Raw genomic sequence first — 56,475 nt, forward strand, 5'->3', positions numbered from 1 at the left:
CCGCAGCCGCCGGACCGGGATGCCCAGCCGCAGCGCGACCACGCAGTGGCCCAGTTCGTGGGCGAGCACGGACAGGCCCAGCAGCACGGCGAAGGCCGCGGCGAGGGTCCACGAGGTGACCGGGCCCGCGCCGGGCAGCAGCCGCTCGACCAGCGGCGCGTAGAGCACCACCACGAGCAGCGAGCCGACCCACCACGACGGCGCCAGCAGCACCGGCACCCCGTCGACGCGGAACAGCAGCAGGCCGCCGTCCAGCGCCGACTCGCGGCGCGCGGACGGCCGCATCGAGCCGCTGTTGGTCCTCACCCGGACAGCCTAGAACGCCCGGTGTGGGAAAGCGGTGATCCGGCCGCCCGGCGCGCGCCCGTCACCCGGTTTGTCGTACCCCTGTCCTAGGGTGCGGGTTATGTCAGCGCCCCTGCCGACCGCGAACGCCGAAGCCGATGCCGTGCCCGAGGTGCGCCGCCGTCCCGCGCTGTCCCCGTCGAGAGCCAGCGATTTCAAGCAGTGCCCGCTGCTCTACCGGTTCCGCGCGGTGGACAAGCTGCCCGAAACGCCGACGAAGGCGCAGCTGCGGGGCACGCTGGTGCACTCGGTGCTGGAGAAGCTGTTCGCCCTGCCGCAGGCCGAACGGCAGCGAGACCGGGCGCAGGAGCTGCTCGGCCCGGCCTGGACGGACATGTCCGAGCAGCTGCGCCCGGAGTGGATGCAGTTGTTCGGCGAGGACCAGGGCGACGTCGACGCCTGGCTGCGCTCGGCGGGCAAGCTGGTCGACGCCTACTTCCAACTGGAGGACCCGACGCGGCTGGAGCCGGAGGCCTGCGAGCTGCACGTGGAGACCGAACTGGGCTCCGGCGTGCTCCTGCGCGGCTACATCGACCGCCTCGACGTGGCGCCCACCGGGGAGATCCGGGTGGTCGACTACAAGACCGGCGCCGCGCCGCGCGAGATCGGCGAGGCCAAGGCGCTGTTCCAGATGAAGTTCTACGCGGTGGTGCTGTGGCGGCTGCGCGGGGTGGTGCCGCGCCAGCTCAAGCTGATGTACCTGACCGACGGCCAGTCGCTGGCCTACGCCCCGGACGAGCCCGAACTGCGCCGGTTCGAGCGCACGCTGGAGGCCATCTGGCAGGCGATCCTCAAGGCGGGCAAGACCGGGGACTTCCGGCCGAACCCGAGCAAGCTCTGCGGGTGGTGCGACCACCAGGCGCACTGCCCCTCGTTCGGCGGTACTCCCCCGGAGTACCCCGGCTGGCCGGAACCGGACCCCGGTGAGGAAACACCACTGGATCGGGCGGACTGAGATGACCGCGTTCTACGAGCCGCTCGGCGACGGCCGGTTCTCCCCCACCGAGCACACCGCCGGCCCGTGGTCGCCCGGCACGCAGCACTTCGGCCCGCCGTCGGCGCTGCTGGTCCGGGCGCTCGAGGAGGTCCCGCTCGCGCACGCGAGCCGCCTGGCCAGGGTGACCGTGGAGATCCTCGGCCCGGCGCCGCTGACCGAGCTGACCGTGCGGACCCGGCTGGACCGGCCAGGCCGCTCGGTCGAACTGCTCTCGGCCGAGCTGAGCGCCGGCGAGAAGGTGGTCGCGCGGGCGTCGGCCTGGCGGCTGGCCACGTCGGACAGCACCGAGGTGATCGCCGGGGGCGCCGAGCCGCTGCCCCCGCCGGAGACCGCCGAGCCCACCCCGTGGCCGGAGCACTGGGCAGGCGGTGACTTCGGGTACCTCGCGGCCACCGAATGGCGGGCGGTCCACGGCTCGATGGCCGAACCGGGACCGGCCACGGTGTGGGCACGCCAGCGTGTCGCGCTGGTCGGCGGAGAGAAGCCGAGCCCGCTGCAGCGGCTGTTCGCGGTGGCCGACTCCGGCAACGGCGTGTCCAACTACCTGGACCCGCGTCAGTGGTGGTTCATCAACACCGAGCTCACCGTGCACATCCAGCGGGAACCCGACGGCGAGTGGATCGGGCTGGACGCGCGCACGGTGGTCGGGCCGGACGGCATCGGCACCGCCACCAGCAGGCTGCACGACCCCGGCGGGCAGGTCGCCACCGGGGCGCAGGCGCTGCTGGTGCGGCCCCGCTGAACGCCGACACCGCGGATATCCCACCGCTGACGGGGTAGATCCCATAATCTGCCTCTTCGAGCCAACCACGAGCACGCGGGAGTCCCACGGCATGCAGATCACCTCGGTGGTCAACCAGAAAGGCGGGGTCGGCAAGACCGCGCTCAGTGTCGGCGCGGCCGCCGCCCTCGCCGAGCAGGGCCGCCGGGTCCTGCTCATCGACCTCGACCCGCAGGGTCACGCCACCACGGAGATGCTCGGCCTGCCGGAGGCACCGGCGCACCGGCCCAGCATGGCCAAGGCGCTGACCAAGATGTGGAAGGGCCCGGTCGAGGAGCTGATCGTCAGCCACCCGCGCAGCAACATCGGCCGCGGTGGCGCCTTCGACGTCATCCCGACCTCGCCGGGCATGTTCGACCTGATCCGGCGGCTCGACCAGTTCCGGGTGCCCGGCTGGCAGCTGGCCAGGGTGATCCAGTTCGCCAACTACGAGCACGTGATCATCGACTGCCCGCCCGCGCTGGACGTGCTGACGAACAACGCGCTCACCGCCACGCACGGCATCCTGGTGCCGGTCCAGCCCGACCGCACCAGCATCCGCGCGCTGCGCCTGCTCAACGACCAGCTCAACTACGTGCAGCAGCTCGTCGGCCGCGAACCGATCACCTACTTCGGCCTGGTCCCTGGCCTGTACCGGCGGCCGATGTCGACCTACGCGGTGACCGCGATGCACGAGCTGCAGACCTTCGGCATCCCGATGCTGGCGCACGTGCCGCTGGGCGTGGTGATGAACGAGGCCGCGGTGCGCGGCATCCCGGTGACCACCTTCGCCCCGGAGACCGCGCAGGCGGTGGCCTTCCACCAGATCGCCAGGGCGCTGGAGGACCGGCGGCAGAGCCAGCCGGTGGCCACCCTGGTGCCCGCCGAGGCGGAGTTCGTCTTCGAGGACTTCATCACCGAGGTGGCGCACGCGCGCAACGTCAACGACAGCGGCGCGCGGAAGAAGCTCTACGACCTGATGCCGAAGCGCCCGAGGCCACCCCGCTAGGCCACCGCCCCACCCAGCAGCCAGGCGATCAGGGTCAGGGAACCCATCGACAGCAGGGTGGAGATCAGGACGCAGTTCCGGACGAACCGGACGTCCACCGCGTACTGGCTCGACGCGATGAACACGTTCTGCGCGGTGGGCAGTGCCGAGCAGAGCACCGCGGCGAACAACGACGGCCCGCTCAGCCCGAGCAGCAGGCCCACCCCGAGCGTGACGCCCGGCTGCACCAGCGCCTTGAGCAGCACCACGACCACCAGCTCCACCCGGCGGCGCTCCCCCGGTGGCCCGGGGACGGCCTGGTCGCCACGCAGCGACATGCCCAGCACCAGCAGCGCGCACGCCACGCCCGCGTCGCCGAGGGTGTGGATCGGCTCCAGCACCACCGCGGGCAGCGGGATGCCGATGCCACCGACCAGCAGGCCCAGCATGGACGCCGCGATCACCGGGTTCCGCGCCGGCAGCAGCACCAGCCGCCGCCAGCGCGGGCCGTCGTCGCGCGGCACGTCCGACTCGATGGCGGCCAGCATCGACGGCATCATCAGCAGCGACTGGAACAGCAGCACCGCCACGATGAACGACGAACTGCCCAGCACCTGCAACGCCACCGGGATGCCGAGGTTGCCCGCGTTCACGTAGCTCGCCGCGGCCGCCGACAGCGTGCGTTCGGCACGACGACGGCGGAACACCCAGGTCGACAGCGTGAACGCGAGCAGCGCGATGACCGCGGTGCCGACCACGAAGGCCAGCAGCCCGCGATCGGCCAGCGCCGAGAACGGCGTGCCGATCAGCGTGCTGAACAGCACCGCGGGCATCGCCACCTGGAAGGCGAGCCGGGTGAGCACCGCGTCCGCGCGTTCACCGAGCACCCCGAACCGGCTCAGCAGGTACCCGAGCCCGGTCAGCGCCCAGATCGGCGCGAACGCGGTGAGCGCGCCGCCCACCCGGTCAGAGCCGGCAGGAGCGGATGTCCGACGCCAGTACCGCCTTGGCCCCGGCCTCGGCCAGCTCGTCCATGATCCGGTTGACCTCCTTGCGCGGCACCATCGCGCGCACGGCCACCCAGTCCTGGTCGGCCAGCGGCGCCACGGTCGGCGACTCCAGGCCCGGGGTGATCGCGATCGCGGTGTCCAGCAGCGTCCGCGGGCAGTCGTAGTCCAGCATCATGTAGTGCTGGGCGAAGACCACCCCGCGCAGCCGGGCCGCGAGCTGGGCCTTGGCCTTGGTGTCGGGCCCGTCCTTGCGCTGCACCAGCACCGCCTCGGACTTGCAGATCGTCTCCCCGAAGGCCACCAGGTTGTGCTGGCGCAGGGTCCGGCCGGAGCCGACCACGTCGGCCACCGCGTCGGCCACGCCGAGCTGGATGGAGATCTCCACCGCGCCGTCGAGCCGGATCACCTCGGCCTCGATGCCCTGGCGCGCGAGGTCGTCGCGCACCAGCCGCGGGTACGAGGTGGCCAGCCGCTTGCCGTGCAGGTCGGCCGGCTGCCATTCGCGACCGGCGGGCGCGGCGTAGCGGAAGGTCGATCCGCCGAAGCCGAGCGCGAGCTTCTCCTCCACCGGCGCGCCGGAATCCAGCGCCAGGTCCCGGCCGGTGATCCCGAGGTCCAGCTCGCCGGAGCCGACGTAGATCGGGATGTCCTTGGGCCGGAGGAAGAAGAACTCGACCTCGTTGGCCGGGTCGAGCACGGTCAGGTCGCGCTGCTCATGTCGCTGCCGGTACCCCGCCTCACCGAGCATCTCGGAGGCGGGCCCGGCCAGCGCTCCCTTGTTCGGCACAGCGACACGCAGCACGTTGACTCCTTTGTGGCGGGTACCCGTTGCCTACAGGTACCGGTAGACGTCCTCTGTGGACAAACCGCGGCCGAGCATGAGCACCTGGACGCGGTAGAGCAGCTGCGAGATCTCCTCGGCGAGCCGCTCGTCGGACTCGTGCTCGGCGGCGATCCACACCTCGCCCGCTTCCTCGAGCACCTTCTTGCCCTGGGCGTGCACACCGGCGTCCAGCGCGGTCACCGTGCCCGATCCGGCGGGCCTGGTGCGGGCGCGCTCGGCCAGCTCCGAGAACAGCTCATCGAAGGTCTTCACGGTCTGCAGATCCTTCCACCCGGGGCCCGCGGGCGCCGACCGGGGCCGCCCACCGTGCCAGACCGATCACATCCGCCCTGCTCCGAATGGTCCAGTCGATGTTGACGTTCGGCCCGGAGTCCACTTATGTCAGAAAGGTCCTCGGTACATGGGAGACAACGGGAAGAAGTGATATGGAGAACCGACGATCACTGGAGAAGCTGCAGATCAGGTTGCCGGAGCGGCCCGAGGAAATCGACCAGGACGCCGAGTACTGCTCGGTTCTCCTCGACGGTGAATGGGCCGACATCCGTTTTCACGACTACGACCGTATTTACCGCGTTCACGGTCTGTACGAGCAGTTGTTCCACGAAGTTCTCGATTGCCGCTCCCCGGACGTCATCGCCAAGCTGCTCAAGGAGCAGTTGCAGCGGGACGGTTACGACGCGGAAGGACTGCGGGTGCTCGACCTCGGCGCGGGCAACGGCCTGGTCGGCGAGCAGCTGCGCACCATCGGGGTCGGCCACCTGGTCGGCGCCGACATCATCCCCGAGGCGGCCGAGGCGGCGCACCGGGAACGACCCGAGGTCTACGACGCCTACCACGTGGGCGACGTGACGGCTCCGTCCGAAGAGGTCGCCGCGGCACTGGCCGCGGCGGAGTTCAACACCATGGTCTGCGTGGCCGCGCTGGGCTACTCGGACATCCCGCCGAGCGCGTTCCGCGCGGCGTTCAACCTGGTCCGCAACGGCGGCTGGATCGCCTTCACGATCAAGGACCGGTTCCTCACCGAAGAGGACACCTCCGGTTTCGCCGGGTTCATCAAGACCTGCCAGGACAACGGTGTCCTCGAGGTCCGCGCTTCGGAGCGCTACCGGCACCGGCTCGACATCAGCGGCGAGCCACTGCACTACGTGGCCGTGATCGGCACCAAGCACGCCGACATCCCCGCGGAATTCCTCACCTAGCACCACCCCGGACCCGAAGGTGGCTTCCGGGGCGGAATCCTGCTCCGGAAGCCACCTTCGTGTCCCTGGGCTGCCCTCAGCGCAGCAGGTCCGCCAGGTCCGCCGGGCTCAGGCCGACCAGGGTCTCCTTGAACACCCGGCGCGGCCCCGGGTCCACGGCCACGTCGTTCGGCACCACCAGCACCGTGCAGCCCGCCGCCACCGCCGATTCGGTGCCCGGCGGGGAGTCCTCCACCGCCACGCAGCGCGCCGGGTCCACGCCGAGCAGGCGCGCGGCCAGCAGATACGGCTCCGGGTCGGGCTTGTTGCGGCCGCCGACCTCATCCCCGCAGACGGTGACGTCGAAGAACTCCCGGCCGATCGTGTTCAGCGCGAGCTCGGTCAGTTCCCGTTCGGTCGAGGTCACCAGCGCCGACGGGATGCCCGCCGCGCGCACCGCGGTCAGCGCCTCGTGCGCACCCGGCCGCCACGGCAGCGCGTCGCCGAACAACGCGGCGGTGCGGGTGCGGATCCACGAGGCGATGTCCGCGCGCAGCTCCGGGGTGTCCGGTTTGCCCAGCGTGCCCAGCAGGAACCGGGTGGTGGTCTCCATGTTGGACCCCACCAGGGTCGCCCGCTGCGCCTCGGAGAGCTCGCCGCCCAGCCACTGCGCGACCTCGTACAACGCGACGTCCCACAGCTTCTCGGTGTCGACCAGGGTGCCGTCCATGTCCCAGAGCACCGCGGCGATCGGCGTTCCGGCCCCTGCTGACTCGTCCACTGTGGACGTCTGCGTCACGTAGCTCTCCTAGGTGTTGAAGTACTTCGCTTCCGGGTGGTGGCAGACGATCGCGTCGGTGGACTGTTCCGGGTGCAACTGGTACTCCTCGGACAGTTTGACCCCGATGCGCTCCGCGCCGAGCAGCTCCACGATCTTCGCCCGGTCCTCCAGCTCGGGGCAGGCGCCGTAGCCGAGGGAGAACCGCGCTCCACGGTACTCGAGCTTGAAGTACCGCTCGATGTCCTCCGGGTCCTCTTCGGCCACCGCGGCGCCGCTGGCGAAGTGGAGCTCCTCGCGGATGCGGCGGTGCCAGTACTCGGCCAGCGCCTCGGTGAGCTGCACGCCGAGGCCGTGCACCTCGAGGTAGTCGCGGTAGGCGTTGGCCGCGAACAGCTCGTTGGCGTAGTCGGCGATCGGCTGGCCCATGGTGACCAGGGTGAACGGCACCACGTCGACCTCGCCGGCCTCGATCGCCAGCTCGCGCGGGCGGTAGAAGTCGGACAGGCACAGCCGCCTGTCCCGCCGCTGGCGCGGGAAGGTGAAGCGGGTGCGCTCGGGCGCGTCCGGCTTGGCCTCGGTGAGCACCACCAGGTCGTCGCCTTCGGCCACGCAGGGGAAGTAGCCGTAGACGACCGCCGCGTGCGCCAGCACGCCGTCCGCGGTCAGCTTGTCCAGCCAGTACCGCAGCCGCGGCCTGCCCTCGGTCTCCACCAGTTCGTCGTAGGTCGGGCCGGAGCCGCCGCGGGCGCCCTTGAGGCCCCACTGGCCCATGAACGTGGCGCGCTCGTCCAGCATCGCCGAGTACTCGGCCAGCGGCACACCCTTGACCACGCGGTTGCCCCAGAACGGCGGGGGCGGCAGCGCCACGTCGGTGGCCACGTCCGAGCGCGCGGCCGGCGGCTCCTCTTCGACCGCCTCCTGCTTGGCGCGGCGGGCCTCGGCGATGCGCATCGACCGTTCGCGGCGGGCCTTGCGCTCGGCGCGCTTGGCCTCCTCCTCCTGCTTGATGACCGGCGACTCACCGCGCTTGGCGGCCATGATCGCGTCCATCAGCCGCAGGCCCTCGAAGGCGTCCCTGGCGTAGCGGACGTCCCCGAGGTACATCTCGGTCAGGTCGTTCTCCACATAGGACCTGGTCAGCGCGGCGCCGCCGAGCAGCACCGGCCACTTCGCGGACACCCCGCGGGAGTTCATCTCCTCGAGGTTCTCCTTCATGATCACGGTGGACTTCACCAGCAGGCCGGACATGCCGATGGCGTCGGCCTTGTTCTCCTCGGCGGCGTCCAGGATCGAGGTGATCGGCTGCTTGATGCCCAGGTTGACCACTTCGTAGCCGTTGTTCGACAGGATGATGTCGACCAGGTTCTTGCCGATGTCGTGCACGTCGCCCTTGACCGTGGCCAGCACGATCCGGCCCTTGCCGCCGGAGTCGTCCTTCTCCATGTGCGGTTCGAGGTGGGCCACCGCCGCCTTCATCACCTCGGCGGACTGCAGCACGAACGGCAGCTGCATCTGGCCAGAGCCGAACAGCTCGCCGACGGTCTTCATGCCGGACAACAGCGTGTTGTTGATGATTTCCAGCGCCGGGCGGGTCTGCAGCGCCTCGTCCAGGTCCACGTCGAGGCCGTTGCGCTCCCCGTCGACGATGCGCCGCTCCAGCCGCTCGAACAGCGGCAGCCTGGCCAGTTCCTCGGCGCGCGACTCCTTCGACGAGGACGCCGTGACGCCCTCGAACAGCGCCATGAACTCCTGCAGCGGGTCGTAGCCCTCGGCGCGGCGGTCGTAGACCAGGTCGAGCGCGACCTTGCGCTGCTCGTCCGGGATCTTCGACATCGGCAGGATCTTCGAGGCGTGCACGATCGCGGTGCCCAGCCCGGCCTGCACGCACTCGTGCAGGAACACCGAGTTCAGCACCTGGCGGGCGGCCGCGTTCAGGCCGAAGGAGATGTTCGACAGCCCCAGCGTGGTCTGGACGTCGGGGTGGCGGCGCTTGAGCTCGCGGATGCCCTCGATGGTCTCCACGGCGTCCCGGCGCGACTCCTCCTGCCCGGTGGCCACGGTGAAGGTCAGCGTGTCGATGATGATGTCGGACTCGGCCAGCCCGTACTTGCCGGTGATGTCGGCGATCAGCCGGTCGGCGATGGCCACCTTGTGCTCGGCCGTGCGTGCTTGGCCCTGCTCGTCGATGGTCAGCGCGACCACCGCGGCGCCGAACTCGGCGACCAGCTCCATCACCTGGGTGAACCGGGACTCCGGGCCGTCGCCGTCCTCGTAGTTCACCGAGTTCACCGCGCAGCGCCCGCCCAGGCGCTCCAGGCCGGTCCGGATGACGTCGATCTCGGTGGAGTCGAGCATGATCGGCAGCGTGGAGGCGGTGGCGAAGCGGGAGGCGATCTCGGCCATGTCCGCCGCGCCGTCGCGGCCCACGTAGTCCACGCAGACGTCGAGCATGTGCGCGCCGTCGCGGGTCTGGTCGCGGGCGATCGCGACGCAGTCCTCCCAGCGGCCTTCCAGCATCGCCTCGCGGAAGGCCTTGGAGCCGTTGGCGTTGGTGCGCTCGCCGATCATCAGCACGCTCGAGTCCTGCTCGAACGGCACCGCCTGGTACAGCGAGGACACGCCGGGCTCCGGGCGCGGGCGGCGCTTCGCGCGCTCGGTCTCGCGCACCGCGGCGACCAGCTGGCGGATGTGCTCGTCGGTGGTGCCGCAACAACCACCGACCAGGCCGACGCCGAACTCGCGGACGAACCCGGCCAGCGCCTCGGCCAGCCCTTCCGGGCCGAGCGGGTAGACGGCGCCGTGGGGGCCGAGCTCGGGCAGCCCGGCGTTCGGCATCACCGTCAGCGGCACCTTGGCGTGCTTGGACAGCTGGCGCAGGTGCTCGCTCATCTCCGCCGGGCCGGTGGCGCAGTTGAGCCCGATCAGGTCGATGCCCAGTGGTTCGAGCGCCTGCAGCGCGGCGCCGACCTCGGTGCCGAGCAGCATGGTGCCGGTGGTCTCCACGGTGATCGAGGCGATGACCGGCACCCGCCTGCCCTCGGCGGCCATCGCGCGGTGCGCGGCGATGATCGACGCCTTGGTCTGCAGGATGTCCTGGGTGGTTTCGACCAGCACCGCGTCCGCGCCGCCGGCCAGCAGCCCGCGCACCTCTTCGACGTAGGCGTCGCGCAGGCGGGTGAAGGGGGCGTGCCCCAGTGTCGGCAGTTTGGTGCCGGGACCGACCGAGCCGAGCACGAACCGCGGCTGGTCGGGGGTGGCGAACTCGTCCGCGGTCTCCCGCGCGAGCCGGGCGCCGATCTCGGACAGCTCGAAGATGCGGTCCTCGATGTCGTACTCGGCGAGGTTGGCGAAGTTGCAGCCGAAGGTGTTGGTCTCGACCGCGTCCGCACCGGCTTCGAGGTAACCGCGGTGGATCGAGCGCACCACGTCGGGCCGGGTCACGTTGAGGATCTCGTTGCAGCCCTCGAGGCCGTCGAAGTCGTCCAGCGACAGGTCGTGTGCCTGCAGCGCGGTGCCCATGGCACCGTCGGCGACCACGACCCGCTCGGCGAGGGCGTCCAGCAAGGGCGAGGAGAGTCGTTCGGCCATGGTCCTTAGCCTACGGTCAGCGCGGCCTCCGCCAGGTCGTAGGCTGGCACAGTGAGTGAGCCCGAACAGCCGAACCGCCCGCACACCGAACCGGTCTCCGAGGCCGCCGATGATGGCAAACCCGTCATGGTGGTGGCCTTCGAGGGCTGGAACGACGCAGGTGACGCGGCCAGCACCGCGATCGAGCACCTGCAGCTGAACTGGGACGCCACCCCGCTGGTCGAGCTCAACCCCGATGAGTACTACGACTTCCAGGTGAGCAGGCCCACTGTCCGCATGGTGGACGGTGTCACCCGAAGGGTCGAATGGCCCACCACCCGCCTGGCGGTATGCCACCCCGAAGGCTTCGGCCGGGACGTGGTGCTGGTCCAGGGGCCCGAGCCGAACATGCGCTGGCGCGCCTTCTGCGCCGAGCTGCTGGAGCACATGGATCACCTTCAGGTGTCCACTGTGGTCACCCTGGGTGCACTTCTCGCTGACACTCCGCACACCCGGCCGGTGCCGGTCACCGGCACCGCCTACGACGCCGCGGCCGCCGCCCGCTTCGGCCTGGAGCGCAACCGCTACCAGGGCCCGACCGGCATCGTCGGCGTGCTCCAGGACGCGTGCGTGCAGGCGGGCATCCCGGCGGTGTCGGTGTGGGCCGCGGTGCCGCACTACGTCTCGCACCCGCCGTCCCCGAAGGCCACGCTGGCGCTGCTGCACAAGCTCGAGGACATCCTGGACGTGGAGATCCCGCTGGGTGCCCTGCCCGAGCAGGCCGAGGAGTGGCAGCGCACGGTCTCCGAGATGGCCGACGAGGACGAGGAGATCCGCGACTACGTGCGCTCGCTGGAGGAGCGGGACGCCGAGATCACCGTCGACGAGGCCAGCGGCGACAAGATCGCCGCGGAGTTCGAGCGCTACCTGCGGCGGCGGCGCCCCGGTGGGCTCGACGGCCCCCGGTAGTTGTTCGGGCTCCACCTCGGCGGCCTGCTCGGCCCGTTCGGCGCCGGAGTGGTGGTGGCGATGCTGCCCGAGCTCGCCGCGAGCTACGGCACCAGCCCGGCGGGCGCGGCCTCGTCGCTGACCGTCTACCTGGTGCCGTTCGCGCTGGTCATGCTGGTCTCCGGCACGCTGGGGCAGCGCTGGGGCGTGGTCCGCACGATCCGGCTGGCCTACGCCGCCTACGCGGTGACCGCCCTGCTCGCGCTGGTCGCGCCCTGGTTCTGGCTGTTCCTGGTGGCGCGCGGGCTGCAGGGGACGGCGAACGCGTTCATCACCCCGCTGCTGCTCGCCCGACTGGCCGCGGTGACCCCGCGCGAACGGCTCGGGCGCTCGCTCGGGGTGTTCGCCGCGATGCAGGCGCTCGGGCACACCACCGCGCCACTGGTCGGCGGGCTGGCCGCGGAACTGTCCTGGCCGTGGGCCTTCGCCGGGATCGCCGTCACCGCGCTCGCGCTGGCCGCGGCACCCCTGCCCGCCGACCCCGGCGCGGCCGATCCGGAACCACCGCCGTCGTGGCGGGCCGCGCTCCGGCCGTCGGTGGTGCCTGGCCTGCTGGTGTTCCTCGGCTGGGGTTGCCTGGCCGGGCTGTCCTTCCTGGTCGCGTTCCGGCTCGAGGACGTCTTCGAGCTCAGCTCCGGCCCGCGCGGGCTCGCGCTCACCGTCTTCGGTGCCGCCGGCTTCGCCACCGCACGACTCAGCGGCGGGTTCGCCGACCGGTTCGGCCCGGTGACCGCGGTGGCCACCGGCCTGCTCGGCGGCGGTGCCGTGGTCGTGCTGCTCGGCCTGGCCGGTTCGCTGCCGGTGCTGATCGGCGCGTGGGCGGTCGGCGGGGTGGTCGCCCAGCTGATCTCTGTCGGCACGAACACGCTGGTCATCACCGGTGCCGGAGCCGCACGCAACGGCGCCATCTCGGTGGTCCAGGCGCTGCGGTTCCTCGGCATGGCCTGCTCCCCACTCGCCTTCACCGGCCTCTACCACGCCGATCCCCGGCTGGCTTTCCTGCTGCCCGCGGGGGCGCTCGTCCTGGGAACCCTCATCTTGCTGGGCGCGAGGAGCGGCGACCCCGACAGGGGTTGTCCGACCTGAGGATGACTTCGAATCCACCCTCCCGCCGTCGTGCGGGCGGGTTCGGCAAGCGAGGATGATCCGCATGGGGCGGACGGAAGCGCTGGTGCGCCGGCGGTGGGCGGTGCTCGCGATCCTGTGCGCCAGCCTGCTGCTGGTGTCCATCGACGCCACCGTGCTGCACATGGCGCTGCCCGCGATCGCCGCCGACCTGCGCCCGGACGCCACCGAGCAGCTCTGGATCATCGCCGTCTACTCGCTGCTGGCCGCGCCGCTGCTGCTGGCCTTCGGCACCCTCGGCGACCACTACGGCAGGCGGCGCGTGCTCGTGCTCGGCTACGTGGTGTTCGGGCTGGCCTCGCTGGCGGCGGTGTTCGCGACGAGCGTGCCGATGCTGATCGCCGCGCGGGCCGTGCTCGGCGTGGGCGGCGCGATGATCATGCCCGCCACGCTCTCCATCCTGCGCCAGGCCTTCCCCGACCGGGCCGAGCGGCGCACCGCCATCGGCGTCTGGAGCGGGGTGGCCGGGTCCGGCGCGGTGCTGGGGCCGCTGCTCGGCGGGTTCCTGGTGCAGGAGTTCAGCTGGCACGCCGCGTTCGCGATCAACGTGCCGGTGATGCTGGTCGCGCTGCCGCTGACCTACTGGCTGATCCCGGAATCGGCGGACCCGCCCGCCGGGAAGTGGGACCCGCTCAGCGCGCTGCTCGCCGCGGGCGGCGTGCTCGGCGCGGCGTTCGCGATCAAGCAGACACCGCACGGCGGATCGATGTACCTGTTCGGCCCGCTCGCCGGGCTGGCCGGGATCGGCCTGCTGGTGCTGTTCGTCCGGCGGCAGCGGCGGCTGGTCTCCCCGCTGCTCGACCTCGCGTTGTTCCGCAGCCGCGCGTTCAGCGTGGCGGTCGGCAGCGTGCTGCTGGTGATGCTGTCGCTGGTCGGCCTCGGCCTGCTGTTCGCCCAGTACCTCCAGCTCGTGCTGGTGCTGCAGCCGATGGACGCGGCGCTGCGGCTGCTGTTCGTGATGGTCGCCGCGGTGGTGGGCAGCCTGGTCGCCGCCCCGCTGCTGCGCTGGTTCGAAGGCCGCGCGGTGACCGTCGCGGGGTTCGCCGTGGTCGGGCTCGCGCTCGGCGCGGCGGCGCTGTGGCTCGACGCCACGGAGAACCTGTGGCTGCTCGGGCCGGTGCTGATCGCGGTCGGCTTCGGCATCTCGGTGGCGCTGACCGCCGCCTCCGACGCGCTGCTCGCGGCCGCGCCCGCGGCACAGGCCGGGGCCGCGTCGGCGGTCGAGGAGACCGCCTACGAACTGGGTGCCGGACTCGGTGTGGCGGTGCTGGGCAGCATCGCCGCCGGGGTCTACACCGCTGCCTTCCCCGCTGTGCCGGGAGTTTCGCCGCCCGTGGCGGAGCTGGCCGGGCGCGGGCTGACCGACGCGGCCGAGGCCGCGTCGGCACTTCCGGGGCCGGTCGCCGCGCAGTTGCTGGACGCGGCGCGCGGCGCGTTCGTCGACGGCATGACCGTCGCGCTCGCCACCGGTTTCGTCACCTTCGCCGTCGCCGCGATCGCCGCGGCCCGGCTGCTACCGAAGACAGGAGCTGCACGATGACCACGACCGGGATCCGGGCCGGCTGGCGCACCCCCGCGGCGCTCTACCGCCTGATCAGCTCACCCGCGCTGCGCGCGGCCTTCGGCTGGGACCTGGCCTCGCGCGACGTGCGCTGGGTGCGGCCGGTCGAGGGCATGACCTGCCTCGAGGTCGGCAGCGGCGGCGGGTTCTACACGCGGGCACTGGCCAATCACCTCGGCGCGGGCAGCGAACTCATCGCGCTCGACCCCGACGCGGGCAGCCTCGAGGTGCTGCGCGAGCGGCTGGACGGCGCGCCCGGCGCGCGGCTGACCTACCAGCCGGGCGACGGCTGCGCCCTGCCGCTGGCGGAGTCCAGTGTGGACGCGTTGTTCTACGGCTACAGCCTGGAGGAGTTCGGCGATCCGCTGGCCGCGATCCACGACGCGCACCGGGTCCTGCGCCCCGGCGGGCAGCTCGTGTTGTTCCTCTGGCGCCCGGTGATCGGCCGTCGCCGCCGCGAGCCGGTGCTCCGCCTGCTCGAGTCGAAATTCACCAGGGAGCGGATTTCGGCCGGACCGCAGAACATCCGCCTGTCCTACCGCCGCTGACCGGGCCGCGGCACGAGCACGTAGGTGAACCGGCGGATGCGCGGCGCCCAGAGTTGCAGCGCGGACACGTCGGGCAGCTCCACCGCGTCGGAAACCCGGCTCAGCCCGGCGTGCAGGTGGCGCCAGTCGTGGAGCCGGTCTCCGTCGATCGGCCCGGCGACGGGGTTCATCCAGCCGGTTCCGTCCTGCTGGAGGCCGAGGTCGGCGACGAACTGCCACCAGCTGCTCGACGGATCCCGGTGGACCAGTCCGCCGCGGATCCCGCGCGCCGGGTCCGGCCGGGTGTCGAGCACCGGGCAGAGCAGCCGCGCGTGGGCGGTGAGCAGGGCGAGCAACAGCACCACGGCCTGGTACTCCCCCGGTTCGCCGTCCTGGCCGAGGAACCGGGAGGCCATCGACAGGTCACGGGTGGCGCGCACCATGCGGTACAGGTTCACCAGCTGCTTCGCCTCGCGCGGCGTGCCGACCAGTAAGTCCAGAGTGGAGAGCAGGTCCAGTTCGGCTTCGGTGAGCGGCCGCGGTTCCGCCGTCGGTGTCGCCTGCCGCTGGATGTCCACTTCGGACCCCGGTTCCACCTCGATGGCGGATTCGTCCGGCACCCGCTCGGTCTTCCGGACCGCCGCCGGTGCCGCTTGCCCGGTCCGCACCAGCGAGCGCAGCAGCCTGCTCATCCCGTCCGGCGCCAGCCCCGGCAGCACGAGCGGGATGTTGACGATCTTCTCCAGGTAGTCCTCCGGCGTGACCCGCGCGTCTCCCTCGTCGTCTGCCAGGATTTCGGCGTAGTGGCTGCGCAGGGCCCGCAGCAGCCAGCGCGGATCGACGCCGACGACCACCACGAACAACTCGAACGCGAGCAGCAGGTGCACCGCCTGCAGCACCTCGACCACTTGCCGTGGGCTGCACCGGTCGAGGTCGTCTATGTAGAGCACGATCCGGTCCACCGGCCGCCGTGGCGTGACGCCGTCGTCCGGACTCTCGCGCCACTCGGCCATCAGCTTGACCAGTTGCTCGAAATCCTTGCGGATGGTGGAGATGATGCCGAGGTTCCCGGCGTAGGAGTCGCTGCGCGCGCGGTCGGCGAGGAAGGTGTAGAGGCGGTGGCCGGGGGCGAGGCGGGTGAGCTGCCTGCCCAGCGCGCCCACCTGCGCGACGACCTCGGTCAATTGCGCCTCGGCGACCCGCTGCTCGGCTTCGGCGGCGCGGAGGGCTTGGAGCTGCTCGGGTAGTTCCTGCTCGGCCGCGGCGGTGATCCCGGTGTGCAGGTCCTCGCTCAGCTCGCGGAGATCGCGCAGACCCGAACGCACGCGGCTCAGCACGGTGATGCCGGTCCCGGCGAAGAGGGTGAACAACGCGGCGGCCCCGGCGAGCCACTCCCACGCCAGCGGTACCAGGAACGCGGCGACCAGCACCACCGCCGCCAGGACGAGCGCGAGCTTGCCGTGCCGCTCCCCCGGCATCCGCCGGAGCACGGCCGCGTCGTCGAGCGAGCCGCGCAGTTGCTCGGCGAGCAGCTTTCCCTGTTCGGCTTCGTCGGTGACGCCGAGCCTGCTCCACAAGCGATCGACGCGGTCCTTGAAGGCCGGCGAGTTCCGCAGCGCCTTGACGAGCAGCCGGGCACTGCGCTCCCGCCCGGCGATGGCGGTGTCTACTTCGGACTGCAGCTCGGCCGCGGTTTCGCGCGCCTCCTGGGTTTCCGCTTCCAGCTGCCGGCGCTGGTCGAGCCGTTCGGAGAGTTCCGCGCGGATGCGCTCGGCGCGTTCCGGGGATTTCGCGTCCACCCCGGCGAGCTGCCGGAAGATCTCGTCGCCGAGGCTGGCCCACAGGTCGCTGTCGGCGTAGTGCCAGGCGTTGAACCCGATCTGCACGATGTCCTGGCTGGCCAGGCGCTCCACCTCGGCGCGGAGCAGGCCCATGAAGTAGCTCTTGCCGGATCCCCATTCGCCGAACACCCCCACCGAAAGCGGTAGTGGCGTGGCCGGGTCGGCGATCACCGTCGCCAGCATCGACACGTACGCCGCGACGCCGAGCTGGTCCTCGCTGAGCGGGATCCCCCGGTTCGGATCGACCAGATCCCGGCTCACCCCACCCGCCAGCTCCTCGGGGGCCACTACGTCCTCGCCGAGACCGGCGAAGGTCTCGCGGATCGCGTCGGTGGCCTTCCGGCTCTTGGCGAAGAAAACCAGGCGCCGCAACGGAAGCCCGGTCTTCTCGGCGAGTGCGGCGACCGCCGCGGGCACCACCGCACCGGCCGCGAGCGACGGCGGATTGCCCAGGCGCCCGGAACTGAGCAACGGCATGCCCAGCGCGGCGACCCCGGACCGGCGCGCCATGGTGATGGCGGACGCGGTGGCCTTCGCCGCGTTCCCCCGCTCCGGATCGCCGGACGAGCCGGAGGCGACGAAGATCGCCCGCCGCGGCCGGGGGCCGGGCAGGGGCATCGTCCAGGGCGAGATCGGCGTGATCTTCCCGAACGGCACGGCTTCCCAGTCGAGATCGGGGTGTGCTCCGCGAGCGCCTCGCCCAGTTCGCCGAGCCCGCCGCCGACCGGGATCACGAGCGCGTCCAGGTCCAGGTCCCACGGCCGCCGGGTGCGCACCACCGTGCACACCACGGAGCCGATCTCGCCGAGTCGTTCTTCTTCGTCCGGGGCGGTCATGGTCGCCAGACGTTACCGCTGCCACCCAGCAGAAGGCCGGGAGTGCGTCGGGGGCGCACTCCCGGCCCTTTCCCCTCGGGTCAGCCGTTGGGGCAGGTGCTGCGGAACTCCTCCACCAGCGTGGACTTCGACGGGCCGGGGCAGAGGAACTGCTCGTAGCGGGTGTCGTTGTCCACGAATCGCTTCAACCACGAGATCATGTACTTGGCCTGCGTGGTGTTGGGCGTGTTCGGGAAGAAGTGGCTGGCGTTGTTCAGCTCCAGGTACGCCTTGTCCGGGGCGCTGGACATCGAGGTGTAGAACGGCTCGGCGTGGCTGGAGACCGGGGCCACCGAGTCGGACTCGCCGCCCACGATGAAGGTCGGCACCTGGTCGGTGTTCCAGCTCTTGTCGCTGTTCCACGGCGCGAGCGGGATCGCCGCCTGCAGGCTCGGCCGCTTGACCGAGGCCTCCAGCGAGCCGCCGCCGCCCATCGAGTGCCCGGCCACGGCGAGCCGCGTCGGGTCGATCTTGCTGCGGACGGTGGTCGGGCTGTCCTGCGTCAGGTAGTCCAGCGCGGCGAGCAGCTGGTCACCGCGGCTGGCGGGCTGGTCGTAGATGGTGTTCGTGTCGATGGTGATCACCACGAACCCCTGCGAGGCGAGTCTGCGGCCCATCCACGAGATGGTGGACTGCGACGCGGTGAAGCCCGGCGAGATGGCGAGCGCGCCGTAGGTGCCCTCGCTGGTGCTGGTCGGGTAGTAGACGGTGCCGCCGCCGAAGCCGGAGACCAGGCTGGAAACCGTGCTTTCCGACGTGGCGAACGGGCCGGTGGTGGCTTCGATGCTGGAGTTGGTCGGAGCCGGGCCCCGCTGGTACGGGTTCTGCTGGGCGCCGGCGGCCGGGGCGGCGAACGCGGCGGCGCTCAGTGCGAGGGCGAGCGCGGCACCGATGAGTCGTTTGCGCACTTCGTTGTGCTCCTTCGGGGGAGGATCGGGGGCGATCGTGACGGACGGTGCTGACTCTGGCACCCGGCGCGCCCGCCTGGCATCGGCGAAATCGCCAGCCCCGGTCCCCGGGGCCGGTCGCGGATAGGCTTTCCCCTCGTGACCGCACGTGCCGAGGACCTCGTCCGACTCGCCGCCCGCAAGCTCGCGCGGGGCGAACGGCTGGACCTGAGCACGCTCGCCGCCGAGGCGGGCATCTCCCGCGCCACCCTGTTCCGCCGCGTCGGCAACCGGGAGGACCTGCTCGGCGACGCGCTCTGGCGCATGTCCGAACGCACGCTGAGCCGGGCGGTCCGCCGCTGGGAGGAGACCGCGGGCCCGGCGGTGCGCGACACCGAGGGACAGCTGCGCTGCCTGACGGTGATGGGCTGGTACCGGGCGGACGTGGCCGCGGCGACCGGCCTGCGCGTGCTGCTGGACAGCGAGCCGACCACGGCCATCCGGGTGCTCACCGATCCGCACGGCCGCGTGCAGCCCAAGGTGATGGCGGCCTACCGCGAACTGCTCGCCCGAGACGTCGCCGACGGCGGTTTCACCCCGGTGGTCGACCTCGACTCGCTCAGCTTCGCGTTGGTGCGTCTGGGCGAATCCTTCCTCTACTCGGACATGGTCGCGGCAGGCCGGCCGAACCTGGAAGCGGCGGCCAAGCTGCTGGGAGTCCTCGTCGAGGGCGCGCCGGTACCTGTCCGATAGGCCGGACCGGTGGTTGTGAAACACATCGGCTTGGTGTTTCATGCGGTCAGGCTCGTGTGTGCCTCCCCGGACGGCGTTGTCCACAAAGGAGTGTCTCCATGCCCGATACCTGGCTGCCCGGATTCGGCCCCTCGCTGGACTACCCCGAGGTGGCCGTGCCGGCGATCCTCGCCGGGTCCGCCCGGCGCTTCGGCGACCGCGACGCCTTCGTGCACGGCGACGAGCGGATCACCTTCGGCGAGCTGGGCCGGGCCGCGGCCGCCTTCGCCAACGGCCTGCTGGCCGGTGGCCTCTCCCCCGGTGACCGGGTCGCCCTGCGCATGCCCAACTGCCTGGCCTACCCGGTCGCCTACTACGGCACGCTGCTCGCCGGCGGCACGTTCGTGCCGGTCAGCCCGCTGCTGCCGGAGCCCGCCGCGCAGGCGCAGCTGGCCGACGCGGGCGCGGTGCGCACGATCACCGCCGCCGACGTGCCCTACCTCTGCTCCGGGATGAGCGAGGCGCCTCCCGATCTCGACCTCGACGTACACGAACACCTGGCGCACCTGGCCTACACGGGTGGCACCACCGGGGTGTCGAAAGGCGTGCAGCTGCCGCACCGCAACGTCGTGGTGAACACGCTGCAGTACGCCTGCTGGGGCGCCGGCGCGGTCCCCGCGCTCGACGAGTACGGCGGGCTGGTCCTCGACCAGGTCGGCAGCCCCGAGGAGTGGCCGACCCGGCTGGGCACCGGCATCGCGATCAACCTCACCCCGTGGTTCCACGCGATGGGCACGATCGGCGGGCTGAACGCGCCGGTGCTCGGCGGCACCACGGTCGTGCTGCACTCCCGCCTGGACCCGGCCGCCTACCTCGCCGACGTCGAACGGCTCGGCGTCACCTCGATGGGCGGCGCGCCCGCGTTGTTCGCCGCGCTCCTGGCCTGCCCGGACATCCGGACCCGCGACCTCAGTTCGGTCCGCTCGATCAGCTCGGGTGCCGCGCCGATGCCGCTGGAGATGATCAACCAGCTCACCCGGCTGCTGCCGGACACGCCGATCCTGGAGGGCTACGGCCTGACCGAGGTCACCATGGGCGCGACCAGCACCCCGTCGCACCGCTCCGGCCTGCGCAAGGCGGGTGCGGTCGGGCGGCCGGTGTTCGACACCGAGGTGCGCCTGGCCTCCCTCGACGGCGACGGCGCCGAAGTGGCGACCGGGGAACGCGGCGAGGTCTGCGTGCGCGGCCCGCAGGTGATGCGCGGCTACCACAACCGGCCCGAAGCCACCGCCGAAGTGCTGCGCGACGGCTGGCTGTACACCGGCGACATCGGCGTGCTGGACGCGGACGGCTACCTGTCCATCGTGGACCGCAAGAAGGACATGCTGCTGTACAAGGGGTACAACGTCTACCCCCGCGAGCTGGAGGAGCTGCTGGTCGCGCTGCCGGAGGTGGCCGCCGCGGCGGTGGTGGGCCGCCCGGACCCGGCGGTCGGCGAACTGCCGGTGGCCTTCGTGGTGCCCGCGCGGCCCTCGGTGTCCGGTGCCGACGTGCTCGACGCGGTGAACGCGCAGGTGCCCGGGTACAAGCGGGTGCGGGAGGTGCGGTTCGTGCCCGAACTGCCGGTGTCCGCCGCCGGGAAGATCCTCAAGCGGACCCTGCGCGAACAGCTGACATGACCGGCCCGCCGCTGTTCGGGCGGGACCGGGAACTGGCGGTGCTCGACGACCTGCTGGCCACCGGCGGCGGGGTCGTGCGGTTCACCGGGCCGCCCGGGATCGGCAAGACGCGGTTGCTGGAGCACGCCGCGGCCGGTGGGCTCCGCCAGCTCGGCGCCGCCGGTGCCCCGGCCGAGCGGGCCCTGCGCTTCGGCGCGCTGCACCGGTTCCTGCAACCGGTGGCGGACCTGCCCGGCTGCCCGGACCCGGTCCGCTTCGCCGCCGGGCTTGGTGGGCCGGAATCGGGTGAGTTCGCCCTGTTCAGCGCGGTGCACCGGCTGCTCGCCGAACTCGGTCCGCTGCTCTGCTGGGCCGACGACACGCAGTGGTGGGACGAGGCGTCGCTGACCGCGCTGGCGTTCGCGGCCCGGCGGCTGGCCGGGCTCCCGGTGGTGATGGTGTTCGCCACCGGGCCGGGCCCCGCCGGACCGGATCCGCTCGACGGCCTGCCCACGATCCGCCTGGCGCCCCTCGACGACACCTCCGCCGCGAACCTGCTGCCCCCGGGCGCACCGCCGGAGTTGCTCACGCTCGCCGGTGGCAATCCCCTGGACCTGCGGGAGCTGGCCGAGTCGGGCGGGGAGACGCTGCCCGCCGAAGGACGGCAGCGCACCGCCTATCGCCGGGTGTTCGACGCGCTGACCCCGGCGGCCCGGAGGTTCGTGCTGCTGACGGCGTCGGAGTCGCCGCTGAGCCGAAGCGAGTTCGACCGGTGCGGGGTCCACGCCCGTGAGGAAGCACTGGCGTCGGGCTTGCTGGCCAGTCCGGTGGTCCGCGCGACGCTCCGGGAAGACACCGCGCCCGCCATGGCGACCGTGCTCGGCGAGGCGGCGTTGCGCGCGGGCGTGACCGAAGAGGCCGTGCACGCCTTCGAACGCGCGGCGGAACTGAGCTCGGACGGTCCACAATGGCTGATCCCGGCCGCGCGCGGCGCCTGGGAACTCGGCCGCACGGCGTGGGCACGGCAGTTGCTGCGCCGGGCCGGGGATCGGCTGCTACAGGGGGAAATCGAGCTGCGGGACGGTGAACCGGCGGTCGCCGCGCACGAACTGCTCACCGCGGCGGAAAGCCTGGCGCCCACCGAGAAGTCCGTGGCGCTGATGCTGGCCGGGGAAGCCCGCCGGATCAGCGGTGACCTGCGGGGCTTCGCCGCGATCGCGGTGCGCACCGCCCAGCTCGCGCGCACCTCGGACGCACCGGGTGTGCGGCTCGCCGCCGCCCACACACGCGGGCTCACCGCGACCTTCTCCGGCAGGCACGAAGAGGCGATCCCGGCGCTGGAGGAAGCGCTGCGGGTGGCGCCCGACGACGTGCGCAGCCAGGTCTGGGCGGCCGAAGCCGCGCTCTCCCTCGGCCGGACGGCACTGGCGCACGAATACGCGGCGGCGGCGGTCGCGCGGGCCCGGATCGAAGCGGTGACCACGCTGCCGTGGGCGCTGATCCACCTCGGGATGACGGCGGCGCTGCTCGACCGGCACCGCGCGGCCGTGGCCGCGGCCACCGAGGGCCTGGCCGAAAGCGCCGGCCAGCGCACCTGTGCCGCGGAGAACCGGACCGTGCTGGCGCTGTCGGCCGCGCAACTCGGCGACACCAAGGCCGCCCGGAAGTGGCTCGACGAAGCCGAACCCGACCTCGACCGGCGCTCGCTCGGCAGGCCGCGCGCGATCGCCGCGTGGGCCGAAGTGTGCCTGGACCTGGCGACCGACCGGCCCGCCGAAGCGCTGGCCCGCTTCCACACGCTGTCCGCCGACACCGGGCACGCGCAACCGGCGATCGCCGTGCTCGCCACACCTCTGCTGGTCGAGGCGGCCGTGCGCTGCGAAGAACCGGAATACGCGGTGCGCGGGCTGCGGGTGCTCGACGGCTGGGCCGAAGCGACCGGCAGCGTGCAGTGGCGGGCGCTGGCGCAGCGGTGCCACGGCCTGCTGGCGCGGGACCCGGATGCCGCCGACAAGCACTTCACCATCGCCGTGGACCTGCACCGGCTGGCGCGGACCCCGCTGGAACTGGCGAAAACCCAGCTGTGCCAAGCGATGCGGCTGCGCCGGGACCGGCGCTTCCGCGACGCGCGCGAACTGCTCGGCGACGCGGCCCGCCTGTTCGAACGGCACGGCGCCGACTTCTGGGCCGGGCGCGCCCGCGCCGAACTCCGCGCGGCGGGCGGTGACCCGGCCGAACTCACCGACGGCGATCTGCCTTCACTGACCCCGCAGCAGACACAGATCTCGTTGCTGGTCGCCGGGGGCAAGACGAACCGCGAGATCGCGCGGCGCCTGGTGATCAGCCACCGCACGGTCGACCACCACCTCCGCAACATCTACACCAAGCTCGGCGTCCGTTCCCGCGTCGAACTCGCCGCGATGCTCGCGAAACGGGCCACCGCGCCACCGGGCGACGGTACCGGGCCCGGTTCGGTCAGCTTTTCCTGAACTTCGCCTACTTGGTGCCGCCCGGGGGCTCTTGGGCGGATCAGAGGAGGCGGTGCAGGGGTACGGCGCCTCGGGCTCGTTTGCGCCATTCCCGCGGGTAGCCCAGCGAAACCTCTTCGAAGCGCACCCCGTCCGCCTTCGTGGAGCGCGGGATGTGCAGGTGGCCGTAGACCGCGATCTCCGCGCGGAAGCGCAGGTGCCAGTCCTCGGTTTCCGTGGTGCCGCACCACATCGCGAACTCCGGCCAGTACAGCGGCTCGGTCGGGTGCCGGTGCAGCGGCCAGTGCGACATCAGGATCGTCTTGCGGTCCTCGGGGATCTCCAGCAGCCGCTTCTCGGTCACCCTCAGCCGCTGCGCGCACCACTCCTGGCGCGTCGGATACGGGTCCGGGTGCAGGAAGTACTCGTCGGTGCAGATGACGCCCGCCTCCCGCGCCTGATCCATCGCGACCGACAGCGGCCGCCCCTGCGCGGCGGGGGTGCGCCAGCTGTAGTCGTAGAGCAGGAACATCGGCGCGATGGTCAGCGGCTCGCTGCCGTGCTCCCACACCGCGAACTCGTCCTCCGGGGTGAGCACGTCGAGCTCGCGGCACCGGCGCACCAGCTCGTCGTACCGCGCCTGCCCGCGCAGCTGCACCGGGTCGCGGTCGGTGGTCCACAGCTCGTGGTTGCCCGGCACCCAGATCACCTTGGCGAACCGGTCGCGCAGCATCTTCAGCGTCTTCGTGATCGCCGGGACCTGCTCCCCCACGTCCCCGGCCACCAGCAGCCAGTCCTCCGGTCCGTCCGGGCGGATGGTGTCGACGACCTCGGCGTTGCCTTCGTGGGTCACGTGCAGGTCACTGGTGGCGAAGAGGGTGGGCACGCCCCTACGTTAGCGCCGGGCTCCGCCGCCGGGCCAAGCGCAGCAGCACCAGCGCTCCGGCCGGCAGGAACAACAACGCTTGAACGTCGAGCAAGATCTCCAGGTCGATCCGGTCGGCCAGCGCGCCTGCCACCTGCATGCCGAGCGCCTGGGCGGCGGCGATCCCGGCGAAGGCGGTGCTGAGCACCCGGCCGGTCAGCTCGGGCGGCGTCACCGTCTGGATCACCGACAGCACCCCGCTCCCCAGGAAAACCCCAGGTCCACCGGCCACCGCGAACAGGCCGACGAACACCGCCATGGCCGTGGTCACGTGCGCGGTGTTCCAGATCAGCGCCGAGTACAACCCCATCGCGAGCGCGCCCCAGCCGAACAGTTTCGCCGGGGCCACCCGCCGGGCCACGGTCGCGACCAGCACCCCCGCCGCCAGGCCGCCGACGGCCTGCACGCCCCGCAACAGGCCCACGTCGGCTTCGTCACCCCGCAGCGATTCGACGACGAAAACCAGGAAAAGCACCAGGAACATGCCTTGGGCGATCGACTGCAGCACCACCGCCACCGAGGTCACCCGCAGCGCCGGGTTCCGCCGGATCTCGGCCAGCCCGTCGACCCACTGCCGCAGCACGTGCGGCCGCTTTCCCGTGCCCGGCAGGTCGACCGCGAACCGCGGGGCGAACAGCACCCCGGCGAGCACCAGCACCCCGGCGTAGACGCCGACCGTCAGCCCGAGTCCGCCGAGTCCGAGCAGCCAGCCTCCGGCCCAGGCGCCGAGCAGCCGGGCCACGTTCGCGTTCACGCTCATCAGCCCGTTCGCGGCGGTCACCCGCTCGGGGCCGACGAGCTGCGGGACGAGCGCGTTGCGCGTGGGTTCGGAGATCGCCGCGAGCCCGGCCTGCGCGGCCATCACCACGTACAGCACCGCCACGTGCTCGGCGAGCAGCAGCGGCACGGCCACCACGGCCTGCGCGAGCGAGACCGCGCACAGCACCCGGTGCCGGTTGCCGCGGTCGGCCAGCAGACCGGCGATCGGGCTGACCACCACCGCCGGCACCAGGCCGATGATCATCATCACCGCGGTGGACGCCGCCGAGCCGGTCAGCCGGTACATCGACAGCGGCAGCGAGACCTGCAGGATCCACTCGGCGACCTCGGACAACAGCGAGGCCGCGGACAGCCTGGCGAACTTGGGCTCCCGCAACAGGTTCACGCGCTCGGCTTCCCGTCGGCTTCGATCCGCCGGAAGGCACGCAGGCTCACGTGCACCGGGCGCGCGTCGGCGGGCGCGTCCTGGCGGATGGTGCTGACGTACGGCCGGATGAGCGCGTCGACCGCGGTGACCAGTTCCGCCAGCTCCGCCGCGGTGACCCGGAGCCCGTAGAAGTTGATCGAGGAGGCGTCGAGCCATTCGGGCTCGCTCCGCTCGGCGGTGTCGAGGTAGCGCTGGGTCAGTTCCTCCTCCTCGCGCAGGCGGGTGCCGAACACGGCCAGCTGGGCCGAGCGGGCGGACGGCTCGTCGGCCAGCTCGCCGAAGTCGAGCCCGACGTGCTTCACGCGCCACGGCCGCTCCCGGCCGTCCCCACCCTCGGCCCGCTCCACCAGGCCGAACTCGGCCAGCTGCCGCAGGTGCCAGCTGCAGTTCGACGCCGACGAGTCCACCGCCACCGCGCACTCGCTGGCCGTGCGCGGACCGACCGCCATCAGGTAGTTGAGCAGCGCCGACCGCAGCGGGTGCGCCAGCGCCTTGAGCAGTTCCACATCCCGGACGCGTGTCCGCGGCGGCAGTTCGGTCATCGCCGGTCCAATCTGAAAGAAGTCTTTCGAAAGTGTTGTTTCAGAGTTGCACAGAAGATCCCGGAAGCCAAGGGGTTGCTAATCCAACTTGAGTTGCGTTAACCTGCTCGCATCATGGACAACTGACACCAGCCCCCACCCGCGTCCGAGGCCTTCTCCTGCCCGGCGGGTGTCCCCTATTGCTCCACAGGCCGGTGATGCTCCATGTCTTCTTCAACCACGATGTCTCTGCAAGCCAGGGATCTTTCGTTCAGCTACGGCGACCGCGTCGTCTTCGACGGGCTCGACCTGGTGGCCAGCGCCGGGCAGCGGCTCGGACTGGTCGGCGAGAACGGCATCGGCAAGTCCACGCTGCTGCGCCTGCTCGCCGGGCTCGAAGAGCCGCACGCCGGTACCGTGCAACGCGGTGCCGACCTCGGGTTCCTGGTGCAGGAGCTGCCCTTCCCCGGCGACGCACGGCTTTCCGACGTCATCGACGACGCGCTCAGCGAGATCCGCGACGCCGCCACCCGGCTCGATCAGCTGACCGAACGGCTGGCCAGGGCACCGGAGGATCAGGCCGTGCTCGACGAGTACGGCCTGGTCCTGGAATGGGCGCAGGCCCACGACCTGTGGGACGCCGACCGCCGCGCCAAGCTGGTGTGCGACGGGCTCGGCTTGGCGGGAATCGCGCCGGACCGGCCCCTCGGCACGCTTTCCGGCGGCCAGCGGTCCCGGCTGGGCCTGGCCGCCCTGCTCATCCGGCAGCCGGCCACCCTGCTGCTCGACGAGCCGACCAACCACCTGGACGACGCCGGGATGGAGTTCCTCGAACGCCACCTCGCCGCGTTGCCCGGCGTGGTCGTGCTGTCCTCGCACGACCGCGTCTTCCTCGACGCGGTGTGCACCGACATCGTCGACCTGGACCCGGCGCTCGGCGGCCCGACCCGGTACGGCGGCACGTATTCCGACTACCTGGTCCAGAAACGGGCCGAACGGGCGCGCTGGGCACAGCGGTACGCGGAGGAACAGGACGAACTCAGGCAACTGAAGGAAGCCGTGGCGGTGACCGCGCGCGACGTCGCGCACAACCGGCCGCAGCGCGACAACGCGAAGATGCTCTACGACTTCAAAACCGGTCGCGTGCAGAAGCAGATCTCGCGGCGGGTGCGCAACGCCCAGTTGCGCTACGAGGAACTGCGCCGTGACCAGGTCCGCAAACCGCCCGCCCCGCTGCGGTTCTCGGCGAACCTGACCGCGGCCGCCGCCGAGGACAAGCTCGCCCTGTCCGCGCGGGGCATCGACGTACCCGGGAGGCTCCACATTGGACAACTCGATCTCACCACCGACGACCGGCTGCTGATCACCGGCGGCAACGGCGCCGGGAAGTCGACGCTGCTCGACGTCCTGGCCGGGCGGCTGGTCCCGGAATCCGGCACGGTCAGCCGCGGCAGCGGGATCAGGATCGGTTTCCTGGAACAGGACGTCGTGTTCCCCGACCCGAGCCGGACACCGCGGCAGCTCTCCGGCGACGGCACGCTGAGCGAGCTGGGCCTGATCGCCCGCCGTGACCTGGACCGGCCGGTCGGGCACCTCTCGGTCGGGCAGCGGCGGCGGGTCGCGCTGGCGCTCCTGCTCGGTGAGCCACCGCACGTGCTGCTGCTCGACGAACCGACCAACCACATCTCCCTCACCCTGGCCGAGGAGCTGTTCGCCGCGCTGGGCACCGCGCCCGGTGCCGTGGTGATCGCCTCACACGACCGCTGGCTCCGCCGCGGCTGGACCGGCCGGGAACTGAGGCTGCGAGACGGAAAGGAGGACCGCGCTTGAGTAGGACGACCACCGCGCAACTGAGCCTGCACGCGGTCTCGAAGGCTTATCCCGGCCATCGTGTGCTGCGGGACGTGACGTTCTCCGTGCGCCCCGGTGAACGAGCCGGGATCGTCGGCGAGAACGGCTCGGGAAAGTCCACGCTGCTCCAGCTGGTGGCGGGTTCGGTGCGGCCGGATTCCGGGGAGGTCAGCGTGTGTTTTCCGGGCGGTGTGGGCTTTCTCGACCAGGTACTCGCCCTCTCACCGGAAGCCACCGTGGCCGATGCCGCGGACAGCGCACTGGCCGATCTCCGCTGGCTCGAAGCCGAACTACGCCGCCTGGAAAGGAAGATGTCCGATGAGGACCTGACGCGGTACGGCGCGCTGCTGGCCGAGTTCGAACGCCGCGATGGGTACACAGTGGACGCCCGGCTGGCGGAGACACTGGACACGCTCGGGCTTTCCGGTCTCTCGCGGGAGCGGCGGCTCGGGGAGCTGTCCGGTGGTGAGCGGGCCAGGCTGGCACTGGCCGCCGTGCTCGCGGCCGATCCCGAGTTGCTGCTGCTCGACGAACCGACCAACCACCTCGACGCGCAAGCGCTGAGCTGGCTGGAGAACCGGTTGCGCCGGCATCGCGGCACGGTGGTGGCCGTCTCGCACGACCGGCTGTTCCTCACCGCCATCACCACCACGCTGCTGGAGGTGGACTCCGGCACGGTCCGGCGCTACGGCACCGGGTACGACGGCTACCTCCGCGAACGCCGTGCCGCGCGGCTGCGGTGGGAGCAGGCGTATGAGGACTGGCGGGCGGAGCTCACGCGCTGGACCGAGTTCGCCGAGCACACCGCGTACCGGGTGGCGCCGGGGCGCCCGATGGCCGACCACAACAAGTGCAAGTACCACGGGGACGGGCGCCGGGTGCAGCAGTCGATCACCACCCGCACCCGGTCGGCCAGGGAACGGCTCGGGCGGTTGCGGGCGAAACCGGTGCCGAAGCCACCCGATCCGCCGCGGTTCACCAGCAGTGCCCGCACCACGGGCGAAGCCGAAGGACCGTTGCTGGAGGTGTCCGCGGTGGACATTCCCGGCCGGATCGCCTTCGACGGACTGACCCTGCGAGCGGGCGACCGCCTGCTGGTCACCGGGCCGAACGGCGCGGGCAAGTCGAGCCTGCTGCGGGTGCTGGCCGGTGAGCTGGCGCCCGGTGCGGTCCGGGCGCACGGGCGCATCGGCTACCTGCCGCAGGACGAACCGGCCGCCTCCGGCCCGCTTTCGGTGGGCCAGCGGCGGCGGGCCCGGCTCGACCGGCTGCTGGCGAACCCGGTCGACGTCCTGCTGCTCGACGAGCCGACGAACCACTTCTCGCCGGTGCTCGTCGAGCAACTGGAAGCCGCGCTGCGGGACTACCCGGGGGCGGTCGTCGCCGTTTCGCACGACCGCCTGTGGCAGCGCCGCTTCCGCGGCCGGGAACTCGCTGTCCGCGCGGGACGGTCAGAGAGCGATCCCGAGTAGGGCGTCGACGGCGTCGCGCACGAGTCCGGGCGCGGCGCTGTCGGTCCCCCGCCGGGTCAGGGCTTCGTCCACCCAGGCGTCGACGGCCGCGAGCGCCTTGGGCGTGTCGAGGTCGTCGGCGAGGTGCTCGCGCAGCCGGGCCACGGTGTCCTCGGCGGCCGGTCCGGCGGGCAGCGAGATCGCCTCGCGCCAGCGGGACAGCCGCGCCTCGGCGGCTTCGAGCACCTCGTTCGTCCACGACCGGTCGCTGCGGTAGTGCCCGGCGAACAGGCCGAGCCGGATCGCGCCGGGGTCCACCTTGTCCGCGCGCAGGCGGGAGACGAACACCAGGTTTCCCTTGGACTTCGACATCTTCTCACCGTCGAGGCCGATCATCCCCGCGTGCACGTAGTGCCGCGCGAACGGGTGCTCGCCGGAGAGCGCCTCGGCGTGCGCGGCGCTGTATTCGTGGTGCGGGAACGCCAGGTCGGAACCCCCGCCCTGGACGTCGAAGCCCATGCCGAGCCGGTTCACCGCGATCGCGCTGCACTCGATGTGCCAGCCGGGACGACCGGCGCCCAGTTCGGACTCCCACGACGGCTCACCGGGCCGCGCGACGCGCCAGAGCAGCGCGTCCAGCGGGTCCCGCTTGCCCGCGCGATCGGGGTCGCCGCCGCGCTCGGCGAAGAACTTCGCCATGGTCTCGGCGTCGTACCCGGACTCGTAGCCGAACCGGCCGCTGCCGTCCTTGGCGAAGTAGATGTCGGGGTACTCCGGGTCGTCCACCCGGTAGGCCAGGCCGCTGGCCAGCAGCTTGCCGATCACCTCGACGATCTCCGGGATGGTCTCCACCGCGCCGACGAAGTCGCGGGGCGGGATCACCCGCAGCGCTTCCATGTCCTCGCGGAACAGCGCGGTCTCGCGCATGCCGAGCACCACCCAGTCGTCCTGGTCGCGCGCGGCCCGTTCGAGCAGCGGGTCGTCGATGTCGGTGACGTTCTGTACATAGTGGACCTCGTGCCCGGCGTCCCGCCAGAGCCGGTTCACCAGGTCGAACGCCAGGTAGGTGGCCGCGTGCCCGAGGTGGGTGGCGTCGTACGGGGTGATCCCGCAGACGTACAACCGGGCCGTCGATCCCGGCGCCGTCGGCCGGAGCTGCCCGGTCGAGGTGTCGTGGAGCCGCAGGGGACGGGAGGTCCCGGGCACCCGGGGCACAGGAGTCGATGACCAAGTCTGCATACGCTCCAGCGTAAGCCGACCCCCGCGGTGCCTTCCCGCCCGGTGGGATGATCGGACGGGAAGGCGGGGGCGCTACTCCGCCCTTGCGGAGTTCGCCACCACGGCGTCGCGGATGAACTCCGCGAGGCCCGGGCGCTGGTCCGGCTCGCGCACGAGGAACCCGAGCTGTGCCGGTTCGGTCACGTAGAGCGCGGCGACGTTGCGATGCATCTCATACCCGCACTCCCCCATGAACGCCCCGAGCATCCGCCGGTGCTCTTCCACGAGGTCCATCGCCGCCTCGCTGTCCGGTGCCGCGCCCTCGTCGAGCAGCGCCAGCAACCGCTCGACCCAGTCCTGCCGGACCCGCTCGGCCTCGGCCCAGTCCTGCTTGCCCATCGGCTCGGTGTGCTGCCGCGCCCACTGCCACTCCGGCGTCCCGCCCCAGCGCGCGGCGGCCTGCTCCGCGTAGCCCTCCGGCTCGCGGAAACCACCGAATACCTCCAGCTTCTCCTCCGGTGTCAGTGCTTCGCCCATGATCTTCGCCTCCAGCACGTGCTCGACGGACGCGACCATGCGCTGCAACCGCTCGATCCTTTCGTGGAGCAACTCGCGCTGGCGCTTGAGGTGCCCGATCGGATCGGCCGACGGTTCGTCCACAATGGCCGCGATCGTCTCGAGGGGGAAGCCCAGCTCCCGGTACAGCAGGATGCGCTGCAACCGGTCCAGGTCGGTGTCGCTGTAGCGGCGGTACCCGGCGGCGCTGCGGCCGCTCGGGGTGAGCAGGCCGATCTCGTCGTAGTGGTGCAGCGTGCGCACGGTCACCCCGGCGAGTTCGGCCACCCGGCCGACCGGCAAGCCCACGGCGTTCCCCTCTCCCCTTCGGCCGGTGTCCCGGCCCTGACGAAGGCCACTCTGGGTCCTCACGTCGCGTGAGGGTCAAGCCCGATCCGGCCACTGCGCCGAGGCCGACCAGAGCAGGGCCAGCCCGGCGGTCAGGTCCTCGCCGTTCGGCGCGCCTTCCGGATCGAGCAGCCACTGCACGGAAAGCCCGTCGCAGACGGCGATGACGAAGCTCGCCACCGCCGCGCAGCGCGGGTCGTCGGCGGACCAGCCCTCGCCGAGGGACTGCGCCACCAGCCCGGCCACCCGGCCCCGGCAGCGCCGGTACTGCTCGGCGAACTGCTCGCGCAGCGACGGCACCCGCTCGGCCTGCGCCAGAGCCTCCACATAGGACAGCAGGAGCGCGCGGCGGGTGTCGAGGTTGTCCAGGAACGCCGTCCAGGTGACCCGGCCGCGCTCGATCGGCGGCACGCCGGGCTCGGCCATCGCGATGTCGGCCAGCTGGTTGGTCCACTCCTCGAAGACCTCGCCGATCGCCGCGGTGAGCAGGCCCGCCTTGGACCCGAAGTGGTACCCGATCGAGGCCAGGTTGGTGCCCGAGGCGGCGACCAGGTCGCGCGCGGTGATGTGCGCGTAGCCCTTGTCCTCGAGCAGCCGCCGCGCGGCGGCCAGCAGTTCTTCGCGGTGACCCACCAGCACAGCGTAGGTGCTGGGACACCTGGACACCCGATCTATACGCGCGTATAAATCGGGGCAGACGCCTCGGGAGGAGACGCCATGACCAGCACCGCACCGACCCGTCCCGCCACCCGCCCGGCCGGATCCGCGGCGCTGCCGCCGGGACCGCGCCTGCCGGTCGCCGTGCAGACCGTGCTCTTCGGCAGCTTCCGCCAGTTCCTGCTGCCGCTGGCGCGCCGGCGCTACGGCGACGTGGTCCGGCTGCGGATCTACCCCGAGCGCGACGTGGTCTCGCTGTCGGACCCCGAGCACATCAAGGCCGTGTTCACCGGCCAGGCCACCACCTTCCACGCCGGTGAGGGCAACGCGGTGCTCAAGCCGCTGATGGGCGAGCACTCGGTCCTGCTCACCGACGAGGACGAGCACATGCGGGCGCGCAAGCTGCTGATGCCCGCGTTCAACGGCGCGGCGCTGCGCGGGTACCGCGACATGGTCACCGAGCTGACCGTGGCCGAGGTCCAGCGGTGGCCCCACGATCGGGTTTTCCGTTCACACGCACGGATGCAGGCGCTGACGCTGGAGGTGATCCTGCGCGTGGTGTTCGGGGTGGCCGACGGACCACGCCTGGACCGGCTGCGCGTCCTGCTGGGCCGGTTGCTCGACATCAGCCCGCTGGACATCTTCGGCTGGCACAACGCGAACCTGCAGAAGTTCGGCCCGTGGAAGCGCAACGCCCAGAGGCAGCGGGAGATCGACGAGCTGATCTACGCCGAGATCGCCGACCGCCGCCGCGCGGACGACCTGGACGCGCGCGGCGACGTGCTGTCCCGCCTGCTCACCGTGCCGGGTGACGATCCGCTGTCCGACGCGGAACTGCGCGACCAGCTGATCACCCTGCTGCTGGCCGGGCACGAGACCACCGCGACCACGCTCGCCTGGGCCTTCCACGAACTCGCCCGCGATCCCGCCCACCTGCGCGTGGCCACCGAAGCCGCCGATTCCGGCGACGAGAAGTACCTCGAAGCGGTGACGAAGGAAGCGATGCGCCTGCACCCGGTGATCCACGAGGTCGCGCGGCGGCTCACCGAGGACGTCGAGGTCGGCGGCTACCTGCTGCCCGCCGGGTTCACCGTGCAGCCGTCGATCGCGCTGGTGCACGCCGATCCGGCGCACCACCCCGACCCGGCGCGGTTCCGGCCGGAGCGCTTCCTCGACGGCGCGCCGCCCGCCGGCACCTGGTTCCCGTTCGGGGGCGGGGTCCGCCGCTGTCTCGGCGCCGGGTTCTCCTTGATGGAAGCCAATGTCGTGCTGCGCGAGGTGCTGCGCCGCTTCCACCTGTCGCCCGATCGGCCCAACCGGGAACACGCGAAAGCCCGGCACATCACCATGGTTCCCGCCCGCGGCGCGAGAATCCTTGTCACTGGGCGGAATTGATCAGTCCCGCCGGTCGGATCGCCACCAAAAGGTGACGTGATTCGTGTTGCACCCCGTGCCCGGAAAGCGACTCACCCAGAGGCACACTTTCCGAGCACAAGGGGATGGGGACATGACGGACGGCGCGAGCAGGACCACGGGGCGGTATCTGGTCCTGCTGGAAGAGGATTCAGCCGTGGCGGGGGCCCGGAGCATGGCCGACGTCGCCGGACTGCGGACGGCGAGCACGGCGGACCTGTACGACACCGCGACGGCGGGCTCGCTCGGCGACGCCGACGGACTGCTGTTGCACGAGCTGGGCGTGGCGGTGGTGACGGCGGGTGAGGACCAGGTCGCCGCGCTCACCGCGGCGGCGGACGCGCCGGGGCCGATCTCCCGGATCGAGCCCGAGCGCACGGTCTTCGCGATCTCCCCGGCCGCGCCGACCGCGGAGCAGGCCGCGATCGACGAGAAGCTGTTCACCTGGGGCCTGCAGGCCACCCGGGCGCACGAGAGCCAGTTCAGCGGCAAGGGCGTCCGGGTCGCCGTGCTGGACACCGGCGTGGACGTCGGCCACCCCGACTTCGCCGGGCGCACGCTGGTCACCAGCTCGTTCGTCACCGGTGAGGACGTGCAGGACGCCAACGGCCACGGCACGCACTGCATCGGCACCTCGTGCGGGCCGCGCAAGGTCGACGGCGGGCCGGGCTACGGCATCGCCTACGAGGCCGAGATCTACGCGGGCAAGGTGCTGGGCAACTCCGGTTCCGGTTCCGACGGCGGCATCCTGGCCGGCATCTCCTGGGCGATCAGCAACGGCTGCGCGATCATCTCCATGTCGCTGGGCGCGGACACCAACCCGGGTGACCCGTTCTCGCCGATCTACGAGCAGGTCGCCCAGCGCGCGCTCGGCCGCGGCACGCTGATCATCGCCGCGGCGGGCAACGCCAGCGAGCGGGCGAACGGCCGCATCGCGCCGATCGGGCACCCGGCGAACTGCCCGTCGATCCTCGCCGTCGGCGCGGTCGACCCGGCGGGCGCGATCGCCGACTTCTCCTCCGGTTCGGTGGACGCGGGCCACGGCGTGGACATCGGCGGGCCGGGCGTGAACGTGCACTCGGCGTGGCCGATGCCGAAGCGCTACCGCAGCATCAGCGGCACCAGCATGGCCACGCCGCACGTGTCCGGCCTGGCCGCGCTCGTCGCGCAGAAGTACGGCGCCCGGGGCTGGGAACTGTGGGGCAGGCTCTCGCAGTGCTCGCTGCGCACCGGGTTGTCTTCGCAGGACTCAGGTGTTGGACTGGTCCAGGCGCCCTGAGCCGGTCGCCGTAACCAGCGAGGAGCGGCGATGACCGAGGACCGCAAAGTGATCGTGTCCATCGCCGACGAGGAACTGTCCTCGATCCCGGCGGTGGTGAGCGCGCTGGAAGAGGCGGGCCTCACCGTCGACGCGGTGCTCGAACCGATCGGCACGGTGACCGGGTCGATCGGCTCGAGCGACGTCGCCGCGCTGCAGGACGTGCCCGGGGTGCGGGACGTGGAACTGCAGCGTGACGTAGACACGCGCTGATACCCGCTCTGACTCAGAAGCGGTTTCGCAGGTAGTCGTCCACCACGGCGGCGCCGAGTCCGTCCAGGTCCGGCGCCACCACCCGCCCGCCGGAGCGGCGGGCGATCAGGTTCACGAACGAGGTCAGGCGCGGGTCGTCACCGAGGCGGAACACGGTGACGGCCGCGCCCAGCTTCGCCAGCCGGTCCACCTCGGTCAGGGTCCGGCGGATGGTCTGCGGCAGCGGCGGGTAGGAGAACTCCGCCTCGCCGTCGGCCTCCAGGTGGGCGGTCGGCTCGCCGTCGGTCACCATCAGCACCACCGGCCGCGCGCCCGGGTGCCGCCGCAGGTGCCGTCCGGCCAGCAGCAGCGCGTGGTGGGCGTTCGTGCCCTGCTCCCACGCCCCTTCCAGGCCGACCAGGTCACCCAGCTCGACCGGTGCCGCGTAGCGCCCGAAGGTGATCAGCTGCAGCGCGTCGTGGCGGAACCGGGTGGAAATCAGCTGGTGCAGGGCCAGCGCGGTGCGCTTCATCGGCAGCCACCGGCCCTCCTGCACCATCGACCACGAGGTGTCCACGCACAGCGCGACCGCGGCCCGCGACCGGTGCTCGGTCTCGGCGATCTCCACGTCGGAGACGTCCAGCCGCACCGCCGCGCCACCGGCGGAAGCGTTGCGCAGCACGGCGTTGCGCACGGTGCGCGACGCGTCCCACGGCTGGGTGTCCCCGAAGCGCCACAGCCGGGTCGAACCGGTCGGCTCGCCCGCCGCGCCCGCCGAAGCGGTTTCACGGTCGCCCGTGCGCCCGCGCAGTGAGCGCACCACGTCCGACAGCGCCGTCTCCCCCAGCCTGCGCAATGCCTTGGGAGACAAGCGAAGCGACCCGTCCGGCGAACGTTCGAACAACCCCTGCCCACGCAGTTCGCGTTCCAGTTCGGACAGCCGGCGGGCGTCCACGGCCGCGTCCTGGCCGAGCTGGCGGGTCAGCGCCTCCAGGTCGAGGTCGTCCAGACTCGCCCCGGGATAGGACTGCGAGAGCTGTTCGGCCAACGCGTCCAATTCGGCGAGATCGGCCATCGCCTGCGCGCCCTCACCGAGTCCCATCGGGTTGTTCCCGCGGAACCGCCCGGCCGACTCCCAGTCCTCACCCGGCCGCAGCGCCCGCAGCTGGGAGTCGAGATTGGCCAGCTGCTGCGCGAGCTCGGGACTGCCGAACGCCTGCTGCGACAGCTCGGCCAGTTCGGCGCGCTGCTCCGGGGTCATCGAGTTGAGCATGCGCTGGGCCGCCGCCGACCGGGCGGCCAGCGCGTCGATCAGCTCGTCGATGTTCTTCGGGTTCTCCGGGAAGTACTCGCCGTGCCGCCGCATGAACTCGGCGAAGCGCTCGGGGACGTCGGAGAAGCCCTGCGCGTGCGCGGCGAGCAGCGCGTTGAGGTCGGCCAGCATCTGCCGGACCCGCTCGACGTCCTCGGGCCGCGTGCTCTGCAAAGCCTCCTTCATGCCCTCGAACCGGGAATCCAGCAGCTCCTTGCCGAGCAGCTCCTGGATCTTCTCGAAGTTCTCGCGGCCCTGTTCGGACCGCCACGAGTACTCGGCCAGCTCCCGCACCGCCGCCGCGGTGCCAGGGGGCAACGCGTCCAAGCGGGCTTCGTCGAACCGCGCGTCGTCGGACGGATCCGGGAACAGCGCGCGCTTCTCCGCGTCGAGCGCTTCGCCCAGCAGGCGCCGGACCTCGTTGAGCGTGCCGTCGAGGTTGTTGCGCCGCTGGATCTCCGAGCGCCGCTGCCAGATGCGGCGGGTCAGCTCGTCCAGCCCGGTGGTGCCGCGGCTGCCACGCCGCAGCAGTTCCTCCAGTGCCGCGCGGGGCGACGAGCCGCCCAGCACGTCCCGGCCGATCTCGTCGAGCGCGTCGCGGAGATCGGCGGGCGGGGCCAGCGGGTCGGGACCGTCGTGCCACGGCCCGTACGCGTAGGTCATGGCCCGTACACCGTGCTGGACCCGTCCTCGTCCTTGGCCACCCGGCGGGCGAGGTACAGCGATTCCAGTGCCAGTTCGACCGCGGCGGCGATGCGCCCCGGCGAGTCGTCGGCGGACACGCCCGCGCGGTGGGCGACTTCGTGCAGCAGCGGCAGTTCGGGCAGCGCGGCGAGCACGTCGGCCCCCGGGACGCGGTCACCGGTGGCGACCAGGTGCCCGTCGGCGATCACGTCGGCCAGCGGACGCAGGTCGAGCCCGGCGAACCGCTCGCGCGCGGTCTCGGCGACCGCCCGGCGCAGCAGGTGCACCAGGTGCTCGGTCTCGCGGCCCTCCTCCCCGGGTTCGAATTCGAGCTTGCCTCGCAGCACGGCGGGCACGGCCTCCAGGTCGACCGGGCGGGCGACGGCGGGTTCTTCACCGGTCAGCGCGGAGCGTCGCAACGCCGCCGCCGCAACGGTTTCCGCCGCCGCGACGGCGAACCGCGCGGACACGCCGGAGCGCTGGTCGATCACGCTGGACTCGCGCAGGTTGCGGACGAACCGGGCGAGCACCTCCAGCAGCGGGTCCCCCACCTCGGCGACCAGCCGCGCCTCCTGCCGCACCACACCCACCTCGGCCGACAGCTCCAGCGGGTAGTGGGTGCGGATCTCGGCGCCGAAGCGGTCCTTCAGCGGGGTGATGATCCGGCCGCGGTTGGTGTAGTCCTCGGGGTTCGCGGTGGCCACCACGAGCACGTCGAGCGGCAGCCGCAGCGTGTAGCCGCGGACCTGGATGTCGCGCTCCTCCATCACGTTGAGCAGGGCCACCTGGATGCGCTCGGCCAGGTCGGGCAGTTCGTTGATCGCCACGACGCCGCGGTGCGCCCGCGGCACCAGTCCGAAGTGGATGGTCTCGGGGTCGCCGAGGCTGCGCCCCTCGGCCACCTTCACCGGGTCGACGTCGCCGATCAGGTCGCCGACCGAGGTGTCCGGGGTGGCCAGCTTCTCGGTGTAGCGCTCGGTCCGGTGCAGCCAGGCGACCGGCAGCTCGTCGCCGAGTTCGGCGGCGCGGCGGCGTGAGGCCGGGGTGATCGGGTCGAGCGGGTGCTCGGGCAGTTCGGCGCCCTCGATCACCGGCGTCCACTCGTCGAGCAGGCCGGCCAGGGTGCGCAGCAGGCGCGTCTTGCCCTGCCCGCGTTCGCCGAGCAGGACCACGTCGTGCCCGGCCAGCAGCGCGCGTTCCAGCTGCGGCAGCACGGTGCGGCCGAAGCCGACGATGCCCGGCCACGGGTCCTTGCCGGCCCGCAGGGCGGTGAGCAGGTTGTCGTGGATCTCGGTTTTCACACCGCGCGGGGTGTACCCGGCGGCGCGGAGCTCCCCCGCGGTGCGGGGCAGGTGTGCTGGTGCGGAGTTCACCCCACCGACGCTACTGACCTCGGCGGCCTCCGTCGACGTGGACCAGCTCCAGGGCCCGGTACGCTTGGCATCCGTGTGCTGTCCCAGTGCGTCCCTCGCGGTCTGGTCCTCGGCGTGGCTCCACGGTGCCGCGGCCTCCGACGACGCCCTCGACGCGCTCCGGGTGTGGGGCGAGGACCACGAGGTGGTGGCCGCCGACCCGCTCGTCGCCGACGCCTTCGACATCCCGGTCACCGGCGAGCGCCCGGCCGGGCTCGCGACCTTCCTGACCGCGTTGCGCCGCCTCGACGCCGGCTCCGCGCGGCTCGTGCTGCCCGCGCCCGGCGACGTGCGCGGTCTCGGCGGTGGTGGCCCGCTGACCGAAGCCGCGCTGCGCTCGGGTGAGGCGGTGGTCTTCCCGGACGTCGGGTACGGCGTGGTGCCGGAGACGATCGCCGAAGGCCTGCTGCGCTGGACCGTGCACCGGATCACCACGGCGGCGCCGATGGAGTACGTCGCGCTCGGCGAGGCCGAGCACGACCTGACCAGCGCGACCAGGAACAGCGCGGGCGCGCTGCAGGAGCTGGACGTGGCCAGGGAACGCCCTGGCGTGCGCGCCGAACTGTCCGAACGCCTGCGCCGCACGGCCCACGTGAGCTGGCCGTCCGGTACTCCCGGCCGCGCGCTCCGCGTGTTGCAGCGAGCCGAAGAGATCGGCGCGATCCTCGCGCTCGCCCACGCCGACGACCCGGGCGGCGCGCTCTCGGCGTCAGCTGCCCTTCGCCGTGCCGACGCGCTGCGTCCCCTGCACGACGCCGTCCGGACCGCCCGGTTCGCCGCCGTCAACGAGACGATCCGGGTCTTCGCCGACCAGCCGGACCGGTTGCCGTGATCGTGCTGGCGCACGTGAGCGACCTGCACCTCGACGGCGGGCCGCGCAGCCTGGACCGGGCGGCCCGCGTGTTCGCCCACCTCGACGGCCTGCCGGGCGAACTCGACGCGGTACTGGTGACCGGCGACCTGGCCGATCACGGCCTGGCCGAGGAGTACGAGCAGGTCGCCAAGCTGTTCGCCGGTCCGCCCAAGCCGCTGCACTGCCCCGGCAACCACGACGCGCGCGGGCCGTACCGGGAGGTCCTGCTCGGCGAACAGGCCTCCGGCGAGCCGATCAACCAGGTGCACCGCGTCGGCGGCGCCGTGTTCGCCCTGTGCGACTCCAGCGTCCCCGGTCGCGCCGGCGGCCACCTCGACGACGGAACGCTCGCCTGGCTCGAGTCGGTCCTCGCCGGCGCCGGGGACGATCCGGTGTTCGTGTGCTTCCACCACCCGCCGGTCGTGCTGCACATCCCGTACGTCGACGACATCGGGCAGTCGGGCGCCGGCCGGCTGGCCGCGCTGCTCGGCCGGTACCCCAACGTGGTCGCGGTGCTGTGCGGCCACGCGCACACGGGTGCGGCGAGCACCTTCGCGGGCCTGCCCCTGCTCGTCGCGCCGGGTGTCGTGTCGACGGTCAACCTGCCGTGGGAAAGCGACGAGACCACCGACCTCGACGCGCCGCCGTCGATCGCCTTCCACATCCTGGACGACGACCGGCGGCTGACCACGCACTACCGCGTCGTCCCACCGGGCGCCTGAGCCGACAGGGCGCGGATCGCTCCGGTGATCCCCTTCTTGTCGTAGCTGTGGGTGGGCATGGTCGCCGCGTGGGCGTGGCGGATGATGCCGTCCCGGTCGATCAGCAGGCTGCCGGACTGCTGCAGCGCGCCGAACACCTTGCGCAGCAACCCGACCGCTTCGTGCGGTGTGCCGTGGCGGCCGGTGACCACCTGGAACGGCGGCTTCCGCTTCGCCCGCCAGGCCGCGGCCTGCGCCCGGCCTTCGGGGACGGCGACCAGGACACGCACGTCGGCGGCCGTCAGCTCCGCGAGATCCTTGACATGGCTGTTGCACACGGGACAGGTGGTCGAGCGCGCGAAGTACAGCAGCACGTTGTCCTTGCCGCGGTAGTCCGCGAGCCGGACGGCGTGCCCCTCGGTGTCTTCGAGTGCGAGGTCGGGGACGGTGGTACCGATTTCGAGCATGACGAAACTCCTCGGAAATGGCTGGCGAGGTCTACCGTGCGTCCAGCAGCAGCTGGCGGACCGCGGCCCTGGCCCGGTGCAGCCGGGACTTCATCGCGGGCGTGCTGAGGCCGAGCGCGTCGGCGACCGCGCGGCCGGAATAGCCCTGGATGTCCCGCATGATCAGGACGCGACGCTGGTCGGCGGGCAGCTCGGCGATCGCCGCGGCCACCCGTTGCGCCTCCAGCCGTTGCAGGACGTCGTCCTCCGCGGACACCACCGCGCCCGGATGCGCCAGGTCGTCACCACGCCACGCTCGCCGGGCCCGGCGAAGGCATTCGTGGCGCACGATCCGGAACATCCACGACGCGAGCGCGCCCGAAGCCCGCAGGGTGCCGATCTTGCGGTACAGGATGATCAGCGCTTCCTGCGCCGAGTCCTCCGCGTCCTCCGGCGACGCGCACAGAGAGCGCGCGAAACGCTGCACGTGCGGGTGTGAACCCGAGACCAGGGCGGCGATGGCACCGGGGTCCCCGCCCTGCGCGGCGGCGACCAAGGTCTCCCGGGGCCACCCATCCTGGTCCACGGCGTCCACGGCGTCCACGGCAACCTCCTCCAGCACCGGGACTGTCCCGGCCCCTACAAGAGTCGGTTCCCGGTGAGAAGGATTCAGCTCACCGGACGCCGCCGGGCCGGTTCGCAGCAGGCGATCGCGCAGGGCGCGCCGTTGACCGTGCAGCCCGCCACCGGGAAGTCCGACAGCTTCCGCGCGGGGGCACCGGAAACCTGCTCGCGGATCAGTTCCACGACCAGCTCGGCGAACCGGGGATCGGTGCCGGGCGTGGCCGCGCGGGCGAAGCCCATCCCGAGCTCCTGCGCGCGTTCGGCGGCTTCGTTGTCCAGGTCCCAGATGACCTCGAGGTGGTCGGAGACGAAGCCGACCGGGCAGACGACCACCGAGCGCACGCCCTCGGCGTGCAGCGCGTCGATGTGGTCGACGATGTCCGGTTCGAGCCACGGCACCTGCGGCGGGCCGGAACGCGACTGCCACACCACGTCGTAGGTCTCGACCCCGGCCTCGGCCGCCACCAACCGCGCCGCTTCGGCGATCTGGCGCGAATACCGGTGCCCGCCCTCTTCGGGTGGCCCGGCTGCTTTGTCCGCGCTGAGGGGCACCGAGTGGGCGACGAACACGATCCGGGCGCCCGCCGGGTCGTCCAGTTCGGCGCGAGCCGTGCGCAGGGCGTCGGCGAAGGCGCCGATGAACAGCGGGTGGTCGAAGAACTGGCGCAGCTTGGTCAGTTCCGGCGCGTCCTCGCCGACCGCCGACCGCGCGCGCTCGATGTCCTCGTCGTACTGGCGGCAGGCGGAGTAGCCACCGTAGGCGCTCGTCGGGAAGACCAGCGCGCGGCGCACGCCGTCGGCCCGCATCCTGGCCAGCGTGTCCTCGACCATGGGCTGCCAGTTGCGGTTGCCGAAGTAGATCGGCAGGCCGATGCCCTGTGCCGCGAGTTCCTTCTCCACCGCCGCGATCGCGTCGCGGTTGAGCCGGTTGATCGGCGAGACCCCGCCGAAGTGCTGGTAGTGCTCGGCGACCTCTTCGAGGCGCTCGCGCGGCACACCCCGCCCGCGCGTCACGTTCTCCAGGAACGGCATGACCTCGTCCGGGCCCTCGGGACCGCCGAACGACAACCAGAGCAACGCGTCGTAACCCACGGTGTCCATCTTCCCCCGGTGACCCCGGCCACGCTTGCCCGGGGGTTTTGCAACAGTCGGTCCAAAACAGGTAGGGTGCTGCCATGGCCCGCCCCCGCGAATTCGACGAGCGAGCCGCCATCGACTCCGCGATGCACGCGTTCTGGCGAGGCGGCTACGAAGGCACGTCGACCCAGCAGCTCTGCGAAGCCACCGGACTCGGGCGCAGCAGCATCTACAACACCTTCAGCAGCAAGCACGCGTTGTTCGTCCGCGCGCTGCAGCACTACTGCGACACCGCGACCCAGCACCAGATCGACTTCCTCGAGCGGCCGGGGTCGCCGCGCGAGAAGCTGCGCACCCTGCTGCTGGGCACCATCGAGGACGAGTTCACCAGCGACCACCGCGGCTGCCTCGCGGTGAACACGCTCGCCGAACTCGGCGACAAGGACCCGGAGGTCGGCGCCCAGCTGGCGAAGGACACCGAGCGCTACGTGGCCGCGATGCACGCCGTGGTGCTCGCCGGGCAGCGCGAAGGCGAGATCGGCACCGGCCACGACGCGCTGGTGCTGGCCCGGTTCCTGCACAGCCAGATCGCCGCGCTGCGGCTGAGCGCGCGCAGCGGCACCGACCGCCCCACGCTCGAACGCATCGCGGAACTCGCCCTCAGCACGCTCTGACCTCCCCTCCACACCCGCCCGGCCTTGTGCTGCCCACATTTTGAACCAGTCGATCCAAAACGAAGGGGGACGGATGCCGATCGCCGTCTACGTACTGGCGCTGAGCATCTTCGCGCTCGGCACCTCGGAGTTCATGCTGTCCGGGCTGCTGCCGCCGATCGCCGCCGACCTCGGCGTCAGCATCCCCGACGCCGGGCTGCTGATCTCGGCGTTCGCCGTGGGCATGCTGGTGGCCGCGCCACTGCTGGCCGCGGCCACGCTCCGGTTGCCGCGCAAGCTCACCCTGCTCGGCATGCTCGCGATCTTCCTGCTGGGCAACGTGGTCGGCGCCGTCGCGCCCACCTACGGGCTGCTGTTCGCCTCACGGGTGGTCAGCGCGGCGGCCGCCGCCGGGTTCTGGGCGGTCGCCGCGGTCACCACGGTGGCGATGGTGCCGCCGGAACGACGTGGCCGCGCGCTGGCGGTGATGGCGGGCGGGCTGACCGTGGCCAACGTGCTCGGCGTGCCGGCGGGCACCCTCCTCGGCCAGTTCGCGGGCTGGCGCTCGGCGTTCTGGGCGGTGGCGGCGCTGACCGCCGTGGCGATCGCCGGGGTGCTGCTGCTGGTTCCGTCGATCCGGCCCGCCGCCGAGCGCCCGAGCCTGCGCGGCGAACTGCGGTCCTACCGCGATCCCCGGCTGTGGCTGGCTTTCGGCATCACCTCGGCCAGCACCGCGATGGCGATGGCGACCTTCAGCTACCTGGCTCCCCTGCTCACCGAGGTGAGCGGCCTGCCGGCCGGCTGGCTGCCCGGCGTGCTCGGGTTGTACGGCGTGGGCGCGGTCATCGGCATCACCCTGGGCGGGCGGCTCGCCGATGTCCATCCACTGAGGACACTGGGGGGCGGGATCGGCGCGGCGGTGGTGGTGCTGGCGGTGCTCGCGGCGGCCGGTTCGTCGGCCGCGGTCGCGGTGACGGCGGCGTTCCTGCTGGGGCTGACCGGTTTCCTGACCAACCCCGCGCTCAACGTCCGCGTGTTCGCGCTGGCCTCGGCCGCACCGACGCTGGCCGGTGCCAGCAACGTCTCCGCGTTCAACGCCGGGATCGTGGTGGCGCCGTGGCTGGGCGGCCTGACCATCGACGCCGGCCTCGGCTACCTCAGCGTCACCTGGGTGAGCATCGCACTAGGCGTGCTGGCCCTCGGTGGCGTCGCGCTCGCCTCCGCGCTGCAGCAGCGGGACGAACGCGCACTGGTTCTCGCCTGAAATCCCTGAGAGGAAAGGAAAACCCATGACCCGCGAGGTGCTGGCGGAACTCGACCGCCGGATGGCCGACTACGACCCCGGCCGGATCGCCGAACTGTTCGCCGAGACCGTCGACTGGGACATCCCCGGCGACACCGCGGTCGTGCCGTGGATCGGCAAGCGCACCACCCGCGCCGAGGTCCGCGAGTTCTTCGCCGACCTGGACCGCTATCTGGAGCGGGACGTCTACGAGGTGGAACGGACCTTTGTGGACGGTGAGCAGGCGGTGCGCACCGGGCACCTGCGCTCGCGGGTCCGGTCCACCGGCCGCTGGATCGAGACCCGGTTCGCCATCGAACTGACCGTGACCGGCGGCCGGATCACCCGGTACCACCTGCACGAGGACAGCTGGCACGTCGCCGACGCCACTCGGCCCGCCTGACGCCATAAGCTCCTGAGCCAGGTGGCGGCTCCGCTCAATGCTATGAGTGGGGCATTACTTGCGTTGAATGCAAGTAATGCCCGGTGGTCTCAACCGATGGTTGCAACTTAGGTTGGTTGGGATAGTAGTTCACGTAGGCATCGGGCTGGTGTGTGCCAGCCCAGTGTCTGGCGTGGGCGGTTGTTGAGTTCGGTGGCGACGTGGGCGAGGTCTTGGGCGGTGTGGGTCGTCAGGTTGGTGTGTTTGGGGAAGTACTGGCGGAGTAGTCCGTTGGTGTTTTCGTTGGAGCCGCGTTGCCAGGGGCTGGCGGGGTCGGCGAAGTAGATGGGCATCCGGGTGGCCAGGGTGATGTCGGGGTGGCGGGCCATTTCGTTGCCGCGGTCCCAGGTCATGGAGCGGCGTAGATGCTGGGGCAGGGCGGTGATGGCGGGGATCATCGCGTCACGGACCTGTTCGGCGGTGTGCCCGTCGGGCAGGTGGAGCAGGATGACGAAGCGGGTGGAGCGCTCGACCAGGGTCCCGATCGCGGAGGTGTTGGCGCTGCCGAGGATGAGGTCGCCTTCCCAGTGTCCGGGTACTGCGCGGTCGGCGGCTTCGGCGGGGCGCTGGGAGATCGGGATCGGGTGGCCCAGTTTCGAGGTTTGCGCGCGGGCGCGGGCCCGGTTACGCGGGACCCGCAGTGCCCGCCCGGTGCGCAAACAGGCGGCCAGTTCCCGCCGCAGCGCACCCCGGGCCTGGACGAACAGTGATTGGTAGATCGCTTCCGGGCTGATGCGCATGCCGGGGTCGTCGGGGAACTGCTCGGGCAGGGTGGCGCTGATCTGCGCGGGGGACCATTTCTGGTTCAGCCCGGCCTGGACCTGCTCACGCAGTTGCCGGTGCACGGCCAGTTTCGCCGGTTTCGGCCGTTTGCCGCGTTCGCGGGCCAGTTCGTGCGCGACCGAGGCCCGGTAGTGTTCTCGCGCATCGGTGCCGGCGTGTTCGGTGCCCAGCACCCGGCCCACGGTGCGGTCGATCTCCCGGCCGATGGTGGACTTGTCCCGCCCCAGCCGGGCGGCGATCTGCGTGTTGGACTCACCCCGGGCGATCCCCACCGCGATCTCCTCCCGCTCGGCCAGGCTCAAAAACCGGCCCGACCCCGGCCGGGGAATCCTCGCGTTCGCACTCACCCCACCAGCCTGAGCGAACCACCGCCGCCCTGTCTCGTGCGACACGCCCACCACCCGCGACGCCGCCCGCACCGACAACCCCGCCCGCACCCCCTCCCAAAACCCCGCCACCACACCCACCGGCAACAACCGACGACCCATCACAACCCCTCCTCACTCAGGAGTTGCAACCACCGCTAGACACCGCGCCCCACTCATAGCATTCGCCAGGCTTGGCGGGAGGGTCAGAGGCCGAGGGTGTGCACGCCGCCGTCGACCCAGATCATCGAGCCGGTGGTGGCGGGCAGCCAGTCCGAGAGCACCGCGCAGATGGACTTCGCCACCGGCGTCGGGTCCTGGGTGTTCCAGCCCAGCGGGGCCTTCTCGCCCCACATGTCCTCCAACTCGCCGAAGCCGGGGATGGACTTCGCGGCCATGGTCTTCACCGGACCGGCCGAGACCAGGTTCACCCGGATGCCCTTCGGCCCCAGTTCCCGTGCCAGGTAGCGGTTGACCGACTCCAGCGCCGCCTTCGCCACGCCCATCCAGTTGTAGGCGGGCCAGGTCACGCGGGCGTCGAAGTCCATGCCGACCACCGACGCGCCCTCGCCGAGCAGCGGCAGCACCGCGGTGGTCAGCGACTTGAACGAGTACGCCGACACCTCCACCGCGACCGAGACGTCCTCACGCGGGGCGTCCAGGAACGGCGCGCCGAGGCAGCTCTGCGGGGCGAACCCGATCGAGTGCAGCACCCCGTCCAGGCCGTCGACGTGCTCGCGCACCCGGTCGGCCAGCGTGTCCAGGTGCTCGTTGTTTTGCACGTCCAGCTCGATCACCGGCGCGGGCTCGGGCAGGCGCTTGGCGATCCGCTCGACCAGCGACATCCGCCCGAAGCCGGTGAGCACCACCTTCGCGCCCTGCTCCTGCGCCACCTTCGCGGCGTGGAAGGCGATCGAGCCGTCGGTGATCACCCCGGTGATCAGCAGGCGCTTGCCTTCGAGCAGTCCGGTCACAAATACCTCCAGGTTCGGGTGGGAAAACGGGTCGGTGGCCCGGTGTGTCAGTGACCCATGCCGAGGCCGCCGTCGACGGGCAGCACCGCGCCGTTGACGTAGCCTGCCTCGTCGGACGAAAGGAAGCGCACCGCCGCCGCGATTTCAGCAGGCTCGGCGTACCGGCCGGACGGGATCGTGGCGAGGATCTCCTTGCGGCGGGCCTCGGGCAGCTCGTCGGTCATCTCGGTGGTGACGAAGCCCGGCGCGATCACGTTCGAGGTGATGTTGCGCGAGCCCAGTTCCCTGGCCAGCGACCGGGACAGCCCGACGAGGCCGGCCTTGCTCGCCGCGTAGTTCAGCTGGCCCGCCGAACCGGAGAGGCCGACCACCGAGGAGATGAACACGAACCGGCCCCAGCGCGCCTTCAGCATCGCGCGGGTGGCGCGCTTGGCGACGCGGTAGGCGCCGGTCAGGTTCGCGTCGATCACCCGGGTGAACTGCTCCTCACCCATGCGCATGAGCAGCGTGTCGTCGGTGATGCCCGCGTTCGACACCAGCACCTCGACCGGGCCGTGGTGCTCTTCGACCTCCTTGAAGGCGGCGTCGATCTGCTCGCTGTCGGTGACGTCGGCACGCACCCCGAACAGCCCGTCGGGAGCGCCGGAACCGCGGTGGGTCACCGCGACCTTGTGCCCCTGGGCCGCGAGATCGCGCGCGATCGCCAGGCCGATGCCGCGATTACCCCCGGTGACCAGAACGGACCGTCCCACGTATGCACTCCTAGCCCTCGTGCCGCTGCTGACGCACGAAGGTTATCCAGCCGGGTACCGGCCGCTGCACGCGCGCCACCTCTACTGACTGGTAGCCCCGGTACGGCACAATGCGCGGAAAGCCCGAGGTGGAAGGACCCGTCGTGCGCGTGCTGCTCGTCGAGGACGACGACGGGGTGGCCGACGCCCTGACCGAATCACTCGGGGGCCGCGGGCACGTGGTGACCAGGGCCGCCCGGGGCGCCGACGCGCTCACCCGGCACGGTGACGCGGACCTCCTCCTGCTCGACCTCGGCCTGCCCGACACCGACGGACTCGACGTGCTGCGCCGGATCCGCCAGGTCTCCGCCGTGCCGGTGGTCGTGCTCACCGCCCGCGACGACGAACGCTCGGTGGTGAGCGGGCTGCGCCTGGGCGCCGACGACTACCTGACCAAGCCCGTGCGCCTCGCCGAACTGCTGGCCCGGATGGACGCGGTCGCCCGGCGCGCCCGCGACAGCGCGGCGCCGGAGGTCGTGCGGGTGGCCGACGTGGACATCGACCTGGCCGCGCGGCGTGTGCTGGTCGGCGGCACCGAGATCACCTTGACCACCAAGGAATTCGGCCTGCTGGCGGTGCTCGCGGACCGCCCTGGCACCGCGGTCAGCCGCCAGCAGCTGATGGACGAGGTCTGGGGCGACGCCCGGCTGGCCGTGTCCCGCTCACTGGACGTGCACCTGACCCAGTTGCGGGCGAAGCTGAACCGCCCCGGCCTGCTCACCACCATCCGCGGCTTCGGCTACCGGCTCGGCGGCTGACCCGTGCGCGCCCGCCTGCTCGTCGCCCTGCTGGTGTTCGCACTGGTCGCGGTCGCCGGTTTCGCCGTGCCGCTGCTGTCGGCCACCGCGGACCAGCGCACGCAGCAACTGGTGATCAGCCGCAACGCCGACGTCGACCGCTTCGTCCTGCTCGCGCAACAGGCCGTCGAATCCGGCGACGTGGCGATGCTGCGCACCGAAGCGGAAGCGTATAGGACGTTATACAACGAACCGGTGCTAGTGGTCGACGCCGACCGCCGTCCGCTGGTGGAAAGCCGGGAGCTGAGCGCGGACCAGCCGCCGGTGCGGGAGCTGATCGAGGCCACCCTCCGCAACCAGGCCGCCCCGGCGCCGGAGACCCTCAGCCCGTGGTCGGCCGAGCCGGTGGTGTTCGCGCGCCCGGTCGGCCCGAGCACCCGCGTCGCCGGTGTGGTGCTCCTCCGTGCCTCGGTGGACACCGCCGCGGCCGAGGTCGGCCACAGCTGGCTGCTGACCGGCCTCGGCGCGGTGGCCGCGGCGCTCGCCTTCGCCGCACTGGCCTGGGTTTTCGCGCGCTGGGTGCTGAAACCCCTGCACCAGCTGGAAGACGGGGTGCTCGCGGTGACCGGCGGGCGGCGGGTCCAGGTGCCGGCCAGCGCGGGCCCGAAGGAGTTGCGCGTGCTGGCCACCGAGTTCAACCAGATGTCCGACGCCGTGCTGGAATCCGCCGAGCAGCAACGGCGCCTGGTCGCCGACGCCTCCCACCAGCTGCGCAACCCGATGGCGGCGCTGCGCCTGCGCGTGGACTCCCTGGCGCCCGAGGTCAGCGAGGACGGGCAGCGCACCTACCGTGCGACGGTGACCGAAGTGGAGCGACTGGAGTCCTTGCTGGACGGACTGCTGGCATTGGCCGTCGCCGAAAGCACGGCGACCAGGGCGGCGGCCGAGAGCTCGGCGGAGTCCGCGGATCTGGGCAGCGTGGTCGCGGAACGGGTCGACGCCTGGCGTCCGTCGGCCGAAAGGTCCGAAGTGGACATCCGCGTGGACGACCTCCCCGAGGCGCTGCTGCGGTGCCCCGAAACCGATCTGGCGCAGATCCTGGACGTGCTGCTCGACAACGCCATCAGCTACGGCGGCCCCGAGGTCACCCTGAGCGGCTCGGCCGAGGACGAGCATGTGGTGCTCCTCGTCAGCGACAACGGTCCCGGGCTGTCCGAAGAGGACCGGGCGAAGGCCACCGAACGGTTCTGGCGACGCGGCGGCGATGGCGCCCCACGCGGCACCGGACTCGGCCTGGCCATCGCGGAACGGCTCGCCACCGCCCACGGCGGCAGCCTGAGCCTGCACGACACCGAACCGCACGGCCTGACCGTCCGCGTGGCACTCCTGCTGGAGTCCATATGAGACGCCGCAGCCTGCTCGTCGGCGGCCTGGCGCTGCTCACCGGCTGCGCCCCCGGCGGTTATCGCGGCCCGGAACGCAAGGTGACCATCGCGGCAGGCGAACGCGGCGGCTTCTACCTGGCCTTCGCCGAACTGCTCGCCGCCGAGATCACCAAGGCCGAGCCCGATCTGCACGGCGAAGCTGTGGTGACCGAGGCCAGCGTCGCCAACGTGACCCGACTCCGCGATGGCGCCGTGGATCTCGGGCTGGTGCTGGCCGACGTGGCGCAGACCGCGGTGCTCGGCCAGGAGCCGTTCCCCGTGCCGGTGCCGCTGCGCGCGCTCGGCCGGGTCTACGAGAACTACCTGCAGGTCGTCGTCCGCGCCGACGGCCCGGTCCGCGACTTGGCCGGGCTCGCCGGGCGGCCGGTGGCCATTGGCTCCCGGTTCTCCGGCGCCGCCTTCCTCGCCCAGCGCATGCTGACGGTCGCCGGGATCCAGGTCGAGCCCAGCACCCTGCTGCTCGACGACGCGATCGCCGCGCTCCGCGACCGCCGGGTGGACGCGCTCATCTGGTCCGGCGGGGTGCCGACCCCGGCGATCAGCGAACTCGACCGCGACACCCCGATCCGGCTGCTCGCCCTCGACCAGGTGCTGCCGGTGCTGCGGGCGGTGCACGGCCCGGTCTACGAACAGGTGCGCGTGCCCTCCCGCGCCTACGACGGCGTGGGCGAGGTACCCACCATCGGCACCGCGAACCTGCTGGCCTGCGCGCCTTCCCTGCCGGACGATGTGGCGGCGGCCGTGGTGCGCGTGCTGGTCAGCCACGCCGCCGACCTGGTGCCCGCCGAGGCGGTCGGCGCGCAGTTCCTGGACGTGCGCACGCTCATCGGCACCGGCGAGGTCCCGCTGCACCCCGGTGCCGTGCGGACCTACCGCGAACTGCACGGCTGAAACGCCACGAAAACACCGGGCCGGGTTCGATCGCGCCCATGACCCCCACTTCACGACGTGCCCTGCTCTCCGCTCACCGGGCTCGCCGTGGTCCGACTGGCCGAACAGGGGAGGCTGCGGTTCTACGACGAGTTCGGCGAGCACCTCGGCGGATTCGCCGCCGAGGTCGCCGGGACGGTCACCGCGGTGTCCGGCAAGCCGTTCCACACCTACGTCCGCGACCACATCTTCGCCCCGGCCGGGATGCACCGTTCCGCCTACTACACCAGGCCCGAATGGCTGCGCGACGAACGGATCGCCCACCCCTACATCCTGCGGGCCGACGGGTCGCGTGTGGACGGTGTGCGTCACCTCGGCAAGGGCGCGGTGCTCGGCGGCGCGCCCGGCTCGACCTCCGCCAGGGCGTTCATCGGATCCGGTGGGGGCAACGGGTTCGCCTCGGCGCCGGACCTGGTTTCGTTCGCCCGCGCGCTGCGCGAAGGCAAGCTGCTCGGCCGCGCCTACCACGAGCTCTACATCAATGGGAAGGTCAGCGCGGCCCCGATGGGACCGCCGGATCCCTTGCGCGGTGAGGGTTTCCACGCCTACGGGCCGATCGCCGCGCTGTACCGCGGGCAGCGGGTGCTCGGGCACAGCGGTGGTATCGCGGGCGGCAGCACCAACTGGTCGAGCTACCTCGACCGCGACTGGACCGCGGTGATCCTCTGCAACTACGACCTCGACGTGGAGGCGATCATCGCGCGGGAGCGGGCGGCGATTTCGGGTTAGCAACCCCAGTTCCGGGTTCTGTGGTGAGCAACCCCTGTTGCGCCGATCGCACCTTGATCAGCGGTCAACAGGGCGGTTCACTTCCGGCACCAGTGCTGACCGGCCGCGGAGGAACCCCGATGACCCAGCCCACGCCACTGTCCGATGCCGAACTCACCGGGGCACCGCCGAAACCGTGGCGGCTGGTGCTGCTCTCCGGCCTGGCCGGCGTGGTGCTCGCCGTGCTGTGGTCCCCGCACCTGGTGGACAAGGTGATCGCGGGCGGGATCGCCGGGCCGATCTTCGGTGAGGACCTCGCCGGGGTGACCATCTCCGGTTCGGGCATGGCCATCGCGTTCGCCTTCGTCACCGGCATCGCGGGCATGTTCACCGCGTGCAACGTGGCCGTGTTCAGCGCGCTGGCCCCGCTGGCCGCGCAGCCCGGCGACCACCGCAGCCGCCTGCTGGCGATGCTGCGCCCGATCGGCCTGCTGCTCTTCGGCGCGGTGGTGGTCTCCGGGCTCTACGGGGCGATCGGTGTGCTGTTCAGCGACGGCATGCCGCAGCTGTCCTCGGCGCGGCTCGGCGACCCGGAGACCGGCCTGCCGGTGCGCATCCTGCAGGCCGGGATCGTCTTCGGAATCATCGGCCTGATCATGCTGTGGCGCGGGCTGAGCTACGCCGGGATCGCCCGCAACCCGCTGGCCGGCCTCTTCGCCCGCCGCCCCGGGTCCGAACTGGTCTTCCTCGGCGGGCTGATGGGCGCGTTCCTGATCGGCAGGCCGTACCCGCCGTTCCGCAAGCTGTACGAGTACGCCGCCTCCACCGACAACCCGCTGCTCGGCTTCCTGACCTTCGCGCTGCAGTCCGCGGGCAACATCGCCGGGGTCGCCGTGTTGTTCCTGATCGTCATGCTGGCCACCCGCGGCCGCTTCCAGCGCTGGCTGACCCGCTCACCCGGCCGCGCGGCCCGCGTCTCCGCCGCCGCCTTCATCCTGGTCGGCACGTTCTTCGTCTTCTACTGGACGGTCAAGCTGGGCTACCGCGCCGGCGTCCTGTGGTGGCCGAACATGCCGTACAACTCCTGAAGGGGCTCGTTAGGGTGGGCGGGTGTTCCGCATCTTGTTCTACCGGCCGGAGATCCCTCCCAACACCGGCAACGCCATCCGGCTCGCGGCGAACACCGGGTGCGAACTGCACCTGGTGGAGCCGCTCGGCTTCAACTTCGAGGAGAACCACCTGCGCCGCGCCGGGTTGGACTACCACGACCTGGCGGTGGTGCGGGTGCACCCCGATCTGGCGTCGGCGTGGGCCGCGCTGCTGCCCGCGAAGGTGTACGCCTTCACCACCGCGGGCAGCAAGCGCCACACCGAGGTCGCCTACTCCCCCGGTGACGTGCTGATGTTCGGGCCGGAGTCGGCCGGGCTACCGCCGGAGGTGCGCGACGCCCCGGAGGTCACCGACCGCGTCCGCCTGCCGATGCGACCGGCGAACCGCTCGCTGAACCTGGCCAACAGCGCCGCCGTCTCGGTCTACGAAGCCTGGCGCCAGCACGACTTCGCCGGCGCGTCCTAAGCGGACACCGGGGTGTCCCAGTCGAGGTGGTGCTCGTAGATCCACCGGCTCGGGTCGGCGCCGGTGCGGGCCATGCGCTTCATCGCCACGCTCATGATCAGGTCGCGGGGCAGCCGGGCGATGGGGCCGAGCGCCTTCCAGCCGCCCGTCCGGTTGCCCTGCTCGACCACGCGCTCCACCCGCTCGCGGCGCAGGCCCTCGTAGGCGGCGAACGCGTCCGCGACGGACGTGCTGTCCCGCAGGCACTTGGCCAGCACCACGGTGTCCTCGATGGCCATGGCCGCGCCCTGCCCGATCGACGGCGCGGTGGCGTGGGCGGCGTCGCCGACGATGATCATCCGGTCGCGGTGCCACCGCGGCACGGTGGGCAGGTCGTAGGTGTTCCACCCGGCGAACACCCGGTCGGTGGCCTCGACGATGGCCGCGGCGGGCCCGCGGTCGCGCCGGAACAACCCGGTCAGGCGGGTGCGCCACTGCTCCGGGGTGATCGCGGCCAGCTCCGCCGGGGTGGGCTCGGCGGGGTACGCCGGGTTCGCCACCCACCAGACCTCGCCGTCCGGGTGCACGGTGTAGGCGAAGAAGCAGCGCCTGCCGAAGATCGCGTTCATCACGCCCGGCTCGGCACCGGTCTCGACCCCGCGGGCGTAGCCGCCGGTGTTGAGCAGTCCGGCGTACCGCGCGCCCGGAGCGTCCGGGGCGATGATCTCGCGGGTGCGTGACCGCAGGCCGTCCGCGCCGATCAGCAGGCCAGCCTCGGCCGTGGTGCCGTCGGCGAACCGCGCCCGGACGCCGTCGCCGGTGCTTTCGGCGTCGACGAGCCGCTTACCGTATTCGACGCGCACGCCACGGCGAACGGCTTCCTCCCGCAGCGCGCGGTACAGGTCGGCCCGCTTGACCGTGCGGCTGACCGTGCCGTCCGAAAGCGCCGTGCCGTAGGGCAACTCGCCGAGCTTCCGGCCGGAGCCACTGGTGATCGCCATTCTCGGGGTGTCGAACCCGAGTTCGCCGACGTCCATCCCCAGCGCGCGCAGCGCGTCGAGGGCGTTCACCGCCAGGGTCAGGAAGACCCCCGCGTTGTCGGCGCCGCGGTCGTACGCCTCGTAGATGACGGAGTCGATACCCGCCCGGTTCAGGGCGACCGCGCTCGCCGCTCCCGCGACACCGCCGCCGATGATCATCGCTGTATATGCCATAAACTGGAGTTTATAGCATATATTCGTAGCCATGAACGATCAGCTGCCCGCCGCACTCGAACTGCTCTGGGCCCGGCCGGGCGATCCGGCACGGAAACCGGAGGAGGGACTGAGCCTGCCCCGCATCGTGCGCACAGCGGTGGAACTGGCCGACGAAAACGGACTCGGCGCGGTGTCGATGGCGAAGATCGCCGACCGGCTCGGCTTCACCGCGATGTCGCTGTACCGGCACGTGAAGAGCAAGGACGAGATCCTGCTGCTGATGCTGGACTCGGTCGCCACCGTGCCACCGGAACTGGACGACCCCGGCGACGACTGGCGACTCGGCCTGCAGCGCTGGGCCCGCGCGCAGTGGACGATGCTGCGGGCGCACGCGTGGATCCCGCACCTGCCCATCACCGGGCCGCCGATCACCCCGAACCAGCTGGCGTGGACCGATCGTGCCCTGCGCGCGCTGCGCGGCACCGGGCTCACCGAAGCCGACAAGACCGGGGTGGTGCTGCTGATCGCCGGTCACCTGCTCACCAGCGCCCGGATGAGCGCCGAACTCGGCACGGCCGCGTCAAGCGAATCGATCGCCGCGCACAGCGGCCTGCTCGGCGAACTCGTCGACGCACCACGGTTTCCCGCCCTGCGCGCGGCGATCGACGCGGGCGCGTTCGACTACCCGGCGGAGACACCGGAGCAGGAGCGGGAATTCGGCTACGCGTTCGGCCTCGACCGCATCCTCGACGGCGTGGCGGCGCTCATCCGGCACCGGGCCGGATGAGCGCGCACCCCGAAAGCTACGGCAGGCGCTGGCCGATCAGCAGGGAACTGCCGACCCCGGCGAAGAGCACCAGGGTGCCCAGGACCACCCACGGCCTGCTCGCGTCGGCGTCCTTGGTCTCGTAGCCGATCTGCTCGCCGAGGTTGGCGTAGACCTGCTTGAGTTCCTCGGCGGTCGCCGCCTTGTAGAACTCGCCACCGGAGAGCTTGGCGATCTCCCGCATGGACTCGTCGTCGACCTCGACGGGGACCTGCTCGCCTTCGATCTCGACGGTGCCCTGCGAGGTGCCGAACGAGATGCTGGAGATCGGCACCTGCGCCTGCCGCGCGGCCTGCGCGGCGGTGAACCCGCCCCGCGGTCCGTACGGGTCGTCGGTCGGCACGGTCTGCTTGCCGTCGGTCATCAGCACGATGCGCGCCGGCGGCGGGCCCTCGGCACCCGCGATCACCGACGAGAAGCCCTCGATCGACTGCAGCGCCGCGAACACGCCCTCACCGGTCGCGGTGGACTGGGCGAGCTTGAGGTTGTCGATCGACTTGACCACGTTGACCCGCTCGGTGGTCGGCGCCACCAGCACGGTCGCCGTTCCCGCGAAGGAGATCAGGCCCAGGTTCACCCCCGGGGTCAGCCCCTGGGCGAACGAGCGCGCCGCCTCCTGCGCCGCCTTGATCCGGCTCGGCGCGACGTCGGTGGCCTCCATCGACAGCGACACGTCGATCACCAGCATCACCGTGGCACGGTTGCGCGGCACCTTCGCCTCGGCGGTCGGCCCGGCCAGCGCCACGGTGAGCAGGATCAGCGCCACGGTGATCAGCGCGGCGGGCACGTGCCGGATCCGGCGCTCGCTCCTGGGCGCCACCTTCTCCAGCAGTTCGAGATTGGAAAAGCGCAGCGTGCGGCGCCGCCGCAGGCGCTGGACCACCACGTACCCGGCCACCACCCCGGCCACCGCGATCAGCAGCAGGAACCACCACGGCGCGGCGAATCCGGTCAAGCTCATGCGACACCTCCCGACCATCCGCGCTTGCGGGCCACCACGAAGCGGACCATGTCCGCGATCCAGTCCGAATCGGTGCGCAGCACCAGGTGCCCGGCCCCGGCGCGCCGGATCCCGGCGGCCACCTCGGCCCGGTGCGCCCGTGAGGCGGCACCGAACTCCTTGCGCAGCAACGGGGTGGCGTGCACCTCGCGCTGCCGCCCCGACTCCGGGTCGGCCAGCACCACGGTGCCCACCTCCGGCAGGTCGAGGTCACGCGGGTCGAGCACCTCGACCGCGATCAGCTCGTGCCGCGCGGACAACCCGCGCAGCGGCCGCTGCCATTCCATGCCACCGAGGAAGTCCGAGATCACCACGACCAGCCCGCGCCGCCGGGGCGGCCGCCTCAACTGCTCGATCGCGGCGGGCAGATCACCCCGGGTGCCCTCCCCCGCACGCGGGGTTTCCGCCACCTTGCGGACCAGCCCACGCGCGTGGGCCAGGCCGCCGCGGGCCGGGATGCGCGCGGTCTGCGCGCCGGTGGAGATGATCGCGCCGATCCGGTTGCCCCCGCCCCCGGTCAGGTGCGCGAGCGCGGCCATCGCGCAGACCACCAGGTCGCGCTTCTCGCACAGCGCGGTGCCGAAGTCCAGGCTGGCCGAGAGGTCGGCCACCACCCAGGTCTCCAGTTCGCGGTCCGCCACGGTCTCCCGGATGTGCGGCACCGTGGTGCGCGCGGTGACCGCCCAGTCCATCCGGCGCACGTCGTCACCGGGCTGGTACGGCCGCGCCTCCCCCGGCTCGGAGCCGGGGCCGGGGACCAGGCCGAGGTGGTTGCCCTGCATCAGCCCGTCGAGCCGCCGCCGCACGTCGAGTTCGAGCGTGCGCAACCCGGCCTCGAGCCGGTCGCCCCGCAGGACCGGTGGCGCCCAGCG

53 protein-coding genes (2 of these 53 cut by a window edge) are annotated in these 56,475 nt (G+C 71.9%); 28 read left to right on the forward strand and 25 right to left on the reverse strand.

The genetic code is table 11. The features are described 5' to 3' along the window. A protein-coding gene (locus L3Q67_RS37110; RefSeq protein WP_499191733.1) for a site-2 protease family protein crosses the window boundary here: on the reverse strand, positions 1–285 show its start. 849 nt of this gene lie to the left of the window's left edge; the window shows 285 of its 1,134 coding nt (coding positions 1–285); its start codon is at positions 283–285; the stop codon falls past the left edge of the window. Between the two features lie 121 nt (positions 286–406). Here L3Q67_RS37110 and L3Q67_RS37115 point away from each other — a divergent pair, with 121 nt between their 5' ends. The 3 genes from L3Q67_RS37115 to L3Q67_RS37125 all read left to right on the forward strand — a co-directional run bounded on the left by L3Q67_RS37115 (position 407) and on the right by L3Q67_RS37125 (position 3,111). Next, complete coding sequence (locus L3Q67_RS37115) at positions 407–1,300, forward strand: RecB family exonuclease (protein ID WP_209666438.1); 894 nt, start codon at positions 407–409, stop codon at positions 1,298–1,300. A 1-nt stretch (position 1,301) separates the two neighbouring features. Beyond that, a complete protein-coding gene (locus tag L3Q67_RS37120; protein WP_499186082.1) occupies positions 1,302–2,084 on the forward strand; it encodes a thioesterase family protein in 783 nt (260 codons plus the stop codon). 91 nt (positions 2,085–2,175) lie between these two features. Next, a complete protein-coding gene (locus L3Q67_RS37125; protein ID WP_499186083.1) occupies positions 2,176–3,111 on the forward strand; it encodes a ParA family protein in 936 nt (311 codons plus the stop codon). Here L3Q67_RS37125 and L3Q67_RS37130 read toward each other — a convergent pair. The 3 genes from L3Q67_RS37130 to L3Q67_RS37140 are packed head-to-tail and all read right to left on the reverse strand — an operon-like array spanning position 3,108 to position 5,196. Continuing rightward, entirely contained in the window at positions 3,108–4,052 is a 945-nt protein-coding gene (locus tag L3Q67_RS37130) for an AEC family transporter (RefSeq protein WP_499186084.1), read from the reverse strand. The two genes, L3Q67_RS37125 and L3Q67_RS37130, sit on opposite strands and share 4 nt — an antisense overlap. Before the next feature lie 4 nt (positions 4,053–4,056). Further along, positions 4,057–4,902 (reverse strand): ATP phosphoribosyltransferase, encoded by an 846-nt coding sequence (gene hisG, locus L3Q67_RS37135; protein WP_499186085.1) that lies wholly within the window; start codon positions 4,900–4,902, stop codon positions 4,057–4,059. A 30-nt stretch (positions 4,903–4,932) separates the two neighbouring features. Then, positions 4,933–5,196, reverse strand: coding sequence for a phosphoribosyl-ATP diphosphatase (locus L3Q67_RS37140; RefSeq protein ID WP_209666433.1), 264 nt, complete (start codon positions 5,194–5,196; stop codon positions 4,933–4,935). A 173-nt stretch (positions 5,197–5,369) separates the two neighbouring features. Between L3Q67_RS37140 and L3Q67_RS37145 the strand changes: the two genes are divergently transcribed. After that, complete coding sequence (locus L3Q67_RS37145) at positions 5,370–6,143, forward strand: class I SAM-dependent DNA methyltransferase (protein ID WP_499186086.1); 774 nt, start codon at positions 5,370–5,372, stop codon at positions 6,141–6,143. A 76-nt stretch (positions 6,144–6,219) separates the two neighbouring features. Here L3Q67_RS37145 and L3Q67_RS37150 read toward each other — a convergent pair whose 3' ends face one another. Together L3Q67_RS37150 and metH are read right to left on the reverse strand one after the other, a co-directional pair. Further along, positions 6,220–6,852, reverse strand: coding sequence for an HAD family hydrolase (locus L3Q67_RS37150; protein WP_499191734.1), 633 nt, complete (start codon positions 6,850–6,852; stop codon positions 6,220–6,222). A gap of 78 nt (positions 6,853–6,930) precedes the next feature. After that, positions 6,931–10,491, reverse strand: coding sequence for a homocysteine S-methyltransferase family protein (metH, locus tag L3Q67_RS37155; protein WP_499186087.1), 3,561 nt, complete (start codon positions 10,489–10,491; stop codon positions 6,931–6,933). 51 nt (positions 10,492–10,542) lie between these two features. Here metH and L3Q67_RS37160 point away from each other — a divergent pair, with 51 nt between their 5' ends. The 4 genes from L3Q67_RS37160 to L3Q67_RS37175 all read left to right on the forward strand — a co-directional run bounded on the left by L3Q67_RS37160 (position 10,543) and on the right by L3Q67_RS37175 (position 14,712). Beyond that, positions 10,543–11,439, forward strand: a complete 897-nt coding sequence (locus L3Q67_RS37160) for a PAC2 family protein (protein WP_499186088.1) — start codon at positions 10,543–10,545, stop codon at positions 11,437–11,439. Beyond that, positions 11,440–12,564, forward strand: a complete 1,125-nt coding sequence (locus L3Q67_RS37165; RefSeq protein WP_499186089.1) for an MFS transporter — start codon at positions 11,440–11,442, stop codon at positions 12,562–12,564. Positions 12,565–12,628: 64 nt separating this feature from the next. Continuing rightward, positions 12,629–14,143: an MFS transporter gene (locus L3Q67_RS37170; protein WP_499186090.1), complete on the forward strand. Its 1,515-nt coding sequence runs from the start codon at positions 12,629–12,631 to the stop codon at positions 14,141–14,143. Continuing rightward, the gene (locus L3Q67_RS37175; RefSeq protein ID WP_499186091.1) at positions 14,140–14,712 is read left to right on the forward strand and encodes a class I SAM-dependent methyltransferase; all 573 of its coding nucleotides are present in this window, start codon (positions 14,140–14,142) and stop codon (positions 14,710–14,712) included. The genes L3Q67_RS37170 and L3Q67_RS37175 overlap by 4 nt, the downstream gene beginning before the upstream one ends. On the opposite strand, the gene L3Q67_RS37180 is transcribed toward L3Q67_RS37175, so the two are convergent. Further along, on the reverse strand, positions 14,700–17,189 hold the full coding sequence (locus L3Q67_RS37180; protein WP_499186092.1) for a KAP family P-loop NTPase fold protein: 2,490 nt from the start codon (positions 17,187–17,189) through the stop codon (positions 14,700–14,702). The two genes, L3Q67_RS37175 and L3Q67_RS37180, sit on opposite strands and share 13 nt — an antisense overlap. Positions 17,190–17,448: 259 nt before the next feature. Then, positions 17,449–18,315 (reverse strand): alpha/beta hydrolase family protein, encoded by an 867-nt coding sequence (locus L3Q67_RS37185; RefSeq protein ID WP_499186093.1) that lies wholly within the window; start codon positions 18,313–18,315, stop codon positions 17,449–17,451. A gap of 138 nt (positions 18,316–18,453) precedes the next feature. Here L3Q67_RS37185 and L3Q67_RS37190 point away from each other — a divergent pair, with 138 nt between their 5' ends. The 3 genes from L3Q67_RS37190 to L3Q67_RS37200 all read left to right on the forward strand — a co-directional run bounded on the left by L3Q67_RS37190 (position 18,454) and on the right by L3Q67_RS37200 (position 23,173). Next, entirely contained in the window at positions 18,454–19,047 is a 594-nt protein-coding gene (locus L3Q67_RS37190) for a QsdR family transcriptional regulator (protein WP_499186094.1), read from the forward strand. Positions 19,048–19,145: 98 nt separating this feature from the next. After that, positions 19,146–20,705, forward strand: coding sequence for a class I adenylate-forming enzyme family protein (locus L3Q67_RS37195; protein ID WP_499186095.1), 1,560 nt, complete (start codon positions 19,146–19,148; stop codon positions 20,703–20,705). After that, the gene (locus tag L3Q67_RS37200) at positions 20,702–23,173 is read left to right on the forward strand and encodes a helix-turn-helix transcriptional regulator (RefSeq protein WP_499186096.1); all 2,472 of its coding nucleotides are present in this window, start codon (positions 20,702–20,704) and stop codon (positions 23,171–23,173) included. Before L3Q67_RS37195 ends, L3Q67_RS37200 begins: the two co-directional genes overlap by 4 nt. A 40-nt stretch (positions 23,174–23,213) precedes the next feature. On the opposite strand, the gene L3Q67_RS37205 is transcribed toward L3Q67_RS37200, so the two are convergent. From L3Q67_RS37205 to L3Q67_RS37215, 3 genes are read right to left on the reverse strand one after another with little or no spacing between them, the layout of a single operon-like run. Next, the gene (locus L3Q67_RS37205) at positions 23,214–24,038 is read right to left on the reverse strand and encodes a metallophosphoesterase family protein (RefSeq protein WP_499186097.1); all 825 of its coding nucleotides are present in this window, start codon (positions 24,036–24,038) and stop codon (positions 23,214–23,216) included. Between the two features lie 4 nt (positions 24,039–24,042). Continuing rightward, entirely contained in the window at positions 24,043–25,242 is a 1,200-nt protein-coding gene (locus tag L3Q67_RS37210) for an MFS transporter (protein ID WP_499186098.1), read from the reverse strand. Beyond that, positions 25,239–25,826, reverse strand: coding sequence for an ArsR/SmtB family transcription factor (locus L3Q67_RS37215; protein WP_499186099.1), 588 nt, complete (start codon positions 25,824–25,826; stop codon positions 25,239–25,241). Before L3Q67_RS37215 ends, L3Q67_RS37210 begins: the two co-directional genes overlap by 4 nt. Before the next feature lie 204 nt (positions 25,827–26,030). Between L3Q67_RS37215 and L3Q67_RS37220 the strand changes: the two genes are divergently transcribed. Together L3Q67_RS37220 and L3Q67_RS37225 are read left to right on the forward strand one after the other, a co-directional pair. Continuing rightward, positions 26,031–27,635 carry an ABC-F family ATP-binding cassette domain-containing protein gene (locus L3Q67_RS37220; RefSeq protein ID WP_499186100.1) on the forward strand — a complete coding sequence of 535 codons (1,605 nt, stop codon included), beginning with the start codon at positions 26,031–26,033 and terminating at the stop codon, positions 27,633–27,635. Next, positions 27,632–29,128, forward strand: a complete 1,497-nt coding sequence (locus tag L3Q67_RS37225) for an ABC-F family ATP-binding cassette domain-containing protein (protein ID WP_499186101.1) — start codon at positions 27,632–27,634, stop codon at positions 29,126–29,128. Before L3Q67_RS37220 ends, L3Q67_RS37225 begins: the two co-directional genes overlap by 4 nt. On the opposite strand, the gene mshC is transcribed toward L3Q67_RS37225, so the two are convergent. The 3 genes from mshC to L3Q67_RS37240 all read right to left on the reverse strand — a co-directional run bounded on the left by mshC (position 29,108) and on the right by L3Q67_RS37240 (position 31,861). Next, positions 29,108–30,346 carry a cysteine--1-D-myo-inosityl 2-amino-2-deoxy-alpha-D-glucopyranoside ligase gene (gene mshC / locus L3Q67_RS37230; RefSeq protein ID WP_499186102.1) on the reverse strand — a complete coding sequence of 413 codons (1,239 nt, stop codon included), beginning with the start codon at positions 30,344–30,346 and terminating at the stop codon, positions 29,108–29,110. The genes L3Q67_RS37225 and mshC overlap by 21 nt on opposite strands. A 72-nt stretch (positions 30,347–30,418) precedes the next feature. Beyond that, positions 30,419–31,189, reverse strand: coding sequence for a MerR family transcriptional regulator (locus L3Q67_RS37235; protein ID WP_499186103.1), 771 nt, complete (start codon positions 31,187–31,189; stop codon positions 30,419–30,421). A 75-nt stretch (positions 31,190–31,264) separates the two neighbouring features. After that, a complete protein-coding gene (locus L3Q67_RS37240; RefSeq protein ID WP_499186104.1) occupies positions 31,265–31,861 on the reverse strand; it encodes a TetR/AcrR family transcriptional regulator in 597 nt (198 codons plus the stop codon). An 84-nt stretch (positions 31,862–31,945) separates the two neighbouring features. On the opposite strand from L3Q67_RS37240, the gene L3Q67_RS37245 reads away from it, so the two are divergent. The 3 genes from L3Q67_RS37245 (at position 31,946) to L3Q67_RS37255 (ending at position 34,829) form a co-directional block, all read left to right on the forward strand. After that, positions 31,946–33,280 carry a cytochrome P450 gene (locus L3Q67_RS37245; RefSeq protein WP_499186105.1) on the forward strand — a complete coding sequence of 445 codons (1,335 nt, stop codon included), beginning with the start codon at positions 31,946–31,948 and terminating at the stop codon, positions 33,278–33,280. Positions 33,281–33,392: 112 nt separating this feature from the next. Next, a complete protein-coding gene (locus L3Q67_RS37250) occupies positions 33,393–34,577 on the forward strand; it encodes a S8/S53 family peptidase (RefSeq protein WP_499186106.1) in 1,185 nt (394 codons plus the stop codon). A gap of 30 nt (positions 34,578–34,607) precedes the next feature. Next, positions 34,608–34,829, forward strand: a complete 222-nt coding sequence (locus L3Q67_RS37255; RefSeq protein WP_499186107.1) for a hypothetical protein — start codon at positions 34,608–34,610, stop codon at positions 34,827–34,829. 13 nt (positions 34,830–34,842) lie between these two features. Here the strand turns inward: L3Q67_RS37255 and L3Q67_RS37260 are convergent, their stop codons facing one another. Together L3Q67_RS37260 and L3Q67_RS37265 are read right to left on the reverse strand one after the other, a co-directional pair. Further along, on the reverse strand, positions 34,843–36,783 hold the full coding sequence (locus L3Q67_RS37260; RefSeq protein ID WP_499186108.1) for a vWA domain-containing protein: 1,941 nt from the start codon (positions 36,781–36,783) through the stop codon (positions 34,843–34,845). Further along, positions 36,780–38,177: a MoxR family ATPase gene (locus tag L3Q67_RS37265; RefSeq protein WP_499186109.1), complete on the reverse strand. Its 1,398-nt coding sequence runs from the start codon at positions 38,175–38,177 to the stop codon at positions 36,780–36,782. Before L3Q67_RS37265 ends, L3Q67_RS37260 begins: the two co-directional genes overlap by 4 nt. Positions 38,178–38,250: 73 nt before the next feature. On the opposite strand from L3Q67_RS37265, the gene L3Q67_RS37270 reads away from it, so the two are divergent. Next, on the forward strand, positions 38,251–39,048 hold the full coding sequence (locus tag L3Q67_RS37270; protein WP_499186110.1) for an Rv1486c family protein: 798 nt from the start codon (positions 38,251–38,253) through the stop codon (positions 39,046–39,048). Beyond that, positions 39,045–39,791 carry a phosphodiesterase gene (locus tag L3Q67_RS37275; RefSeq protein WP_499186111.1) on the forward strand — a complete coding sequence of 249 codons (747 nt, stop codon included), beginning with the start codon at positions 39,045–39,047 and terminating at the stop codon, positions 39,789–39,791. Before L3Q67_RS37270 ends, L3Q67_RS37275 begins: the two co-directional genes overlap by 4 nt. Here L3Q67_RS37275 and L3Q67_RS37280 read toward each other — a convergent pair. The 3 genes from L3Q67_RS37280 to L3Q67_RS37290 form a co-directional block, all read right to left on the reverse strand. Further along, the gene (locus L3Q67_RS37280; protein WP_499186112.1) at positions 39,764–40,237 is read right to left on the reverse strand and encodes a peroxiredoxin family protein; all 474 of its coding nucleotides are present in this window, start codon (positions 40,235–40,237) and stop codon (positions 39,764–39,766) included. The two genes, L3Q67_RS37275 and L3Q67_RS37280, sit on opposite strands and share 28 nt — an antisense overlap. A 31-nt stretch (positions 40,238–40,268) precedes the next feature. Further along, positions 40,269–40,820, reverse strand: a complete 552-nt coding sequence (locus L3Q67_RS37285) for an RNA polymerase sigma factor (protein ID WP_499186113.1) — start codon at positions 40,818–40,820, stop codon at positions 40,269–40,271. Positions 40,821–40,885: 65 nt separating this feature from the next. Further along, positions 40,886–41,932: a ferrochelatase gene (locus L3Q67_RS37290; RefSeq protein WP_499191735.1), complete on the reverse strand. Its 1,047-nt coding sequence runs from the start codon at positions 41,930–41,932 to the stop codon at positions 40,886–40,888. A gap of 83 nt (positions 41,933–42,015) precedes the next feature. Between L3Q67_RS37290 and L3Q67_RS37295 the strand changes: the two genes are divergently transcribed. From L3Q67_RS37295 to L3Q67_RS37305, 3 genes are all read left to right on the forward strand, one after another. Continuing rightward, entirely contained in the window at positions 42,016–42,591 is a 576-nt protein-coding gene (locus L3Q67_RS37295) for a TetR/AcrR family transcriptional regulator (RefSeq protein WP_499186114.1), read from the forward strand. Between the two features lie 73 nt (positions 42,592–42,664). After that, positions 42,665–43,834 (forward strand): MFS transporter, encoded by a 1,170-nt coding sequence (locus L3Q67_RS37300; RefSeq protein ID WP_499186115.1) that lies wholly within the window; start codon positions 42,665–42,667, stop codon positions 43,832–43,834. A gap of 25 nt (positions 43,835–43,859) precedes the next feature. Continuing rightward, entirely contained in the window at positions 43,860–44,255 is a 396-nt protein-coding gene (locus tag L3Q67_RS37305) for a nuclear transport factor 2 family protein (protein ID WP_499186116.1), read from the forward strand. Positions 44,256–44,362: 107 nt separating this feature from the next. On the opposite strand, the gene L3Q67_RS37310 is transcribed toward L3Q67_RS37305, so the two are convergent. The 3 genes from L3Q67_RS37310 to fabG form a co-directional block, all read right to left on the reverse strand. Beyond that, a complete protein-coding gene (locus L3Q67_RS37310; RefSeq protein WP_499184553.1) occupies positions 44,363–45,565 on the reverse strand; it encodes an IS30 family transposase in 1,203 nt (400 codons plus the stop codon). 83 nt (positions 45,566–45,648) lie between these two features. Next, the gene (fabI, locus tag L3Q67_RS37315; protein ID WP_499186117.1) at positions 45,649–46,416 is read right to left on the reverse strand and encodes an enoyl-ACP reductase; all 768 of its coding nucleotides are present in this window, start codon (positions 46,414–46,416) and stop codon (positions 45,649–45,651) included. A 47-nt stretch (positions 46,417–46,463) separates the two neighbouring features. Further along, a complete protein-coding gene (gene fabG, locus L3Q67_RS37320) occupies positions 46,464–47,168 on the reverse strand; it encodes a beta-ketoacyl-ACP reductase (RefSeq protein WP_499186118.1) in 705 nt (234 codons plus the stop codon). Between the two features lie 143 nt (positions 47,169–47,311). Between fabG and L3Q67_RS37325 the strand changes: the two genes are divergently transcribed. The 6 genes from L3Q67_RS37325 to L3Q67_RS37350 all read left to right on the forward strand — a co-directional run bounded on the left by L3Q67_RS37325 (position 47,312) and on the right by L3Q67_RS37350 (position 52,602). Then, a complete protein-coding gene (locus L3Q67_RS37325) occupies positions 47,312–47,965 on the forward strand; it encodes a response regulator transcription factor (protein ID WP_499186119.1) in 654 nt (217 codons plus the stop codon). Between the two features lie 3 nt (positions 47,966–47,968). After that, positions 47,969–49,348 (forward strand): sensor histidine kinase, encoded by a 1,380-nt coding sequence (locus L3Q67_RS37330; protein WP_499186120.1) that lies wholly within the window; start codon positions 47,969–47,971, stop codon positions 49,346–49,348. Further along, the gene (locus tag L3Q67_RS37335) at positions 49,345–50,280 is read left to right on the forward strand and encodes a type 2 periplasmic-binding domain-containing protein (protein ID WP_499186121.1); all 936 of its coding nucleotides are present in this window, start codon (positions 49,345–49,347) and stop codon (positions 50,278–50,280) included. The genes L3Q67_RS37330 and L3Q67_RS37335 overlap by 4 nt, the downstream gene beginning before the upstream one ends. Before the next feature lie 57 nt (positions 50,281–50,337). After that, the gene (locus tag L3Q67_RS37340; RefSeq protein ID WP_499186122.1) at positions 50,338–51,048 is read left to right on the forward strand and encodes a serine hydrolase domain-containing protein; all 711 of its coding nucleotides are present in this window, start codon (positions 50,338–50,340) and stop codon (positions 51,046–51,048) included. Between the two features lie 119 nt (positions 51,049–51,167). Continuing rightward, positions 51,168–52,115 carry a hypothetical protein gene (locus tag L3Q67_RS37345; protein WP_499186123.1) on the forward strand — a complete coding sequence of 316 codons (948 nt, stop codon included), beginning with the start codon at positions 51,168–51,170 and terminating at the stop codon, positions 52,113–52,115. A 22-nt stretch (positions 52,116–52,137) separates the two neighbouring features. Further along, on the forward strand, positions 52,138–52,602 hold the full coding sequence (locus tag L3Q67_RS37350) for a tRNA (cytidine(34)-2'-O)-methyltransferase (protein WP_499186124.1): 465 nt from the start codon (positions 52,138–52,140) through the stop codon (positions 52,600–52,602). Here L3Q67_RS37350 and L3Q67_RS37355 read toward each other — a convergent pair. Beyond that, the gene (locus L3Q67_RS37355) at positions 52,599–53,795 is read right to left on the reverse strand and encodes a Rossmann-fold NAD(P)-binding domain-containing protein (protein ID WP_499186125.1); all 1,197 of its coding nucleotides are present in this window, start codon (positions 53,793–53,795) and stop codon (positions 52,599–52,601) included. The genes L3Q67_RS37350 and L3Q67_RS37355 overlap by 4 nt on opposite strands. 31 nt (positions 53,796–53,826) lie before the next feature. Between L3Q67_RS37355 and L3Q67_RS37360 the strand changes: the two genes are divergently transcribed. Next, on the forward strand, positions 53,827–54,564 hold the full coding sequence (locus L3Q67_RS37360; RefSeq protein WP_499186126.1) for a TetR/AcrR family transcriptional regulator: 738 nt from the start codon (positions 53,827–53,829) through the stop codon (positions 54,562–54,564). 16 nt (positions 54,565–54,580) lie between these two features. Here L3Q67_RS37360 and L3Q67_RS37365 read toward each other — a convergent pair whose 3' ends face one another. Both L3Q67_RS37365 and L3Q67_RS37370 read right to left on the reverse strand, forming a co-directional pair. After that, positions 54,581–55,564, reverse strand: coding sequence for a VWA domain-containing protein (locus tag L3Q67_RS37365; RefSeq protein WP_499186127.1), 984 nt, complete (start codon positions 55,562–55,564; stop codon positions 54,581–54,583). After that, a protein-coding gene (locus L3Q67_RS37370; protein WP_499186128.1) for a DUF58 domain-containing protein crosses the window boundary here: on the reverse strand, positions 55,561–56,475 show its 3' portion. The gene runs 36 nt beyond the window's last position; only the last 915 of its 951 coding nucleotides appear in the window; its start codon lies beyond the right edge, outside the window; the stop codon is at positions 55,561–55,563. The genes L3Q67_RS37365 and L3Q67_RS37370 overlap by 4 nt, the downstream gene beginning before the upstream one ends.

Source organism: Saccharothrix sp. AJ9571, from assembly GCF_021725495.1.
Classification (GTDB): domain Bacteria; phylum Actinomycetota; class Actinomycetes; order Mycobacteriales; family Pseudonocardiaceae; genus Amycolatopsis; species Amycolatopsis magusensis.

Excerpts from the sequence above, each read along its gene's own strand:
- L3Q67_RS37115 (WP_209666438.1), top strand. The coding sequence starts at position 407 with ATGTCAGCGCCCCTGCCGACCGCGAACGCCGAAGCCGATGCCGTGCCC.
- L3Q67_RS37120 (WP_499186082.1), top strand. The coding sequence starts at position 1,302 with ATGACCGCGTTCTACGAGCCGCTCGGCGACGGCCGGTTCTCCCCCACC.
- L3Q67_RS37125 (WP_499186083.1), top strand. The coding sequence starts at position 2,176 with ATGCAGATCACCTCGGTGGTCAACCAGAAAGGCGGGGTCGGCAAGACC.
- L3Q67_RS37145 (WP_499186086.1), top strand. The coding sequence starts at position 5,370 with ATGGAGAACCGACGATCACTGGAGAAGCTGCAGATCAGGTTGCCGGAG.
- L3Q67_RS37150 (WP_499191734.1), bottom strand. The coding sequence starts at position 6,852 with ATGGACGGCACCCTGGTCGACACCGAGAAGCTGTGGGACGTCGCGTTG.
- metH (WP_499186087.1), bottom strand. The coding sequence starts at position 10,491 with ATGGCCGAACGACTCTCCTCGCCCTTGCTGGACGCCCTCGCCGAGCGG.
- L3Q67_RS37170 (WP_499186090.1), top strand. The coding sequence starts at position 12,629 with ATGGGGCGGACGGAAGCGCTGGTGCGCCGGCGGTGGGCGGTGCTCGCG.
- L3Q67_RS37175 (WP_499186091.1), top strand. The coding sequence starts at position 14,140 with ATGACCACGACCGGGATCCGGGCCGGCTGGCGCACCCCCGCGGCGCTC.
- L3Q67_RS37195 (WP_499186095.1), top strand. The coding sequence starts at position 19,146 with ATGCCCGATACCTGGCTGCCCGGATTCGGCCCCTCGCTGGACTACCCC.
- L3Q67_RS37200 (WP_499186096.1), top strand. The coding sequence starts at position 20,702 with ATGACCGGCCCGCCGCTGTTCGGGCGGGACCGGGAACTGGCGGTGCTC.
- L3Q67_RS37215 (WP_499186099.1), bottom strand. The coding sequence starts at position 25,826 with ATGACCGAACTGCCGCCGCGGACACGCGTCCGGGATGTGGAACTGCTC.
- L3Q67_RS37220 (WP_499186100.1), top strand. The coding sequence starts at position 26,031 with ATGTCTTCTTCAACCACGATGTCTCTGCAAGCCAGGGATCTTTCGTTC.
- mshC (WP_499186102.1), bottom strand. The coding sequence starts at position 30,346 with ATGCAGACTTGGTCATCGACTCCTGTGCCCCGGGTGCCCGGGACCTCC.
- L3Q67_RS37245 (WP_499186105.1), top strand. The coding sequence starts at position 31,946 with ATGACCAGCACCGCACCGACCCGTCCCGCCACCCGCCCGGCCGGATCC.
- L3Q67_RS37250 (WP_499186106.1), top strand. The coding sequence starts at position 33,393 with ATGACGGACGGCGCGAGCAGGACCACGGGGCGGTATCTGGTCCTGCTG.
- L3Q67_RS37255 (WP_499186107.1), top strand. The coding sequence starts at position 34,608 with ATGACCGAGGACCGCAAAGTGATCGTGTCCATCGCCGACGAGGAACTG.
- L3Q67_RS37260 (WP_499186108.1), bottom strand. The coding sequence starts at position 36,783 with ATGACCTACGCGTACGGGCCGTGGCACGACGGTCCCGACCCGCTGGCC.
- L3Q67_RS37280 (WP_499186112.1), bottom strand. The coding sequence starts at position 40,237 with ATGCTCGAAATCGGTACCACCGTCCCCGACCTCGCACTCGAAGACACC.
- L3Q67_RS37295 (WP_499186114.1), top strand. The coding sequence starts at position 42,016 with ATGGCCCGCCCCCGCGAATTCGACGAGCGAGCCGCCATCGACTCCGCG.
- L3Q67_RS37300 (WP_499186115.1), top strand. The coding sequence starts at position 42,665 with ATGCCGATCGCCGTCTACGTACTGGCGCTGAGCATCTTCGCGCTCGGC.
- L3Q67_RS37305 (WP_499186116.1), top strand. The coding sequence starts at position 43,860 with ATGACCCGCGAGGTGCTGGCGGAACTCGACCGCCGGATGGCCGACTAC.
- L3Q67_RS37310 (WP_499184553.1), bottom strand. The coding sequence starts at position 45,565 with ATGGGTCGTCGGTTGTTGCCGGTGGGTGTGGTGGCGGGGTTTTGGGAG.
- L3Q67_RS37335 (WP_499186121.1), top strand. The coding sequence starts at position 49,345 with ATGAGACGCCGCAGCCTGCTCGTCGGCGGCCTGGCGCTGCTCACCGGC.
- L3Q67_RS37345 (WP_499186123.1), top strand. The coding sequence starts at position 51,168 with ATGACCCAGCCCACGCCACTGTCCGATGCCGAACTCACCGGGGCACCG.
- L3Q67_RS37355 (WP_499186125.1), bottom strand. The coding sequence starts at position 53,795 with ATGGCATATACAGCGATGATCATCGGCGGCGGTGTCGCGGGAGCGGCG.
- L3Q67_RS37360 (WP_499186126.1), top strand. The coding sequence starts at position 53,827 with ATGAACGATCAGCTGCCCGCCGCACTCGAACTGCTCTGGGCCCGGCCG.
- L3Q67_RS37365 (WP_499186127.1), bottom strand. The coding sequence starts at position 55,564 with ATGAGCTTGACCGGATTCGCCGCGCCGTGGTGGTTCCTGCTGCTGATC.